Genomic DNA, 57,671 nt, shown 5'->3' with positions numbered 1-57,671 from the left:
GGCGGCGAACTGGAAATCCCGACCCTCGACGGTCGCGTCAAACTGAAAATCCCTGAAGGCACCCAGACCGGCAAGCAGTTCCGCGTACGTGGCAAAGGCGTGGCGCCGGTGCGTGGCGGTGGTGCGGGCGACTTGATGTGCCGTGTAGCGGTCGAGACCCCGGTCAATCTGAATCGTCGTCAGCGCGAATTGCTCGAAGAGTTCCGCAGCTCGCTGGCGGACGACAACAGTCACTCGCCGAAAACCACCGGTTGGTTCGATGGCGTGAAGCGCTTCTTCGGCGATCTGTAAGGAGTCGGCATGCGACGTATAGCTGTGATGGGCGCCGCCGGGCGCATGGGCAAGATTCTGGTCGAGGCCGTGCAGCAGCGCGCGCCGCTGACCGGCCTGACCGCGGCGATCGTTCGTCCCGGCAGTACGCTGATCGGGGTGGATGCCGGTGAGCTGGCTTCGCTGGGTCGCATCGGTGTGCCGTTGTCCGGCAACCTGGAGTCGGTGGCTGAAGAGTTCGACGTGCTGATCGATTTCACCCTGCCGGAAGTCATGCTGAAAAACCTCGCGTTCTGCCGCAAGGCCGGCAAGGCCATGGTCATCGGCACCACCGGGCTCGATGCTGCGCAGAAGCAACTGTTGGCCGAAGCGGGCAAGGATATTCCGATCGTCTTCGCGGCCAACTTCAGTGTCGGGGTCAATCTGTCGCTGAAGCTGCTCGAAATGACCGCCCGGGTGCTGGGCGACGATGCCGACATCGAGATTATCGAAGCGCATCACCGGCACAAGATCGATGCGCCTTCGGGTACCGCCCTGCGCATGGGTGAGGTGATTGCTGATGCGCTGGATCGTGATCTGCAGAAGGTTGCGGTCTATGGCCGTGAAGGCCACACGGGTGCGCGCGAGCGGGAAACCATCGGTTTCGCCACCGTTCGCGGTGGTGATGTGGTCGGCGATCACACCGTGCTGTTCGCTTGCGAAGGCGAGCGCCTGGAGATCACGCACAAGGCTTCCAGTCGCATGACATTCGCCAAGGGTGCTGTGCGTGCGGCGTTGTGGCTGGATGGTCGCGAGCCGGGTCTGTATGACATGCAGGATGTGCTCAATTTGAAGTAAGCTGTCACTACGTAAAAAACAAAGGCGCGTAAAGCGCCTTTGTTTTGCCTGAAGTTTCATTCGAAAGGGAAGTGTGGCGGATGCAACCGTTAGATCTGGCTGATGTGGCAAAGTATGTCGAAGAAAATATCGGCAAATTTCACCAGAAGCGTCTTGACAGTTTGTCATTGTTAAAACTTAAGGATGTGCTTAAGCGTAAGAATCCTTACATGTTCAAAGCCAAAAATGTTCAAACTGCTGAACAGATTGTTCGTGGCATTCTGGACGCTCACGTTTCATCTAACGAAGAGACGCTTTTTGGCGACTGGCTGGAAGGGCTGGCAATTTTTATCAATGTCAAAACCTATGGTGGCTGGAAGTCAGCGGTCGCAGGTGTGGATCTTGAGTTTGATAAAGAGGGACGTCGTCATCTGGTAGCAATCAAGTCGGGGCCGAATTGGGGTAACAGTTCCCAGATTACTCAGATGCGAAGCAATTTTAAGACTGCGCAGCGAACCTTGCGTACTAGTCAATCTGGCTTGAACATCATTGCAGTTAACGGTTGCTGCTACGGCCGTGATAATAAGCCTGACAAGGGTGATTACAGTAAGCTTTGTGGACAACGTTTCTGGGAGTTTATTTCTGGGGATGCTGATCTGTATGTGGAGCTAATTGAGCCATTGGGGTATCAAGCGCAGGAGAGAAACGCGGAATTTCAGGTGTCATACGCGCAAATGGTAAATAAATTCACTCGGGAATTCACGAATGAGTTTTGCGACGAGGATGGTGCGATTCAATGGGATCGCTTGGTGCGACTGAACTCTTCGACCGAGCAGCCGAAGGTGAGCAGGCGTAAGCCCGCTCATCCCGTGAGTTAGGCTAATTCCAGATTGAACTGATGCTTCTGTTTCTGTTCTTCGAACAGTTGTAGCCAATCGGTGTGAGAGGTGCCCTGATAGCGCGAGAAACGGAAGTCACGTGGAGGGGTGACTTCTTGATCGCTCAACAGATTACGTATCAGAGTTCCGACAGCATACCCAAGGCTCACTGGCACTGCATTGCCTACTTGTTTGTATTGTTCTATCAGTGGGCCGGCTAGCTGCCAATCGTCCGGGAACTCCTGAATACGCTTGTATTCTTGGATCGATAGAGGGCGATCTTCTTCTGGGTGCGCAAGATCAGTGGCAGGCATTGCTGGATGGGTTACCAAGGTTGGTGATGGTTTGTCCCAATGAAGGCGTCGCAGAAATCCCGTTTTGCCACCGCCAGAAAAATACGATTTGCCAAGCGCTTCTTTTTGTAGATCGAGTGGAAGGTTGCGCCAGTTCTCCCCAACTTTAAGCATGCGATAGTACTTGAGGCGTTTTTCTGGGAAGTTCAGGTGCGAATGGTGCTCTAACCCGTTTAACGCGCTGCGCAGTTTATTCCATGCAGGGAGACCGTGGGAGCCGTTTTCGGAATGTGTAGGTGTCAAGAAAGGTGCTTCTTTTCCGTCGCGGGAGCAGACGATGATCACTCTCTCTCGGATCTGTGGGGTGCCGAAGTTTGCCGAGTTGTATAGGTTGAAGGTGCAGGTATAGCCTGCACGTTTAAGTACGCTGATTACGAAGTTCAGTGCTCCGCCTTTCATTTCATCTAGAGATAAATCCGGAAACTCCATGCCGCGCTGATTGTGTGGGCGGTGATCCATTGGGCAGGAAAGGAGGCCGCGTACGTTCTCGATGACGATGAAGCGAGGGCGGATCTCTATTGCCAAGTCGATGTATTTGAGGAAGGCGTTTCCGCGATCGTCATTAAACGCCTTGCGCTTGCCGGCCGTGCTGAAGGCTTGGCAAGGGGGGCCGCCGACGATCAAGTCCACTTCTTCAGCGCTGACTTTTGCGGCATCCAATACTTGTTCGGCAGTGCAGTCATTGATGTCGCCGAGCAGGGCGGTATTGGGGCGGTTGAGCGCGATAGTTTGTCTGCAGTGCTTGTTCGACTCGCAAGCCAATCGGATATCAAATCCGGCCTTTTCCAAGCCTAGATCCAGTCCCATTGCGCCTGAAAAAAAACTCAGGGCTATAGGTTTTCGGTAAATGGATGGGGTCTCTGCTACGTAAGCTGGGTGATCTTGTGCAATCATATGTGCGGTTCGGAGCCCATAATTTTTTATGCTGTTTTGATCGACGATCCAGGCGTTGCCGATTTTCTCGGACTGGAGTTCGCCTTTGCGGCAAAGGGTTCTGACCCGTTGGGTGCTGATATTTAGCAGTTCGGCGGCGTCAGCTATGCTGCTATAGGTACTCATGAAAGGTTTCTTTCTCGAAACTTGAGATGGGTACCCATTCTAGAGAGGGGCGGAAAGCTGTCAACCGCCCGTTCGGCAGGATTTCACAATGCTCTGATGGTGGGTGGCGACTTTGTGAGTGTTGTGCCCTTTCGATTTCGAGGTCCTTCCTGTAAGCTACAGCTTTAGTGTGTCCACTAAAAGCGCGCAGAATAATTCAGTGAAGAAGCGGGGTGACGTGTCCATACGTCACTCCGCTTTTTTACAACCTGCGATTGCCCTTTCATGCGTTATTTACGGGAGGTCTTCTTGACTAAGCCAGCCATACTCGCCCTTGCTGATGGCAGCATTTTTCGCGGCGAAGCCATTGGAGCCGACGGTCAAACCGTTGGTGAGGTGGTGTTCAACACCGCAATGACCGGCTATCAGGAAATCCTTACCGATCCTTCCTACGCCCAGCAGATCGTTACCCTGACTTACCCGCACATCGGCAACACCGGCACCACGCCGGAAGACGCCGAGTCCGACCGCGTATGGTCCGCTGGCCTGGTCATCCGTGACCTGCCGCTGGTAGCGAGCAACTGGCGTAACACGATGTCCCTGTCCGACTACCTGAAAGCCAACAATGTTGTGGCAATCGCTGGTATCGATACTCGTCGCCTGACCCGCATCCTGCGTGAAAAAGGCGCACAGAACGGCTGCATCATGGCCGGCGACAACATCTCCGAAGAAGCTGCAATTGCCGCCGCGCAAGGCTTCCCGGGCCTGAAGGGCATGGATCTGGCGAAAGTCGTCAGCACCAAGGAAAAGTACGAATGGCGCTCCACTGTCTGGGATTTGAAGACCGACAGCCACGCGACCATCGAAGCGTCCGAGTTGCCGTACCACGTGGTTGCCTACGACTACGGCGTCAAACTGAACATCCTGCGCATGCTGGTCGAACGCGGCTGCCGCGTGACCGTGGTGCCGGCGCAAACCCCGGCAGCCGACGTGCTGGCACTCAAGCCGGACGGCGTGTTCCTGTCCAACGGCCCTGGTGACCCGGAGCCTTGCGACTACGCGATCAAGGCGATCAAGGAAGTGCTGGAAACCGAGATTCCGGTCTTCGGTATCTGCCTCGGTCACCAACTGCTGGCTCTGGCCTCCGGCGCCAAGACCCTGAAAATGGGTCACGGCCACCACGGTGCCAACCACCCGGTACAGGATCTGGACACTGGCGTCGTGATGATCACCAGCCAGAACCACGGTTTCGCGGTTGACGAAGCGACCCTGCCAGCCAACGTACGTGCGATTCACAAATCGCTGTTCGACGGCACCCTGCAAGGCATCGAGCGCACCGACAAGAGCGCGTTCAGCTTCCAGGGCCACCCTGAAGCGAGCCCGGGCCCGAACGATGTGGCGCCCCTGTTCGACCGCTTCATCAACGAGATGGCCAAGCGACGCTAAGCGTTCGCCTTGAGACTGTAGCGAGAAGCCCTCGAGGGCGGCCCCGATACCGGTGGCGCCCCTCAGGGCTTCAGAAATCGATCAAGACGGCTTGCCGACTGACCTGCGGATTTGAGTGACAAACCCATGCCAAAACGTACAGACATTAAAAGCATCCTGATTCTCGGCGCTGGCCCGATCGTTATCGGCCAGGCCTGCGAATTCGACTACTCCGGCGCCCAGGCCTGCAAAGCCCTGCGCGAAGAGGGTTACCGCGTCATCCTGGTGAACTCCAACCCGGCCACCATCATGACCGACCCGGACATGGCCGACGCGACCTACATCGAGCCGATCAAATGGCAGACCGTTGCCAAGATCATCGAAAAAGAGCGTCCGGATGCCGTGCTGCCAACCATGGGCGGCCAGACTGCTCTGAACTGCGCCCTGGACCTGGAGCGCGAAGGCGTTCTGGAAAAGTTCGGCGTGGAAATGATCGGCGCCAACGCCGACACCATCGACAAGGCTGAAGACCGTTCGCGTTTCGACAAGGCCATGAAGTCGATCGGCCTGGAATGCCCGCGTTCCGGTATCGCTCACAGCATGGAAGAAGCCAACGCCGTCCTCGAGCGTCTGGGTTTCCCGTGCATCATCCGTCCGTCCTTCACCATGGGCGGCACCGGTGGCGGTATCGCGTACAACCGTGAAGAGTTCGAAGAAATCTGCGCCCGCGGTCTGGACCTGTCGCCGACCAAAGAGCTGCTGATCGACGAGTCGCTGATCGGCTGGAAAGAATATGAAATGGAAGTTGTCCGCGACAAAAAGGACAACTGCATCATCGTCTGCTCGATCGAGAACTTCGACCCGATGGGCGTGCACACCGGTGACTCGATCACCGTTGCTCCGGCACAGACCCTGACCGACAAGGAATATCAGATCCTGCGTAACGCCTCGCTGGCGGTACTGCGCGAGATCGGCGTCGAGACCGGCGGTTCCAACGTGCAGTTCGGCATCTGCCCGGACACCGGCCGCATGGTCGTGATCGAGATGAACCCGCGTGTATCGCGTTCCTCGGCACTGGCTTCGAAAGCCACCGGTTTCCCGATCGCCAAAGTCGCGGCCAAGCTGGCTGTGGGCTACACCCTCGACGAACTGTCGAACGACATCACCGGCGGCAAGACCCCGGCGTCCTTCGAGCCGTCGATCGACTACGTCGTCACCAAGCTGCCACGTTTCGCTTTCGAGAAATTCGCCAACGCTGACGCACGCCTGACCACTCAAATGAAGTCGGTCGGCGAAGTCATGGCCATCGGTCGCACCTTCCAGGAATCCCTGCAGAAAGCCCTGCGCGGTCTGGAAGTCGGTGTTTGCGGTCTGGACGAGAAGCTCGACCTGAGCAACCCGGAAAGCATGAGCATCCTCAAGCGCGAGCTGACCGTACCGGGCGCCGAGCGTATCTGGTACGTGGCGGACGCATTCCGCGCCGGCATGACCGTCGAAGACATTTTCGGCATGAACATGATCGACCCGTGGTTCCTGGTGCAGATCGAAGATCTGATCAAGGACGAAGAGAAGGTCAAGACCCTCGGTCTGTCCGCCATCGACCGCGACCTGATGTTCAAGCTCAAGCGCAAAGGCTTCTCCGATCAGCGTCTGGCCAAGCTGCTGGGTGTGACCGAGAAGAACCTGCGTACTCACCGTCAAAAACTGGAAGTGTTCCCGGTCTACAAGCGCGTTGACACCTGCGCCGCCGAGTTCGCCACCGACACCGCTTACCTCTACTCGACATACGAGGAAGAGTGCGAAGCCGCGCCGTCCGGTCGCGACAAGATCATGATTCTGGGTGGCGGTCCGAACCGTATCGGCCAGGGCATCGAGTTCGACTACTGCTGCGTACACGCTGCCCTCGCACTGCGCGAAGACGGCTACGAAACCATCATGGTCAACTGCAACCCGGAAACCGTTTCCACCGACTACGACACTTCCGACCGTCTGTACTTCGAGCCGGTAACCCTGGAAGACGTGCTGGAAATCTGCCGCGTCGAGAAACCGAAAGGCGTAATCGTCCAGTACGGCGGCCAGACGCCGCTGAAACTGGCGCGTGCCCTCGAAGCCGCTGGCGTGCCGATCATCGGCACCAGCCCTGATGCCATCGACCGCGCCGAAGACCGCGAGCGCTTCCAGCAAATGGTTGAACGCCTGAACCTGCGTCAGCCGCCAAACGCCACCGTGCGCAGCGAAGATGAAGCCGTTCGTGCTGCCGCGAAAATCGGTTATCCGCTGGTGGTGCGCCCGTCCTACGTACTGGGCGGCCGCGCGATGGAAATCGTGTACAAGGAAGACGAGCTCAAGCGTTACCTGCGTGACGCGGTGCAAGTGTCCAACGACAGCCCGGTGCTGCTCGACCACTTCCTCAACTGCGCCATCGAGATGGACGTGGATGCGGTCTGCGACGGCAAAGACGTGGTGATCGGCGCGATCATGCAGCACATCGAACAGGCGGGCGTTCACTCCGGTGACTCCGCGTGCTCGCTGCCGCCGTACTCGCTGCCGGCACACATCCAGGACGAGATGCGCGAACAGGTCAAGAAAATGGCCCTGGAACTGGGCGTTGTCGGCCTGATGAACGTGCAACTGGCGCTGCAGGGCGAAGACATCTACGTCATCGAAGTCAACCCGCGCGCTTCGCGGACCGTACCGTTCGTGTCCAAGTGCATCGGTGTTTCCCTGGCAATGATCGCTGCTCGCGTCATGGCCGGTAAGACCCTGAAGGAAATCGGCTTCACCAAGGAAATCATCCCGAACTTCTACAGCGTGAAAGAGGCGGTGTTCCCGTTCGCCAAATTCCCTGGTGTTGACCCGATCCTCGGCCCAGAGATGAAGTCCACCGGTGAAGTGATGGGCGTCGGCGACACTTTCGGTGAAGCATTCGCCAAGGCCCAGATGGGCGCCAGCGAAGTGCTGCCGACCGGCGGTACCGCGTTCATCAGTGTGCGTGACGATGACAAGCCGCTGGTTGCAGGCGTGGCCCGTGATCTGATCAACTTGGGCTTCGAAGTGGTCGCCACTGCCGGCACTGCCAAGCTGATCGAAGCTGCAGGCCTGAAAGTGCGCCGTGTGAACAAGGTGACCGAGGGGCGTCCGCACGTGGTCGACATGATCAAGAATGACGAAGTCACTCTGATCATCAACACCACCGAAGGCCGTCAGTCGATCGCTGATTCCTACTCCATTCGTCGTAATGCCCTGCAGCACAAGATCTACTGCACCACCACCATTGCTGCGGGCGAAGCTATCTGCGAAGCGCTGAAGTTCGGTCCCGAGAAGACCGTGCGCCGCTTGCAGGATCTACACGCAGGATTGAAGGCATGATCAAATACCCAATGACCGTCCAGGGCGCGAAAGCCCTGGAAGAAGAACACGCTCACCTGACCAAGGTCGTTCGTCCAAAGCTCAGCCAGGACATCGGTACCGCTCGCGAGTTGGGTGACCTGAAGGAAAACGCTGAATACCATGCCGCCCGCGAACAGCAAGGCATGGTCGAGGCGCGGATCCGTGACATCGAAGGCCGGATTCAGAATCAGGTCATCATCGACGTCACGACTATCCCGCACACCGGCAAAGTGATCTTCGGTACTACCGTCGAAATCGCCAACGTCGAGACTGATGAGAGCGTCACTTACCACATCGTGGGTGAGGATGAGGCTGACTTCAAACTCGGCAAGATTTCGGTCGGCTCACCATTGGCCCGTGCCTTGATCGGCAAGGAAGAGGGTGATGTGGTTGCCGTGAAAACGCCGAGTGGCGTTACCGAGTACGAGATTGTCGAAGTCCGTCACATCTGAAGGCAGGCGCCCGCTACGTGCGGGCGCCATGCTTTGGCAGCTGACCCAGATGTTGTGGGTCGGCGGCTTCTGGTTGATACATCTCGGTTTGCGACCGGTGTTGGGCAAGATTGGCCTGGCACCGTTGCTGATCGATGAAGTTGCCGATGCATTCGAAGTGCCGGTGGCGGGTTTTGCCGCGGCGTGCGTGATTTTTCAGGCTTTGGTGCTGGTACAGGCCGATGGCCTTGCTAGTCTATGGCGGGATTTTCGCGGGCAGGTGTTGCTGATGGCGTTGTATGCGTGTGCGATGTTTATTGCAGTGCGTGTCGGCTGGCCGCAAGCGCAGCGCTGGCAGGAATTCAGTTTTCTGCTGTTGGGCTTCTCCGGTGTGGTGTTGGTGTTGCAACCACTGCCGGGATGGAGTGGCAGGGTGCGCGAAGCACACCCTTGACCCTTGTCATCACTTGAAGCGATGAACGTTCGACAGCTGCTTGTTGACGCTGAAGTTCTTGCGATAAACCAGTGCCATCTTGCCGATGACCTGAACCAGGTCAGCCTTGCCGACCTTGCACAACTCTGCAATGTGCGCCAGGCGTGACTCGCGATCGAGGATGTTGAGCTTGATCTTGATCAGCTCGTGATCCGCCAGTGCGCGTTCGAGTTCGGCTAATACACCTTCAGTCAGACCGTTGTCCGCCACCGTCAAAACCGGCTTCAGGTGGTGGCCAATGGATTTGTACTGTTTCTTCTGCTCTGGAGTGAGCGGCATAATCTGACCCTTTCGTCTGGATTCTGTAAAATGGCGGCCATTTTACCCGAGGGTTCGTGGATCCGCCCAATTAATCACGACCCTAATCATCGAGGTGCCCAATGGCGCGTTCCAAGACAAGCCTTGGTTGGCTGAAACGACATGTCAACGATCCTTATGTGAAGCAGGCGCAGAAGGATGGCTACCGTTCGCGTGCAAGTTACAAGCTTCTGGAGATCCAGGAGAAATACAAGCTGATCCGTTCCGGCATGAGCGTTGTCGACCTGGGCGCAGCGCCCGGCGGTTGGTCGCAGGTCACCAGCCGGCTGATTGGCGGTCAGGGGCGTCTGATCGCTTCGGACATTCTGGAAATGGACAGCATTCCGGACGTGACCTTCATTCAAGGGGACTTCACCGAAGACGAAGTGCTTGCGCGGATTCTTGAGGCTGTGGGTAATTCGCAGGTGGACCTTGTGATTTCCGATATGGCCCCCAATATGAGTGGTACGCCTGAAGTGGATATGCCGAAAGCCATGTTCCTTTGCGAACTGGCGCTTGATCTGGCGGAACGGATACTCAAGCCGGGTGGCAATTTCGTGATCAAGATCTTTCAGGGTGAAGGTTTCGATGTTTACCTGAAGGATGCTCGCAAGAAATTCGACAAGATCCAGATGATCAAGCCGGATTCTTCTCGAGGCAGCTCCCGCGAGCAATATATGCTGGCTTGGGGTTACCGCGGTGGTAACGAGTAAAACGAGGTTTTTTGCCGGGGCGATAGGTTTTTCGTATTTTGCCCCGCGTGCATAAGCGAATATTGTGTAGAAAGTGTTTCACAAAGGGTTACAGACGGCGCCTGCCAGAGTTGTAGGTAATGTAGTAAGTTAGGCCGGTGAATATCATGCGAAGCGCGCGCCAGTAGCGGAGCTTGCTTCAGAGGGTAGTTAATTGAACGATATGGCAAAGAATCTGATCCTGTGGTTGATCATCGCGGCAGTCCTCGTGACGGTGATGAACAACTTCTCCAGCCCTAACGAGCCGCAGACCCTCAACTATTCCGACTTCATCCAGCAGGTCAAGGATGGCAAGGTCGAGCGCGTAGCCGTTGACGGCTATGTGATTACCGGCAAGCGCAACGATGGCGACAGCTTCAAGACCATTCGTCCGGCGATCCAGGACAATGGCCTGATCGGCGACCTGGTCGACAACCACGTTGTGGTTGAGGGCAAGCAGCCTGAACAGCAAAGCATCTGGACTCAACTCCTGGTGGCGAGCTTCCCGATCCTGGTGATCATCGCGGTGTTCATGTTCTTCATGCGCCAGATGCAGGGCGGTGCTGGCGGCAAGGGCGGACCGATGAGCTTCGGCAAGAGCAAGGCACGCCTGCTTTCCGAAGACCAGGTGAAAACCACCTTGGCTGACGTTGCAGGTTGCGACGAAGCCAAGGAAGAGGTCGGCGAACTGGTTGAGTTCCTGCGTGATCCGGGCAAGTTCCAGCGCCTGGGTGGTCGTATTCCTCGCGGCGTATTGATGGTCGGCCCTCCGGGTACCGGTAAAACCTTGCTGGCCAAGGCGATTGCCGGCGAAGCGAAGGTTCCGTTCTTCACTATTTCCGGTTCCGACTTCGTTGAAATGTTCGTGGGTGTTGGTGCAAGCCGCGTTCGCGACATGTTCGAGCAGGCCAAGAAGCATGCGCCGTGCATCATCTTCATCGACGAAATCGACGCCGTCGGTCGCCACCGTGGCGCCGGCATGGGCGGCGGTCACGACGAGCGTGAGCAAACTCTCAACCAGTTGCTGGTAGAGATGGATGGCTTTGAAATGAATGACGGCATCATCGTGATCGCCGCTACCAACCGTCCTGACGTACTCGACCCTGCGCTGCTGCGTCCGGGCCGTTTCGACCGTCAGGTCGTTGTAGGTTTGCCGGATATCCGTGGTCGCGAGCAGATCCTCAAGGTTCACATGCGCAAAGTGCCAATGGGTGACGACGTTGCCCCGGCCGTTATCGCACGTGGTACCCCGGGCTTCTCTGGTGCCGATCTGGCCAACCTGGTCAACGAAGCGTCGCTGTTCGCTGCACGCAGCGGCAAGCGCATCGTCGAAATGAAAGAGTTCGAGCTGGCCAAAGACAAGATCATGATGGGCGCCGAGCGCAAATCGATGGTCATGTCCGAGAAAGAGAAGCAGAACACCGCTTATCACGAAGCGGGTCACGCTATTGTCGGTCGCGTCGTACCTGAGCATGATCCGGTCTACAAGGTTTCGATCATTCCACGTGGTCGTGCGCTGGGTGTGACCATGTTCCTGCCGGAAGAAGATCGCTACAGCCTGTCCAAACGTGCGTTGATCAGTCAGATCTGCTCGCTGTACGGTGGTCGTATCGCTGAAGAAATGACCCTTGGTTTCGACGGTGTGACCACCGGCGCTTCCAACGACATCATGCGTGCCAGTCAGATTGCGCGGAACATGGTGACCAAGTGGGGTCTGTCGGAAAAGCTCGGTCCGCTGATGTACGCCGAAGAAGAGGGTGAAGTGTTCCTCGGTCGCGGTGGTGGCGGTCAGAATGCAAGTTTCTCCGGTGAGACTGCCAAGCTGATCGACTCCGAAGTGCGCAGCATCATTGACCAGTGCTACGGCACGGCCAAGCAGATCCTCACGGACAACCGTGACAAGCTGGATGCCATGGCTGATGCGCTGATGAAGTACGAAACCATCGATGCCGAGCAGATAGACGACATCATGGCGGGTCGTACGCCTCGCGAACCGCGTGACTGGACCGGTGGCACGGGTACGCCCCCGCCTCCAGTGATTCAGGATGAGCGCCCGGAAACACCGATCGGCGGTCCGGCTGCTGACGTTTAAGGTTTGAAATGACTTCTGTACAGTCCCTGACCCGGTTGCCTTGCGGCAATCGGGTTCTTGATTTGGCCCAGACGCATGTCATGGGTATTCTCAATGTCACTCCCGATTCCTTTTCCGACGGTGGCCGGTACAACCAGCTCGACGTGGCTTTGCGTCACGCCGAAGCCATGGTGGCTGCTGGTGCGACGCTGATCGATGTCGGCGGCGAATCGACCCGGCCTGGCGCTCGAGCGGTTTCGCCGTTGGAAGAGTTGGAGCGCGTAGCTCCGATCGTGGAGTTGATCAATCGCGAGCTGGATGTGGTCATCTCGGTCGATACTTCGACGCCAGCGGTGATGCGTGAAACGGCGCGCCTGGGTGCCGGGTTGATCAATGATGTGCGCTCGCTGTGCCGCGATGGCGCGCTGGATGCCGCAGCCGCGACCGGGTTGCCGGTCTGCCTGATGCACATGCTCGGCGAGCCGGGTGACATGCAGGACAATCCGCACTATCAGGACGTTACCCGGGAAGTGGGTGAGTTTCTGGCAGAGCGCATGACTCAATGTGCGGCGGCGGGCATTCCTGCCGAACGGATCATTCTTGATCCCGGTTTCGGTTTCGCGAAAACCCTGCAGCACAATCTAAGCTTGTTCAAGCATATGGAAGCCCTGCATGCGCTGGGGCGTCCGCTATTGGTCGGTGTCTCACGCAAAAGCATGATCGGCCACGCATTGAACCGCCCCGTGGGTGAGCGTCTTTATGGTGGTCTGGCTCTCGCAGCACTCGCGTCGGTTAAAGGAGCGCGTATATTGCGCGTCCATGATGTGGCGGAAACGGTAGACGTGGTGCGCATGCTCGCGGCCGTGGAATCAGCCGAATAAGAATGATGGAGCACTTATGAGCAAGAAATACTTTGGTACTGACGGTATTCGTGGTCGTGTCGGTGAATATCCGATCACTCCTGACTTCATGCTTAAGCTCGGCTGGGCGGCGGGTATGGCCTTTCGCAAGATGGGCGCCTGCAAGGTGCTGGTCGGCAAGGACACGCGCATCTCTGGCTACATGTTCGAATCGGCACTTGAAGCAGGCCTGACCTCGGCTGGTGCGGACGTGATGCTGCTCGGTCCGATGCCGACGCCGGCGATTGCCTATCTGTCGCGCACGTTTCAGGCTGAAGCCGGGATCGTGATCAGTGCTTCGCACAATCCGCATGACGATAACGGCATCAAGTTTTTCTCCGGCAAGGGCACAAAGCTGCCTGATGAGCTGGAGCTGATGATCGAAGAGCTGCTCGATACCCCAATGACTGTGGTTGAGTCGAGCAAGATCGGCAAGGTGTCGCGCATCAATGACGCCTCCGGCCGCTACATCGAATTCTGCAAAAGCAGTGTGCCGACCGGTACCAGTTTTTCCGGTTTGAAGATCGTGATCGATTGTGCGCACGGTGCGACCTACAAGGTTGCTCCGAGTGTGTTCCGTGAGCTGGGTGCTGAAGTGGTCGTGCTGTCGGCGCAGCCCAACGGTCTGAACATCAATGACAATTGCGGCTCGACCCATATGGGTCAGCTGCAGGCCGCGGTTCTGGCCGAGCACGCTGATCTGGGCATCGCCTTTGATGGTGACGGTGATCGGGTGTTGATGGTTGATCACACTGGCGCCATCGTTGATGGTGATGAGTTGCTGTTCATCATTGCGCGCGATCTGCACGGGCGGGGCAAATTGCAGGGCGGCGTAGTCGGTACGCTGATGAGCAACCTGGGTCTTGAACTCGCGCTGGCAGAGCTCTCGATACCATTCATTCGTGCCAATGTCGGTGACCGTTATGTGATCGCCGAACTGCTGGAGCGCGACTGGCTGGTAGGCGGTGAAAACTCGGGGCATATCGTCTGCTTCAATCACACCACCACCGGTGATGCGATCATTGCTGCGCTCCAGGTGCTGATGGCACTGAAGGCCCGCAATGAAGGTCTTGCGCAAACGCGTCAGGCCTTGCGCAAGTGTCCTCAGGTGCTGATCAATGTGCGTTTTGGTGGCGGTGAAAGTCCGCTTGAGCATCCGGCGGTCAAGGAAGCCAGTGCGCGTGTCACCCAGGCAATGGCGGGGCGTGGCCGGGTACTTCTGCGCAAGTCCGGTACAGAGCCTTTGGTGCGTGTGATGGTCGAAGGTGAGGATGAAACTCAGGTTCGCAGCTACGCCGAAGAACTGGCAAAACTGGTAAGTGAAGTTTCTGCCTGATTCGGCTTGCCAGCCATGATTGTGTTGGGTAACATCTGCGCCCACTTTGACCGACGAGGTACAGCATGCGTCGCCCTATGGTAGCTGGTAACTGGAAGATGCACGGTACCCGCGCCAGCGTCGCTGAGCTGATCAACGGCCTTCGTCATCTGGCCTTGCCAAGCGGTGTTGATGTCGCGGTATTCCCGCCTTGCTTGCATATCAATCAAGTGATTGATGGCTTGAAAGGCAAATCGATTTCGGTCGGTGCGCAGAATTCTGCGGTGGAATCCATGCAAGGTGCATTGACCGGTGAAATTGCACCGAGTCAGTTGGTGGATGCAGGTTGTTCCCTGGTACTTGTCGGGCACTCCGAACGCCGCCAGATAATGGGCGAGCGAGACGGGATGCTGAATCGCAAGTTCGCAGCGGCACAGGCATGTGGCTTGATTCCGGTGTTGTGCGTAGGGGAAACCCTCGAGCAGCGCGAAGCCGGAAAAACTCTTGAAGTTGTCGGGCGTCAGCTGGGCAGCATCATCGAGGAGCTGGGTGTTGGTGCCTTTGCCAAGGCAGTCATTGCTTACGAGCCTGTCTGGGCCATTGGTACCGGACTGACTGCAACGCCGCAACAGGCTCAGGATGTGCATAAAGCCATTCGCGAGCAGTTGGCGGCAGAGAATTCTGAAGTCGCACGAGGTGTGCGGCTTCTATACGGCGGCAGCGTGAAGGCGGCCAATGCGGTCGAACTGTTCGGCATGCCGGATATCGATGGGGGGCTCATTGGTGGAGCTTCCCTGAATGCAGATGAGTTCGGTGCGATTTGTCGCGCCGCGGGAAACTGAAAAAATGCTGGAAACAGTCGTAGTCGTTTTTCATCTGCTGGGTGCATTGGGCGTAGTTGCTCTGGTTTTGCTGCAGCAGGGTAAGGGTGCGGACGCTGGTGCGTCTTTCGGAGCAGGTGCTTCAAATACTGTGTTCGGAAGCCAAGGTTCCTCTACCTTTCTTAGTAAGTTTACTGCTATACTTGCCGCCGGTTTCTTCATAACCAGCTTGGGGTTAGGTTACTTTGCTAAAGAGAAGGCTCATCAGCTGACTCAAGCAGGTTTGCCAGATCCAGCAGTGTTGGAAGTACCTAAGCAACAACAACCGGCTTCTGATGATGTCCCGGTGCTTCAAGAGCAAAAGTCGGCTACTCCAGCGACTGACGTACCTCCAGCTCAAGAGCAGAAGTAAGAAGGGTTTCAAACGTAGTTTTGCCGAGGTGGTGGAATTGGTAGACACGCAACCTTGAGGTGGTTGTGCCCATAGGGTGTAGGGGTTCGAGTCCCCTTCTCGGTACCAATTAGTCAGGAGAGCCCGCTGTTGCGGGCTTTCTTGCAGGTGGAAGGTTACATTGACCCTATAAGGGATCGGTCGTATACTTCCGCCCCAGCTTTGTCGCGGGGTGGAGCAGTCTGGTAGCTCGTCGGGCTCATAACCCGAAGGTCGTCGGTTCAAATCCGGCCCCCGCAACCAGTTTAAGGAGCCCCTTTTCAGGGGCTTTTTGTTAGCTGGACACTTTCTACGCCGATGTTCGACGGCGTTTCAAGGATGGGCGTTTCGCCCATTTTTTTATTTTGCAGCGCATGCATTTACATGCACGAGGGGGTTCAGGTGTCGAGCAAGCTAGAAGAGTTGCAGGCCTTGTTGGCCCCGGTGGTCGTGGCCCTAGGCTATGAATGCTGGGGTATCGAGTTTTCGGCTCAAGGTCGTCACTCGATGTTGCGCGTTTATATCGATAAAGAGGGTGGCGTGCTGGTGGACGATTGCGCCATTGTCAGCCGTCAGATCAGCGGTGTCCTGGATGTTGAAGATCCGATCTCCGTTGAATACACCCTCGAAGTTTCCTCGCCTGGCATGGAACGCCCACTGTTCACTCTTGAGCAGTTTGCAAAATTTGCCGGTGAACAAGTGAAGATCAAGCTGCGCTCGCCTTTTGAAGGTCGACGCAACTTTCAGGGCCTTCTGCGCGGTGTAGAAGAACAGGATGTCGTGGTGCAGGTAGATGACCATGAATTCCTGTTGCCGATCGATATGATCGACAAGGCCAACATTATTCCCAGTTTTGACTGAGACGCGGATCCCGCGGATCCAATGGCTTGCGAAAGGCGAGGCGTACGATGAGCAAAGAAGTACTGCTGGTTGTTGAGTCGGTATCCAATGAAAAGGGCGTACCGGCAAGCGTGATTTTTGAAGCGCTGGAGCTGGCTCTGGCCACTGCTACCAAAAAGCGTTTTGAAGACGAAGTTGACCTGCGTGTGGAAATTAATCGCCACACCGGTTCCTACGAGACTTTCCGTCGCTGGACAGTCGTCGAAGAGAATGATCTCGACGATCCTGCGATCGAAACCTGGCCAAGCAAGGTTGCCGAAACGCATCCGGGCGCCAAGGTCGGCGACGTCGTCGAAGAAAAGATCGAATCCATCGAGTTCGGCCGCATTGCAGCACAGACCGCCAAACAGGTCATCGTGCAGAAAGTGCGTGAAGCCGAGCGCGCTCAAGTGGTCGACGCCTATCGCGAGCGCCTGGGAGAAATCATCTCCGGCACCGTGAAGAAAGTCACCCGCGACAATGTGATCGTCGATCTGGGTAACAACGCCGAAGCGTTGCTGGCCCGTGAAGACATCATTTCTCGCGAAACCTTCCGTGTCGGTGTGCGTCTGCGTGCACTGCTCAAGGAAATCCGCACCGAGAACCGCGGCCCGCAGCTGATCCTGTCGCGTACCGCGCCGGAAATGCTGATCGAGCTGTTCCGTATCGAAGTGCCGGAAATCGCTGAAGGCCTGATCGAAGTCATGGCGGCGTCCCGTGATCCGGGTTCGCGTGCCAAGATCGCTGTCCGTTCCAAGGACAAACGCATCGACCCGCAGGGCGCGTGCATCGGTATGCGCGGTTCGCGCGTCCAGGCCGTGTCGGGCGAGTTGGGTGGCGAGCGTGTCGATATCGTCCTGTGGGACGATAACCCGGCGCAGTTCGTGATCAATGCCATGTCGCCGGCAGAAGTGGCGGCCATTATCGTTGACGAGGATGCCCATGCAATGGACATCGCCGTTGGCGCAGACAATCTGGCTCAGGCCATCGGTCGAGGTGGTCAGAACGTGCGTCTGGCGAGCCAGTTGACTGGCTGGACCCTGAACGTGATGACCGAATCGGACATCCAGGCTAAGCAGCAAGCAGAAACCGGCGACATCCTGCGCAACTTCATCGACGAGCTGGAAGTCGACGAAGAACTGGCTCAGGTGCTGGTTGATGAAGGCTTCACCAGCCTGGAAGAGATTGCCTACGTACCGTTGGAAGAAATGCTCAACATCGACGGCTTTGACGAAGATATCGTCAACGAGCTTCGCGCTCGTGCCAAGGATCGTTTGTTGACCAAAGCCATCGCTACTGAGGAAAAGCTGGCAGACGCCCATCCGGCCGAAGACCTGCTCTCGCTTGAGGGTATGGACAAGGATTTGGCGATGGAACTGGCGGTGCGCGGCGTAATTACCCGCGAAGACCTGGCCGAGCAGTCTATTGACGACCTGCTCGACATCGACGGCATTGACGATGATCGTGCCGGCAAGTTGATCATGGCCGCCCGAGCCCACTGGTTCGAGTAATTAGGCGCGGCCTGAGGAGAGAAGTGCATGACGCAAGTCACGGTGAAACAACTGGCCGATGAGGTCAAAACACCGGTAGAGCGCCTGTTGCAGCAGATGCGTGAGGCAGGTCTGCCGCACACCGCCGCCGAAGAAAATGTGACTGACAGTGAGAAGCAATCCCTGCTGACTCACTTGAAGAGCAGCCACAAGGCGAAAGTGGAAGAACCACGCAAGATCACGCTGCAGCGTAAAACCACCAGCACCCTGCGTGTGGCTGGTAGCAAGAGCATCAGCGTTGAAGTTCGCAAGAAGAAAGTTTTCGTACAGCGTAGCCCGGAAGAAATCGAAGCCGAGCGCAAGCGTGAACTGGAAGAGCGTCGCGCAGTAGAAAATGCTGCTCGTCAGAAGGCTGAAGAAGAAGCCAAGCAGCGCGCTGAAGAAGAAGCGCGTCGCCAGCCTGCTGCTGCGCCGTCCGCTCCTGCCGAAGCTGTTGCAGCACCTGCGCCAGTCGCTGAGCCTGTGCGCGATGCCGCGCCGGTTGCTGCTGCGCCGGCTGCCGACACTCGCAAGCGTGACGAACAGCGCCGTCCGGACAAGCCACGTGCCGACGATAACAATCGTCGCGGCGGTGGTGGCGATGGCGAGCGCAAAAACGCTCCGCATCGCGCATCGGTCAAAGAAAAAGCGCCGGCTCCACGTGTGGCGCCACGCACTACCGACGAAGAAAGCGATGGCTTCCGTCGTGGTGGTCGCGGCAAGGCCAAGCTGAAAAAACGCAACGCTCACGGTTTCCAGAACCCTACCGGTCCTGTCGTGCGTGAAGTGAAGATCGGCGAGACCATCACTGTTGGCGATCTCGCTCAGCAGATGTCGGTCAAGGCTGCTGAAATCATCAAGTTCATGTTCAAACTGGGCACTCCAGCGACCATCAACCAGGTACTCGATCAGGAAACTGCTCAACTGGTAGCTGAAGAGCTGGGCCACAAAGTGACCCTGGTCAGCGACACCGCCCTGGAAGATTCCCTGGCCGAGTCCCTGAAGTTTGAAGGTGAGGCAGTTTCCCGTGCGCCAGTCGTGACCGTAATGGGCCACGTTGACCACGGTAAGACTTCCCTGCTCGACTACATCCGTCGTGCCAAGGTAGCAGCGGGCGAAGCCGGCGGCATTACCCAGCACATCGGTGCGTACCACGTTGAAACCGACCGCGGCATGGTGACGTTCCTCGACACCCCTGGTCACGCTGCGTTTACCGCAATGCGTGCCCGTGGTGCCAAGGCGACCGACATCGTGATCCTGGTGGTTGCGGCGGACGACGGCGTGATGCCGCAAACCATCGAGGCTGTTCAGCACGCTCAGGCGGCTGGCGTTCCTCTGGTGGTTGCGGTGAACAAGATCGACAAGCCGGGTGCCGACCTCGATCGCATCCGCAGCGAACTGTCGGTTCACGGCGTGACCTCCGAAGACTGGGGTGGCGACACTCCATTCGTACCGGTCTCGGCGAAAATGGGTACCGGCGTTGACGAGCTGCTCGAAGCGGTTCTGCTGCAGGCCGAAGTACTCGAACTGACCGCCACTCCATCGGCTCCTGGCCGTGGTGTAGTCGTTGAATCGCGTCTGGACAAGGGCCGTGGCCCGGTAGCCACTGTTCTGGTTCAGGACGGTACGCTGCGTCAAGGCGACATGGTGCTGGTCGGCTCGAACTATGGCCGCGTGCGCGCCATGCTCGACGAGAACGGCAAGCCGATCAAGGAAGCAGGTCCGGCCATTCCGGTCGAGATCCTGGGTCTTGACGGTACGCCGGACGCTGGCGACGAGATGAGCGTGGTTGCCGACGAGAAGAAAGCCCGTGAAGTGGCTCTGTTCCGTCAAGGCAAGTTCCGCGAAGTCAAACTGGCTCGCGCTCACGCCGGCAAGCTGGAAAACATCTTCGAAAACATGGGCCAGGAAGAGAAGAAGACGCTCAACATCGTCCTCAAATCCGACGTCCGTGGTTCGCTGGAAGCTTTGCAGGGCGCTCTGAACGGCCTGGGCAACGACGAAGTGCAAGTGCGCGTGGTCGGTGGCGGTGTCGGTGGTATCACCGAATCCGACGCCAACCTGGCACTGGCTTCCAACGCTGTACTGTTCGGCTTCAACGTGCGTGCCGATGCTGGCGCACGGAAGATCGTCGAGCAGGAAGGTCTGGACATGCGTTACTACAACGTGATCTACGACATCATCGAAGACGTCAAAAAAGCCCTGACCGGCATGCTCGGCAGCGATGTTCGCGAGAACATCCTGGGTGTGGCCGAAGTGCGTGATGTGTTCCGTTCGCCGAAGTTTGGCGCGATCGCCGGTTGCATGGTGATCGAAGGTGTTGTGCACCGTAACCGTCCGATCCGTGTACTGCGTGAAGACATCGTTATCTTCGAAGGCGAGCTGGAATCCCTGCGCCGCTTCAAGGATGACGCTTCCGAAGTACGTGCCGGCATGGAATGCGGTATCGGCGTGAAGAGCTACAACGACGTCAAAGTCGGTGACAAGATCGAAGTCTTCGAGAAGGTTCAGGTTGCTCGCAGCCTCTGACTCGCGTACTTCAAGGGCCACGCCGAGCCGCCGCATGCAGATGCGCGCCACTGCGTCAGGACTCTAAACGCAACGCCCGGTCTGGCTTTTGTCAGGCCGGGCGTTTGCCGCTTTCAGACCTTGCGGGTTTCACCGTGGGGCAGTAACAGGTAACAAAATCATGGCAAAAGAATACAGCCGTACCCAACGTATCGGCGATCAGATGCAGCGTGAGCTGGCCCAGCTGATCCGTCGTGAAGTCAAAGATCCGCGCGTCGGCCTGGTCACCATTACCGCTGTGGAAGTCAGCCGTGACGTCGGTCACGCGAAGATCTTCATCACCGTGATGGGGCAGGACAACGCTGAAGACATCGCGCAAAGCATCAAGGTGCTCAACGCTGCCGCAGGTTTCCTGCGCATGCAGCTGGCCCGTGAAATGAAGCTGCGCAGCGTGCCGCAATTGCACTTCCACTACGACGAAAGCGTCGTGCGTGGCGCGCATCTGTCGGCCCTGATCGAGCGCGCCGTGGCTGAGGACAATCAGCACGTGGTCGCTGCACCTGAAGACACCAAGGAGTAATTCGGTGGCTCAGGTCAAACGTATCCGTCGTAACGTCAGCGGTATCATCCTGCTCGACAAGCCTCTGGGGTTCACCTCCAACGCCGCGTTGCAGAAGGTTCGCTGGTTGCTCAACGCCGAGAAGGCCGGTCACACCGGCAGTCTCGACCCGCTGGCCACCGGTGTCTTGCCGCTGTGCTTTGGTGAGGCAACGAAGTTCTCGCAATACCTGCTCGATTCCGACAAGGGTTACGAAACCCTGGCGCAACTGGGCAAGACCACTACCACGGCGGACGCCGAGGGTGAGGTTTTGCAGGAGCGCCCGGTGACCGTTGGTCGCGCCGATGTCGAAGCGGTTCTGCCGAAATTTCGTGGGCAAATCAGTCAGATACCGCCGATGTACTCGGCACTCAAGCGTGACGGTCAGCCGCTGTACAAGCTGGCCCGTGCAGGCGAAGTAGTGGAGCGCGAACCGCGTTCTGTTACTATTGCGCGCTTGGAATTGCTGGCCTTCGAAGGCGATACTGCGCGTCTTGCGGTGGATTGCAGCAAGGGCACCTATATCCGCACCCTGGTGGAGGATATCGGTGAGCAACTCGGTTGTGGTGCGTACGTCGCAGAACTGCGTCGTACCCAGGCCGGGCCTTTCACCCTGGCGCAGACCGTGACCCTCGAAGAGCTGGAAGCGGTACATGCCGAAGGCGGCAACGAAGCGGTCGACCGCTTCCTGATGCCATCGGACAGCGGCCTGCAGGATTGGCCGCTGCTGCACTTCTCCGAAGCGAGTGCGTTCTACTGGCTCAACGGCCAGCCGGTACGTGCCCCGGATGCTCCGAAGTTCGGCATGGTACGGGTACAGGATCACAATGGTCGCTTCATCGGTATCGGTGAAGTGAGCGAAGACGGGCGCATCGCGCCGCGTCGACTGATTCGGTCAGAATGACCGAACGAGTGTGGCTGTTAACAGGCACGGTCACTACTCATTTATAGATACAGGGATTTGTCCCTGGCCTGTTGAAACTGTTTTTGAAACAGTTTCCTGATAAAAGGATTGCCTCATGGCTCTCGACGTTCAAGAAAAAGCTCAAATCGTTGCCGACTACCAGCAAGCTGTTGGTGATACTGGTTCGCCAGAAGTGCAAGTTGCACTGCTGACCGCCAACATCAACAAACTGCAAGGTCACTTCAAGGCCAACGGTAAAGACCACCACTCCCGTCGTGGTCTGATCCGCATGGTAAACCAGCGTCGCAAGCTGCTGGACTACCTGAAAGGCAAAGATCTGAGCCGTTACAGCGCTCTGATCGGCCGCCTGGGTCTGCGTCGCTAATCAGCGATTGCGCTATGAGGTTGGTTGTCTGTCAGGCATCAGCGGTTTTCCGCTGGTGGTTGGCAGGCTCCCAGCCTCAAGTTTTATCTGCACTACCGTTTTACCCGGACAGTCAGCGGGCCGATTCCCGACATTGCCCAAGAATTTCGCAAGAAACCAGTTCCCCCAAGAGCCACAAAGAAGGTAGGACACCGTGAACCCGGTAATCAAAAAATTCCAGTTCGGTCAGTCGACCGTTACCCTCGAGACTGGCCGTATCGCCCGTCAGGCCTCCGGCGCAGTATTGGTCACCGTTGACGACGACGTCAGCGTATTGGTGACCGTAGTCGGTGCCAAGCAAGCCGACCCAGGCAAGGGCTTCTTCCCTCTGTCCGTTCACTACCAGGAAAAGACTTACGCTGCCGGTAAGATCCCTGGCGGTTTCTTCAAGCGTGAAGGCCGTCCTTCCGAGAAAGAAACCCTGACTTCCCGACTGATCGACCGTCCGATCCGTCCGCTGTTCCCGGAAGGCTTCATGAACGAAGTGCAGGTTGTCTGCACCGTCGTTTCCACCAGCAAGAAGACCGATCCGGACATCGCTGCGATGATCGGTACCTCGGCTGCCCTGGCCATCTCGGGCATTCCGTTCGACGGCCCGATCGGCGCCGCTCGCGTCGCTTTCCACGAAAGCACCGGCTACCTGCTGAACCCGACCTACGAGCAGCAAGCTGCTTCGAGCCTGGACATGGTCGTTGCCGGCACCTCCGACGCCGTACTGATGGTTGAATCGGAAGCCAAAGAGCTGACCGAAGACCAGATGCTGGGCGCGGTACTGTTTGCTCACGACGAGTTCCAGGTGGTGATCAACGCCGTCAAAGAACTGGCCGCTGAAGCTGCCAAGCCAACCTGGACCTGGGCTCCTGCTCCAGAAGCCACCGAACTGCTGGGCGCGATCCGTGCCGAGTTCGGCGAAGCGATCTCCCAGGCTTACACCATCACCGTCAAGGCTGACCGCTACGCACGTCTGGGCGAGCTGAAAGACCAGGTCGTTGCCAAGCTGTCCGGCGAAGAAGGCCAGCCTTCTGCTGCTGACGTCAAAGCCGCTTTCGGCGAAATCGAATACCGCACCGTTCGCGAAAACATCGTTAACGGCAAGCCACGTATCGACGGCCGCGACACCCGCACCGTACGTCCGCTGAACATCGAAGTCGGCGTTCTGCCTAAGACTCACGGTTCGGCGCTGTTCACCCGTGGCGAAACCCAGGCTCTGGTAGTCGCGACGCTGGGTACTGCCCGCGACGCACAGCTGCTGGACACCCTGGAAGGCGAGAAAAAAGACCCGTTCATGCTGCACTACAACTTCCCTCCGTTCTCGGTGGGCGAGTGTGGTCGCATGGGTGGCGCTGGTCGTCGTGAAATCGGTCACGGCCGTCTGGCCCGTCGTTCGGTTTCGGCCATGCTGCCAGCCGCTGACGTGTTCCCGTACACCATCCGTGTGGTTTCGGAAATCACCGAATCCAACGGTTCGAGCTCGATGGCTTCCGTTTGCGGCGCTTCCCTGGCCCTGATGGACGCTGGTGTGCCAATGAAGGCACCGGTTGCCGGTATCGCCATGGGTCTGGTTAAAGAAGGCGAGAAGTTCGCCGTCCTGACCGACATCCTCGGTGACGAAGACCACCTGGGCGACATGGACTTCAAAGTAGCCGGTACCGCCAAAGGCGTTACTGCGCTGCAGATGGACATCAAGATCAAGGGCATCACCGAAGAGATCATGGAAATCGCTCTGGGCCAAGCCCTGGAAGCGCGCCTGAACATCCTCGGCCAGATGAACCAGATCATCGGCGAGTCGCGTACCGAACTGTCGGCCAACGCTCCGACCATGATCGCGATGAAGATCGACACCGACAAGATCCGTGACGTTATCGGTAAAGGTGGCGCGACCATCCGTGCGATCTGCGAAGAAACCAAGGCTTCGATCGACATCGAAGACGACGGCTCGATCAAGATCTTCGGCGAAACCAAGGATGCCGCAGAGGCTGCTCGTCAGCGCGTTCTGAGCATCACTGCAGAAGCCGAGATCGGCAAGATCTACGTCGGCAAGGTTGAACGCATCGTCGACTTCGGCGCATTCGTCAACATCCTGCCGGGCAAGGACGGTCTGGTGCACATCTCGATGCTGAGCGACGCTCGCGTAGAGAAAGTCACCGACATCCTGAAAGAAGGCCAGGAAGTGGAAGTGCTGGTACTGGACGTGGACAACCGCGGCCGTATCAAGCTGTCCATCAAAGACGTGGCAGCGGCCAAGGCTTCGGGCGTTTAATCAGCCCACAGCTTTAGCGCAATGAAAATGCCCCGCCGTGAAAACGGCGGGGCATTTTTTTGTCTGCGAAATGCCGGGACAGGCTTTGAAGTTGCCGGACTTCAAGACCGGTGCTAGGTTTAGCCCACCGCCCGTGTAGCTCAGCCGGTAGAGCAGCGCACTCGTAACGCGAAGGTCGCAGGTTCGATTCCTGTCTCGACCATCCTCCTCATTCCCCGATTTGTGTCTCCCAGGTCAAAGTTTTTGTGCGAGAGATGTAAAGAGCCGTGTAATTCGTCATGCAAACGTCCTATATTCGGTGCCTGCATGAGCATCGCTTAGCAGTTTTCAGATGATCCCGAATGGTTCCGAAGGCCGGACAATCCGCGTCAGAGAGATCCTTGATGATCCAGATCCATCCTCCATTCTTACGATCAGCGAGAACGCCATGACCGAATTAACTCAAGAGCAACGTCACGCACTAGCGCTGGAAAAATACATTCAGGACGTCCCGGACCTGAAAGAAGAGATCAAGGACCTGAGTCCTGATGATCAGAAAGACCAGATCCAGTGGGCATTCGAGGACGAAGCCGAAGCCCAGGGCTTGCAGCCGTGGGAGCTGACGCTCAAGTACACCAGCACCCCTGAAGAGTTTGAGGCCAAGCGCCTGGAGCTGCACAAGGAGGCGGCCGAGGTGTTGGGCGTCGAGTGGGACGAGTACTGCGAGATGAACAATCTGGTGGTCTGAAACAAAAACGCCAGCCTCAACCGGGCTGGCGTTTTTTATGGCGTGACAGCCTCAGAGGCTCAGACGCATCGACAGGTCCACCGCCTTCACGTCCTTGGTCATCGCCCCGATCGAGATGTAATCCACGCCGGTTTCGGCGATCGGCAGCAGCGTGCTTTCGTTGATACCGCCGCTGGCCTCCAGTTTGGCATTGCCGCCGTTCAAGCGGACAGCTTCGCGCATGTCGTCCAGGCTCAGTTCGTCGAGCATGATGATGTCGGCGCCGGCAGTCAGCGCCTCCTTCAGTTCTTCCAGGCTCTCCACTTCGACTTCCACCGGTTTGCCCGGCGCGATCTTGTGCGCGGCGGCGATGGCCTGCGCGATGCCACCGCTGGCGGCGATGTGGTTTTCCTTGATCAGGAACGCGTCGTAAAGGCCGATGCGGTGGTTGTGGCAACCACCGCAGGTCACTGCGTATTTTTGCGCCAGACGCAGGCCCGGCAGGGTCTTGCGGGTATCCAGCAGCTTGACCTGGGTCTGCACCACGAAGTCCGCCAAGTACTGCGCGCGCGTCGCCACGCCGGACAGCAGTTGCAGGAAGTTCAGCGCACTGCGCTCGCCGGTCAGCAACGAACGGGCCGGGCCCTCCAGATGAAACAACGGCTGGTTGGGTTTGACCCGTTCACCGTCCCGTACCTGCCAGTGCACCGCGACGCGCGGATCGAGCTGGCGAAACACCGTGTCGACCCACGCCGTGCCGCAGATAACCGCCTCGTCGCGAGTGATGATGGTGGCTTTGGCCAGACGTTCGGCCGGGATCAGTTGTGCGGTGATGTCGCCGCTGCCGACATCTTCGAGCAACGCACGGCGCACGTTGGCTTCGATTTCGGCGGTCAGATCGGCGAGACGTAGATTCGGCATAACGGGCTCCACAAACTAAGTGCGCCGATTATAGGGGCATGGCGAGAGCCAACCCAAGGCGAGAACGCGCGTGCCTGACTGCAACTGGTCGATTTCCTGTGAGCAAAGCGCGGCTTTTCGTGGTCACTGGAAGGTGTCGCTGGCATAGGGGAAACCCTGACGGCTATAGCGCCGGGGACAAGTTTTGCAAGATAATCCGCCTTGCATTTGACGTCATAGCTTTGACGTCTCCCGCTCCCACAGGGACCTGTGTTGTAACTGACCAGTGAAATCACCGTTTCAGGAGGCTTGGATGCACAACGACGGGAATGTAGTGCCCTTGCACAAGGCCGCTACCGATCAGGCGAATCATTCGCCGCTCGCCCGCCTGCCTGTGATTCTGCTTCAGGTCCGCGACAAGGCCGCCCAGCAACTGCGCCACGGTTTGCAGGAATTGTTCGATAACGCAGACGACACCCTGTTCGAAATGGCTGACCGGGCGCGTAATGACGTCGAGCAGAACATCTTTTTCGAAGCCATGCGCGACCTGCGCCTCAAGCGCAAAAACATCGAACGGGGTTTTCTCGAGCAATTCTTCGAAGCCTTTGTCGCGCTGATTCAATACGAAGTCGTGCAACCCGCGTTGCCCGGCACGCTGATATTCGAGGATTCGGCACCGCGTACCGATGACATGGAGCGCAGCGTGGCGGTCGAGACCATGGTCGGGCGGGTGCTCAAGCGTGATGGCTTTGCTCTTGATCAACTGACCGCACGCCTCAACGTGTTGCTGGGCAAGGATTTCGATAACCAACACAACCCGCTCGGCCCGGCGATGCTCTGCGAGTTCTTTCTGCAGGCCGGACGTAACCTGGGCGTGGAGATCAAGGTCAAGCTGATCCTGCTCAAACTGTTCGAACGCTATGTGCTGGCCGATACCGAGCAGTTGTATGCCGAAGCCAATCAATTGCTGGTCGCCACCGGCGTGTTGCCTGAGTTGAAACCGGCCCCCGCACGCCGCGCAATCGAGCGTGCGGCAGCAAGCATCAGCAGCGAAGAGAGTGGCGAACCCGCGCCCGCCGACGAAGGCGTGCAGGAAGTCTTCGCCGCGTTGCAGGAACTGCTGCTGCACGTGCGCGGCAGTGTCGCGCCGACCCTGGAGCCGAGTGCGGCGGCGCAACCGATCAGCACCCGTGATCTACTGCGCCTGCTTTCACACTTGCAGCAATACGTCCCGGCGCTGGCGGCGCAGGACGATTTCGATCTGCGCAATCAGCTTGAGCAGCTGCTGACGCGGGTCAGCGTGAGGAGCGGCAAATCACGCATCGTCGACGGCGCGGATGAAGACGTGATCAACCTGATCGCCATGGTCTTCGATTGCATCCTCGAAGACCGTAACCTGCCGGATTCGCTCAAGGCGTTGATCGCGCGTTTGCAGATTCCGATGCTCAAGGTGGCAGTACTCGACAAAAGTTTCTTCAGCCGCAGCAGCCACCCGGCGCGGCGCCTGCTCAATGAAATCGCCGATGCCGCCATGGGTTGGGGCGATTGCAATGGCGAGGCGCGTGACAGCCTGTATCTGCGCATCGAACAAGTGGTGCAGCGCCTGTTGAGTGACTTCGTCGACGACCCGGCGATTTTCTCCGAGTTGCTCGCCGATTTCCTGGCCTTCACCAGTGATGAGCGGCGGCGCAGCGAATTGCTCGAACAGCGTTTGCGCGATGCCGAGGAAGGGCGGGCGAAAACCGAACTGGCTCGGCAGCGAGTCGAGCATGTGCTGAACCAGGCGTTGCTGGGTAAAGTCCTGCCGCCGTCGGTGGTGACCTTTGTGCGTGATGCGTGGAGCAAAGTGCTGCTGCTGACTTGCCTCAAACATGGCGACCACTGCGCTGAATGGCAGGCCGATGTGCAGACCATGGAGCAATTGATCTGGAGCGTGCAGCGTCACGACGAGGCGGACGCCGGTCTGCAGTTGCTGGCGCTGGTGCCAGGGTTGCTCAAATCATTGCGTGATGGCCTGAGCAGTTCGGCGTTTGATCCGTTCGCCACCAGCGAATTTTTCAGCGAGCTGGAAGCCCTGCATGTGCGGGTGCTTGAACCTCTCACCGAGCAGCCGCCGGCCGATGCGCCGGCATTGGTGGAGGTGTCGCAGCACATCACCCTGCGTAGCGCCGACGAGGGCGTGATCGACGTGAATGCCAGCGGCCTGGCGCATGACGACCCGGGGCTGCGTCAGTTGGAGCAACTGCGCCTGGGCAGTTGGGTGGCGTTCCAGGAAGACGATGAGCACAGCCTGCGCTGCAAGCTCGCAGCGATCATCGAAGCCACCGGCAAATACGTGTTCGTCGACCGCACCGGGATGAAGGTGCTGGAGCGCAGCCGCGTCGATCTGGCCCTCGAGTTCCGCCGTGGCGCGGTGCGGGCGCTGGATGACACCTTGCTGTTCGATCGGGCGCTGGAATCGGTGCTCGGCAATCTGCGGCGACTCAATCGCGGCAAGTGATCGCGCGCCGGGGGCCGATCACGGCATACTGGGCGCCAACACAGTCGGCGTTGAAGGAATCGGTATGCAGTTGGATCCCGCTAGCGGGTGGTGTCACGGGGTACAGGTCTGCCCATCGCCCAACTTCAATGAACGCCCTGCGGGCGAAATCTCCTTGTTGGTGATCCACAACATCAGCCTGCCGCCGGCGCAGTTCGCCACCGGCAAGGTGCAGGAATTTTTCCAGAATCGTCTGGATGTCACTGAACATCCCTATTTTGCAGGGATTGCCGACCTGCGCGTCTCGGCGCATTTTCTGATCGAACGTGACGGCAGCGTCACCCAGTTTGTCTCCTGTCTTGAGCGGGCGTGGCATGCGGGCGTGTCGATGTTCGAAGGCCGGGAAACCTGTAACGATTTTTCCGTGGGCATCGAGCTCGAAGGCACCGATGATCTGCCCTTTACCGATGCGCAGTATCAGGCGCTGATCACGTTGACGCGTCAGCTGCAAACAGCATTTCCGGCCATCACCGGCGCCCGTATCTGCGGGCACAGCGACATCGCACCCGGGCGCAAGACCGATCCTGGCCCGGCATTTGACTGGGCGCGTTACCGCGCAGCCCTGGCACAAGAGGAAGGACAATGAGTTTTCTGGTGTTACTGCTGGCGGTCTGGATCGAGAAATTCTCGGCCCTGCGCCATCGGGTTCAACGCGATGGCGGATGGATCCGCGAACTGCACAAACTCGAAACCAGCGCGCGCCTGGCCCAGCGACCATGGCTGGTGCTGACGATTCTGGTGTTGCTGCCGGTGGCGCTGCTTGCCTTGTTGCTGGTGGTACTGGAACCCGTCGCGTACGGCTTGCTGGCGCTGCCGGTGCATTTGCTGGTGGTGATTTATGCGCTGGGGCGCGGTGATCTGCTCGGCGGCCTCGGGCCGTTTCGTGACGCCTGGCGCCGTGAAGACCTCCAAGCCGCCGCGCATGTGGCCAAGCGTGATCTGGATATTTGCGCCGACAGTGGTGAGCAATTGCTGGATCGGGTTCAAGGGCACCTGTTGTGGCAGGCCTATCAAAGTTTCTTCGCGGTGATCTTCTGGTACTTCGTGCTCGGTCCGGTCGCGGCGCTGGCTTATCGCTTGCTCGCATTGGCGGAAGAACACAGCCAGAACCCGGCGCTCGCCGAACGTGCCGGACAGTTACGTCACGCCTTTGACTGGTTGCCAGTGCGCTTGCTCGCCGCCAGTCTGGCTCTGGTCGGCAATTTCGTCGCGGTCAGCCGGGTGATGTTGCATGAGCTGCTGAACTGGAACATCAGCGCCGCGCAGCTGATCAACAAGGTCGGGCTGGTAGCGGGTGAGATCCCGCCGCCGGTAGTCGGCCCTGAAGGCATCAACACCCTCGACTGCCTGTGGGAACTGCTGCTGCGCGCGGCGGTGCTGTGGTATGCCGGGTTTGCCTTGTGGACAGTCTTGATCCACTGATACTCGCCCGTGAAATTCATTGTGGTGAGGGGATTTATCCCCGATGGGGCGCGCAGCGGCCCCAATATCTTAATGGGGCTGCTGCGCAGCCCATCGGGGATAAATCCCCTCGCCACAGGTCAGTGACCGGCGCAGCGTAGTCGTTAACCTTAAGTTACAAAACCTCTCCCCGATTTGAGCTATACAGAGACAGCGCCCGATAGTGGCTTTCTGCTGTCGCCCCGCGCCTGCCAATAAAAACAAGAAAAGCCAAGGGAGACTTCCAGTGAAGAGCTTGCTCTATCCCGCCGTCTCGCTGATGAACCGTCTGAGCTTCGGCATGAAGTTCAGCTTGATCAGCGTGCTGTTCCTGGTGCCGATGCTGGTGACCAATTTTTATCTGGTGCGCGATTCCTATCGCGAATTCCAGGGCACCCGGGTCGAATTGCAGAGCCTCGATCTGCTGGGCAGCAGCCTGAGCCTGCGCCGGGATCTGGAAACGCTGAACAATCTGGTGCAGATCAACGTCACCCTCGGCCAGTCCGGCAAAGCCGACAACCTCGAAGCGCAGATCAGCAGCCTGGAGCAATCCGTGCTGGCGCGCCTGCAAGGTCTGCAGGCGATGACCGACGATCCCGAACAGATCAAACTGTTCGACGGCAAACGCGATGAAATGATCAGCGCGTTCAAGGCCCAACAGGCGGAAAACTCTCTGCAAAGCAAAAGCGCGATGATCGGCAAACTGCTCGGCAATGCGCAGATCTTCAGCCAGATCGTCACCAGTCAGGCCGGTCTGAGCCGCGACAACCAGAGCGACATCCGTCAGCTCAGCGATCTGCTCACCAACATCACTCCGGCCGTGACCCAGACTCTCGGCGAAGGTCGGGCCATCGGTTCGTATTCGTTGGGGCAGGGCTTTCTCAACAGTTCGTCGAGCAGCCGTTTCGACGAGTTGCTGGCGCAGATCGAAAAGCTCCAGGCTGAATACGCGTTGAAACTGCAGGACGCCCTCGACTCCAGCCAGGCCGCGCGCGCCGGTCTCAGCGCGCCGGCCGACAGCAGCAAGGCTTCGCTCAAACAGGCCAGTGAACTGTTTGAGGCGAAAGTCGTGGTGGCCGAGACCCTCGATACCCCGTGGCAGGCGTTCTACGATCAGGTCACCGGGCTGATGGCGCAGACCTACCAGCTTAATGAAGCGACCCTGAAATTCCTCGATACCCAACTGCAGCAGCGCCTCGCGCAAAACCGCACGCACATGGTGTTGCAGGCGGTGGCGCTGGCGGTGGTGTTCGTGCTGATTTTCTATCTCTACGGCGGGTTCTACGCCTCGACTCGCACCACGCTCAAGCGCCTGGGCGCGATGATGGACAAGGTCGCGGCCGGTGACATGACGGTCAATTTCAAGGCCAACAGTCGCGATGAACTCGGCGAGCTGGGTGAGGTGTTCAACGGCACCGTGAGGAAAATCCATGACCTGATCGAGCGAGTCGGGCAGACCGTGGCTGAGGTCGAGCGCCAGGCCGGGCAGGTGGAAACTGTCTCGGCGCAAAGCAATCAGGCGGTGGCCGGGCAGCGCACGCAGATCGAGCAAGTGGCGACCGCGATGAACCAGATGTCGGCGACCTCGCTGGAAGTTGCACGCAGCGCAGCGGCAGCGGTGAGCAGCGCGCACAGCGTCAACGATGAAACCGTCAGCGGTCGCACACTGGTGGAGTCGCAGCAGGGCAGCATTGCTGCGCTGGCCAGTGAGATCGATCAATCGGTGCTGGTGATCAACCAGTTGGCCAGCGACAGCCAGTCGATCAGCCGCGTGCTGGAAGTGATCAAGAGCATTGCCGAGCAGACCAACTTGCTGGCGCTCAACGCCGCCATCGAAGCCGCCCGCGCCGGCGAGCAGGGCCGGGGATTTGCGGTGGTGGCGGACGAAGTGCGTACGTTGGCCAAGCGCACCCAGCAATCGACCGAAGAAATCGAGCAGATGATCGCCAGACTGCATGGCGGCGTGGGCGCGGCGGTGAAGGCCATGGGCGTTAGCCATCAGATGGCCAACGGCACGGTCGGGCAGTCGGAAAAGGTCCAGCAGGCGCTGGAAAACATCCTCGGCGCGGTCGGCATGATCGTCGACCAGAACCAGCAGATCGCTGCCGCCGTGGAGCAACAGACTGCGGTGGCCCATGACATCGACCAGAACATCGTCGAGATCAATCGCGCTGGCGAGCGCACGGCCCAGGGGGCGCACCAGACGGAGGACGCCAGCCGGGCACTGTCGGCGCAGGTAGTGGAGCTGAAACAACTGATCAGCGCGTTCCGCGTCTGATCGAGCGCGAATGCTGTAGGAGTGAGCCTGCTCGCGATAGCGGTGTGTCAGTCAATTCAATTGTTGGCTGATACACCGCTATCGCGAGCAGGCTCACTCCTACAAGGGCGGTAATGTCAGAACATTTTGTAATGCTTTGATGCTTACGCTTGTAAGCCAATTCCTGTTTTCTTCCGGCGGCTGGCTTTTCGTCATTATTGAGCCAGTATCCCTGATCAGTTAGTTGCGCTGAGGAGGCCGCGAATGTCCGTTGTAACCCTGGGAGTTCAGGGCCGTTGTGCTCATTGCCAGACCACGCAGGTGCTCAAACCCTGGCAACTCAATGCCATCGCAATCAGTGAACCGTTTACCTGCAATCACTGCCAGAAAACCCTGGAGTTGCGCTGTCCGGTGCAGATCAAACGCTTCAAATCTCTCGACTCTCTCGGATTGCTGCGCTTCAGCGCGTCGGTAACCGTGTGCACTGCGCTGCTGGTGGCGTTGGTCATGGAATGGATCGGGCTGCTCAGCGTGACTGAACAGTTGAATGCTTCGTTGATCGTGATTTTTATCTACTTCGCACTGGCACGCTTTGTCCGTCAACGTCAGCACATGACCTTGATTCTCGAAGCGGCCAAGGTCCACGGCGACTGATTACCAACCGAACACTTCGCAGCTGTTGGCGGTGCTGGCGGCGGCCAATTGTTCCGGGCTGATCTTCATCAGTTCGGCGAGCGCCGCACAGATCGCCGGCAAGTGCGCCGGTGTATTGCGTACTCCGGGAAACATCGCCGGCGCCATGTCCGGAGAGTCGGTCTCCAGCACGATCGAATCCAGCGGCAGATCCGCCAATACCCGATGCATGCGCAACGCCTGCGGCCAGGTCGGCGCGCCGCCCAGACCCAGTTTGAAACCGAGCTTGATGTATTCGCGTGCTTCTTCGCGGCTGCCGGCGAACGCGTGGATGATGCCCGCGCGCTTGAGCTTAAAGCGCTTGAGCGTGGCGATCACCGTGGCGTGGCTGCGGCGCACGTGGATCAGCGCCGGCAGTTCGAAATCTGCCGCCAGTTGCAGCTGCGCGTCGAACAGCGCCTGCTGGCGTTCGCGGTCGAGGGTTTCGATGAAGTAATCCAGGCCGATCTCGCCCACCGCACACAGTTGCCGATGGCCGCGTAGCCGCGTCAGCCAGTCGCCGAGTGCGCGTAGATCTTCGGGTTGATGCTGATCGAGGTACACCGGGTGCAGACCAAATGCTGCGTACAGATCCGCATCGCTCTGCACCAGCTCCCATACCCGCTGCCAATTGCCCTGATAAACCCCCAGCACCACCATCCGCCGCACCCCGAGGGCGCGGCTTTCGGCGAGCAACGCCGAGCGATCGGCGTCGAAGTCGGGGAAGTCGAGGTGGGTGTGGCTGTCGATCAGCTCCACGGTTCAGTCCCGATGAATACGCTGCTTGAAGGTCCGCGCGATGGCCTGCACTCCAGGCTTGTATTGCGATTGCTCGACGGCGGCCAGCGCCAGTTCCAGCGCCTTGTCGGCGATCAACTGGTGCTGCTGGGCCATGGCGTTGACCGGCAGCGGCAGGAAGTCGAGCAACTGCGTGTCACCGAAGGTGCCCAGGCGCAGCGGGCGGGATTTGAGCGGGAAGTCATGCAGTGCATCGAACACGCCCTGCAACAGCACGTAGGACGTGGTCACCAGCGCATCCGGCAAATGCCCTAGACGTTGCAGGAGTTCTTCCATCAGTTGCTTGCCGCATTCACGGCTGAAGGACTCGGCGTGCTCGATCAGCACTTCGCCTTTGAACTCGACCAGCGCCTGCTTGAAGCCCGCCGCACGTTCCTGACTGATGCTCAGCTCCGGACGCGCGCCGAGCAGCACGATCTGTTTCGGCTGCGGATCGAGCAGACTCTGGGTCAGGTGCAGGCTGGCTTCGCGGTCATCACTGATCACCGAGCAGAAGTGCTCGGGTTCCATGACCCGGTCGATGGCGATGATCGGCAAGCCCTTGGCCTGCAACTGGCGGTAGCTGTCGTCACCGGCCGGCAGGCAACTGGCGACGATCAGCGCATCGCAACGGCGCGCCTTGAACAGTTGCAGCAACTGGCGCTCGCTGTCCGGCGCATCGTCGGAGCTCGCAATCAGTAACTGATAACCCCGCGCCCGCGCGCCTTGCTCCAGCAGTTTGGCGATCCGCGCGTAACTGGGGTTTTCCAGATCCGGCAGAATAAAGCCCAGCGTGCGGGTGTGCCGACTGCGCAACCCGGCCGCTTGCGGGTTGGGGGTGAAGCCGTGCTGTTCGACGACCGCACGCACCCGCTCGACCGTGGCGTTGCTGATGCGTTGCTGTTCGGCCTTGCCGTTGATGACGTAGCTGGCGGTGGTCACGGACACTCCGGCCAACCGCGCGATATCACTGAGTTTCAACCCGGGATTTCCTTGTTTTTTCGAGCTTGCCGCCACATTTTCGCCAATCCTACCCGATTCGGGCAGACGACTATTGTCGCAGCGCATCCGACAAGTTGGACTTCAAGGATGAGACATTATCGAGTAACGTGCCGATCAATCTAGATTAAACGTTTCAGCAAGCGTATTTTCTACGTTTTAGACGCCTTTGGCCGGTTCTGCCGTGAAACCGCCAAAACTGCCGCTGAAAAGCAGGCTGACCAGCGCCTAAGCTGTGACCATTCAAAACAATATCCTGGCGCATCCATGTGCCAAAAAGGAGATCGCATGCTCGAGCTCACTATAGAGCAGATATCCATGGGCCAATCGGCCGTGGATAAACCCGCCGCCCTGCAACTACTCGCCAATCATCTGGTGGCCGATGGCCTGGTCGCCGATGGCTACCTCGCCGGTTTGCAGGCGCGGGAAGCCCAGGGCTCGACCTTTCTCGGTCAAGGTATCGCCATCCCCCACGGTACGCCCGAGACCCGCGATCAGGTATTCGCCACCGGCGTGCGGCTGATGCAGTTTCCCGAGGGCGTGGATTGGGGCGATGGCCAGATCGTTTACCTGGCGATCGGCATCGCCGCCAAATCCGACGAACACCTGCGCCTGCTGCAACTGCTGACCCGCGCCCTCGGCGAGACCGATCTGGGTCAGGCCCTGCGTCGCACCAGTTCTCCCGAGGCGCTGCTGAAACTGCTGCAAGGCGCGCCACAGGAACTGGCGCTGGATGCGCAGATGATCGGCCTCGGCGTGTCGGCTGACGATTTCGAAGAGCTGGTCTGGCGTGGCGCGCGTCTGTTGCGTCAGGCCGATTGTGTGAGCAATGGTTTTGCCGGCGTGTTGCAACAAGTCGAAGCGCTGCCACTGGGCGATGGCCTGTGGTGGCTGCACAGCGAGCAAACCGTGAAGCGCCCGGGCCTGGCGTTCGTCACCCCGGACAAACCGATGCGCTACCTCGGGCAGCCGCTCAGCGGTCTGTTTTGTCTGGCCAGTCTGGGTGAGGCGCATCAGGCGCTGCTCGAACGTCTGTGCGCGCTGCTCATCGAAGGACGCGGTCATGAATTGGGCCGCGCCACCAGCAGCCGCAAAGTCCTCGAAGTGCTCGGCGGCGAACTGCCCGCCGATTGGCCGAGCGCACGTATTGCCCTGGCTAACGCCCACGGTTTGCATGCACGTCCGGCGAAGATCCTTGCGCAACTGGCGAAGAGTTTCGACGGTGAAATCCGTGTGCGCATCGTCGACAGCGCGGACAGTGCCGTGTCGGTAAAAAGCCTGAGCAAGCTGCTGAGCCTCGGCGCGCGGCGTGGTCAGGTGCTGGAGTTGATCGCTGAACCGAGCATCGCTGCTGACGCCTTGCCTGCATTGCTGGCCGCTATCGAAGAAGGCCTCGGCGAAGAGGTCGAACCGTTGCCGGCCGTGAGTCAGCAACGCGAAGCCATCGCTGATATCGCCGAAGTGCTGATCGCCCCGGCGTCCGGCGCGCAGTTGCAGGCGATCCCTGCTGCACCGGGCATCGCCATTGGCCCAGCGCACATTCAGGTGCAACAGGCTATCGATTACCCGTTGCGCGGCGAGTCTGCCGCCATCGAGCGCGAGCGCCTCAAGCAAGCGTTGAGCGATGTGCGCCGTGACATCCAGGGCCTGATCGAACGCAGCAAGGCCAAGGCCATCCGCGAGATCTTTATCACCCACCAGGAAATGCTCGACGACCCGGAACTGACCGACGAAGTCGACACCCGTCTCAAGCAAGGCGAGAGCGCCGAAGCGGCGTGGATGGCGGTGATTGAAGCAGCGGCCAAACAACAGGAATCGCTGCAGGACGCGTTGCTCGCTGAGCGGGCGGCGGATCTGCGTGATATCGGTCGCCGGGTACTGGCGCAACTCTGTGGTGTGCAGACTCCGAATGAGCCTGAACAACCGTACATTCTGGTGATGGACGAGGTCGGTCCGTCGGACGTCGCACGGCTCGATCCGGCGCGGGTAGCGGGGATTCTCACCGCGCGCGGCGGCGCCACCGCGCACAGTGCAATCGTCGCCCGTGCTCTCGGGATTCCTGCGCTGGTCGGAGCTGGCGCTGCGGTGTTGCTGCTGGAACCGGGCACGCCGTTGCTGCTCGACGGCCAGCGCGGTCGCCTGCACGTCGACGCCGATGCCGCGACCCTGCAACGTGCCGCCGAAGAACGCGACACCCGCGAGCAGCGTCTCAAGGCTGCCGCCGAACAACGCCATCAACCGGCGCACACCACTGACGGTCACGCCGTGGAAGTGTTCGCCAACATCGGTGAAAGCGCCGGCGTTACCGCTGCGGTCGAGCAGGGCGCCGAAGGTATTGGCCTGCTGCGCACCGAACTGATTTTCATGGCCCACCCGCAGGCGCCGGACGAAGCCACTCAGGAAGCCGAATACCGCCGCGTTCTCGACGGCCTCGCCGGGCGACCGCTGGTGGTGCGCACCCTTGATGTCGGCGGCGACAAACCGCTGCCATATTGGCCGATCGCCAAGGAGGAAAACCCGTTCCTCGGCGTGCGCGGCATTCGCCTGACCTTGCAGCGTCCACAGGTCATGGAAGCGCAATTGCGCGCCTTGCTGCGTTCGGCGGATAACCGGCCGCTGCGGATCATGTTCCCGATGGTCGGCAGCGTCGAAGAATGGCGTCAGGCCCGCGACATGACCGAGCGCTTGCGCCTGGAAATCCCGGTCGCTGATCTGCAACTGGGGATCATGATCGAAGTACCGTCCGCCGCATTGCTGGCGCCGGTATTGGCCAAGGAAGTCGACTTCTTCAGCGTCGGTACCAACGACCTGACGCAATACACCCTGGCCATCGACCGTGGTCACCCGACACTCTCGGCCCAGGCTGACGGCCTGCACCCGGCGGTGCTGCAACTGATCGACATCACCGTGCGCGCCGCACATACCCATGGCAAATGGGTCGGCGTGTGCGGCGAGCTGGCGGCGGATCCGCTGGCGGTGCCGGTGCTGGTCGGCCTCGGTGTCGATGAGCTGAGCGTGTCCGGTCGCAGCATCGCCGAGGTCAAGGCGCGCATCCGCGAACTCAGCCTGACCCAGGCGCAAACCCTTGCTCAACAAGCCCTCACCGTGGGCAGCGCGAACGAAGTGCGTGCATTAGTGGAGGCCCTGTAATGGCCAAGATTCTCACCCTGACCCTCAACCCGGCGCTGGACCTCACGGTCGAGCTGCCACGCCTGGAGGCCGGTCAGGTCAACCGCAGCGACGAGATGCACACCCACGCCGCCGGCAAAGGCGTGAACGTCGCCCAGGTACTCGCAGACCTCGGGCATCAACTGACGGTCAGCGGCTTTCTCGGCGAAGACAATCTGCAAGCCTTCGAGACTTTGTTCGCCAAGCGCGGCTTTGTCGATGCGTTCATTCGCGTGCCGGGGGAGACGCGCAGCAACATCAAGGTCGCCGAGCACGACGGGCGCATCACCGACATCAATGGCCCGGGGCCGGTGGTCGACGCGACGGCGCAGCAGGCGTTGCTTGAGCGTCTGCTGCAGATCGCTCCGGGGCATGACGCGGTGGTGGTCGCCGGCAGTCTGCCGCGTGGCGTCAGCGCGCAGTGGTTGCGTGAGTTGATCGAACGCCTGAACGGTCTCGGCCTGAAAGTCGCCCTCGACAGCAGTGGCGAAGCCTTGCGCGCGGCCATTGAAGGGCGTCCGTGGCTGATCAAGCCGAACACCGAAGAACTCGCCGATGCGCTCGATTGCGATGTGGTTTCGCACGCCGCCGAAGCTCAGGCTGCGGCGTGTCTGCACGCCAAGGGTATCGAGCACGTGGTGATTTCCCACGGTGCCGACGGTGTGAACTGGTTCAGTGTCGGCTCGGCGCTGCATGCCACGCCGCCGAAGGTGACTGTTGCCAGCACGGTAGGGGCCGGCGATTCGCTGCTGGCCGGCATGCTCCACGGTCTGCTCAGTGCCGACACGCCCGAGCAGACCCTGCGCACGGCCACGGCGATTGCCGCGATGGCGGTGACGCAGATCGGTTTCGGCATCAACGATGCGGCGCAACTGGCGCAGCTCGAACAGGGCGTACGCGTGCGTCCCCTGACAGAACAATAAGAGGGTTTGTCATGAAATTAGCCATTGTCACGGCCTGCCCGAACGGCATGGTCACCAGTGTGCTGTGCGCCCGCCTGCTCGATGCGGCGGCCCAGCGTCAGGGCTGGAGCACCAGCGTTGAAGTGGTCGATGCGGCGCACCCGGAACGTGAATTGTCGGCCGCCACCATTGAGGCGGCGGAGTGGGTGTTGCTGGTCGCCACCGGTGATGTCGACATGCGCCGTTTCGTCGGCAAGCGCGTGTTCCGCATCGCCCCGGCGCAAGCGCTGCAGGATGTCGAAGCGGTGCTGCGCCGTGGTGCGCAAGAGGCCGAAGTTTACCTCGCCAGCGAAGCCGTCCCGGTTGCCGCTGCGCCACGTGCGCCACGCATCGTCGCCATCACTGCGTGCCCGACGGGTGTTGCCCACACCTTCATGGCGGCCGAGGCGTTGCAGCAGACGGCCAAGCGTCTGGGCTATGAACTGCACGTCGAAACCCAAGGCTCGGTCGGCGCGAAAACCCCGCTCAGCGCAACGGCGATTGCCGAGGCTGACGTGGTGTTGCTGGCGGCCGACATCGAAGTCGCCACCGAGCGTTTCGCCGGCAAGAAAATCTACCGTTGCGGCACCGGCATTGCCCTCAAGCAATCCGAAGCGACACTGAAAAAAGCCCTCGCCGAAGCTCAGGTCGAGAGCGCTGCGAGCGACGGCAAGGCGCCGGCCAAGCAAGAGAAAACCGGGGTTTACAAACACCTGCTGACCGGTGTCTCGTTCATGCTGCCGATGGTGGTGGCCGGTGGTCTGATGATCGCGCTGTCGTTCGTCTTCGGCATCACCGCGTTCAAGGAAGAAGGCACGCTGGCGGCAGCGCTGATGCAGATCGGCGGCGAAACCGCGTTCAAGCTGATGGTGCCGCTGCTCGCCGGGTACATTGCCTACTCGATCGCCGACCGCCCGGGCCTGGCGCCGGGGATGATTGGTGGCTTGCTCGCCAGCACGCTGGGGGCAGGGTTTATCGGCGGGATCGTCGCCGGGTTTATCGCCGGTTATGCGGCCAAGGCCATCAGTCGTTATGTGGCATTGCCGCAGAGCCTCGAAGCGCTGAAACCGATTCTGATCATTCCGTTGTTCGCCAGCCTGATCACCGGTCTGGTGATGATCTACGTGGTCGGTAAACCGGTCGCGGGGATGCTTGCGGCACTGACGCATTTTCTCGACAGCATGGGCACCACCAACGCGATCCTGCTCGGCGTGTTGCTCGGCGGCATGATGTGCGTCGACCTTGGTGGACCGATCAACAAAGCCGCGTATGCCTTCTCGGTGGGGCTGCTGGCTTCGCAGAGTTACGCGCCGATGGCCGCGACCATGGCTGCCGGCATGGTGCCGCCAATCGGGCTGGGCATTGCCACGTTCATCGCCCGCCGCAAGTTCGCCCAGACCGAGCGCGAGGCCGGTAAAGCGGCGCTGGTGCTGGGGCTGTGTTTCATCTCCGAAGGGGCGATTCCGTTTGCCGCGAAAGACCCGCTGCGAGTGATTCCGGCGAGCATCGCCGGAGGTGCGTTGACCGGCGCGTTGTCGATGTACTTCGGCTGCAAACTGATGGCACCGCACGGTGGCTTGTTTGTGCTGGCGATCCCGAATGCGATCAATCATGCGTTGCTGTATCTGCTGGCGATTGTCGCGGGGAGTCTGTTGACGGCCGTTGTCTATGCGACGGTCAAACGCCCGGAAGCCGTTGAGTTGGCGCTGGAACCGGCGAAGGCTTAACTGGCTCCACAAAACCCTGTGGGAGCGAGCCTGCTCGCGAATGCAATCTGCCAGCGACATGTATGTTGACTGGTACACCGCTTTCGCGAGCAGGCTCGCTCCCACAATGGTTAGTGGTGTCATGGCGAGTTCATATAGCCGTGCTTAAGTTTTCCTTTTTTCAGGGAGAACACGCATGAGCGATTTCAATATCGGTCGCCGACGGGTCATGCAGGTTGTCGGTGCCGGGCTGCTGATGCCGGGGCTGGCGCCGGCGGTGATCGCGTCAGTCAAGGATCGGCCGCAACTCACCGACGGCGTGCAGTCCGGCGACCTGCAAGGCGACCGCGCGATGATCTGGAGCCGCAGCGATCGCCCGGCACGGATGGTGGTCGAGTGGGACACCCGTAGCCAGTTTCGCCACCCGCGCCGTGTAGTCTCGGCACTGGCAGATGCGCGCACCGACTTCACCGCCCGCGTCGAACTCACCGGGCTGCCCGCTGATCAGGCGATTTTCTACCGGGTGTATTTCAAGGACGCACAATCCGGCGTCGCCAGCGAGCCGTGGCTCGGCCATTTGCGCAGCGCTCCGAAGGCGCGGCGCAATATCCGTTTCGTCTGGAGTGGCGACACCGTCGGCCAGGGCTTCGGCATCAATCCGGACATCGGCGGCATGCGCATCTACGAATCCATGCGCCTGCGCCTGCCGGACTTCTTTATCCACAGCGGCGACACCATCTACGCCGACGGCCCGGTGCCGGCGCAACTGACCACAGAGGGCGGGCGGATCTGGCGCAACCTCACCACCGAGGCCAAGAGCAAAGTCGCGCAGACCCTTGACGATTATCGCGGCAATTATCGCTACAACCTGATGGACGAAAACATCCGCCGTTTCAACGCCGAAGTCCCGCAGATCTGGCAGTGGGACGACCACGAAGTGGTCAACAACTGGTCGCCGGGCAAGCAGCTCGACGAGCGTTATCAGGAAAAAGATATCCACACCCTGGTCGGCCGCGCGCGCAAGGCCTGGCTGGAATATTCGCCGATGCGTTTGCAGGCGGCCGACGGCGGGGGGCGAATTTATCGCAAGCTCAGCTACGGGCCGATGCTCGATGTGTTCGTGCTCGACATGCGCAGCTATCGCGGGGCCAACGACGACAATCTCGGCGCGGCCAAACCGTTCCTCGGGCGTGAGCAACTGGACTGGCTCAAGCGTGGCTTGAAGCACTCCAAGGCGCAGTGGAAGGTGATCGCCGCCGACATGCCGATCGGCCTCGGTGTGCCCGACGGTGAAGTCAGCCCGGGCGTCGCACGCTGGGAGGCCGTGGCCAACGGTGATCCGGGCCCGGCGCAGGGACGTGAGCTGGAAGTCGCCGAGTTGCTCGGTTTTCTGCGGGCGCAGCAGGTGCGCAATTTCGTGTTTCTCACGGCGGACGTGCATTACTGCGCGGCGCATCACTACCACCCGGAGCGCGCGGCGTTTCAGGATTTTGAACCATTCTGGGAATTTGTCGCCGGGCCGCTGAATGCCGGGAGTTTCGGTCCTAATCCGCTGGACAAGACCTTCGGCCCGGAAGTGGTGTTCCAGAAGGCCCCACCCACGCAGAACGCTTCACCGTTTGCCGGCTTTCAGTTCTTTGGCGAGGTGAACATCGAAGGGCAGAGCGGGGAGATGAGTGTGGTGTTGCGGGATTTGAATGGGGTAGCGGTTTTCGAGCAGAAATTGCAGCCCGTTTAGACGCTGAGAACCTGTGGGAGCGGGCTTGCTCGCGAAGACGGTGTGTCAGCGAAGTCGATATCGACTGGCACGGCGCCTTCGCGAGCAAGCCCGCTCCCACCGGGTAATGATGGGTGTCAGTACACGTCGCGGCGGTAGCGGCCCTGTTCGATCAGACGTTCGACTTCGGTGGTACCGAGGATGTCGTTGAGTGCCTGATCGACGCCGGCGGCCATGCCCTGCAGGCTGCCGCAGATGTAGATCACCGCACCGTCAGTCAGCCATTTCTTCAGTTCGTCAGCGGATTCGCGCAGACGATCCTGCACGTAAATCTTTTGCGCCTGATCCCGCGAAAACGCCAGGTCCAGCCGTGCCAGATCGCCATTGATCAACCACTCTTCCAGCTCTGCACGGCAAAGGAAATCGTGCTGACGATTGCGCTCGCCGAACAGCAGCCAGTGACGCTGCTGACCGTCGGCGATGCGTGCTTTGAGCAGACTGCGCAGCCCGGCCAGCCCCGTGCCGTTGCCCAGCAGAATCATCGGCACCGGTTGGTTCGGCAAGTGGAAGCCACTGTTGCGCCGCACGCGCAGGCTGATGCTGCCGCCCACGGGCGCATGTTCGGTCAGCCAGCCGGAGCCGATGCCGAGGCTGCCGTCGCTGTGTTGTTCCTGACGCACGATCAGTTCCAGCACGCCGTCGGCGGCAATCGAGGCAATCGAGTATTCGCGCATGGCCAGCGGCACCATCGCATCCACCAGCGCTTGTGCATGCAGGCCGACCAGATGCGCGCGATGCTCGGGTAACTGGCGGCTGGCGAGGGCGACTTCCAGTGGCTCTTCGAGGCCGTTGATCTTCACCGTGGTTTCGCCACGAATGCCCAGGCCGTCGAGGAAGTGTTCGATGGCCCACGGGCAGTTGCGCGGCAGCACTTCCACCAGATCACCGGCCAGCCAGCTGCTGGTGCTCGGCGCCCTCAGGCCCAGCAGGTACACCGGCGCGCCGCTGCTGTCGGGGTTCATCAGTTCGCGGCTGACCAGCGTCCAGTTGTCGTAGCTCGGCGCTTGCCAGGTGTCGACCGGCGCTTGCCCGGTCAGCTGTCCGAGCTGGGTTTGCCAATGACGCAGGGCGTATGGGTCGCCGCTGTCGACTTCGACCGGGGCGAACAGGGTCTTGCCGCCGTGCTCGCCCAGCCACTGATGCAGGCGTCGGGCGAAACCGCAGAAATTCTGGTACTGGCGGTCGCCGAGGCCCAACACCGCATAGTTCAGGCCGTCGAAGCTTGCAGCGTTGCTCAGCACTTTGCGCTCGAAACCGCGGGCGCTGTCCGGTGCTTCGCCGTCGCCGAAGGTGCTGACCACGAACAGAGCGTTATTCGATTCACGCAGATCCTGCGCGCTGACGTTCGCCAGCGGCTGCACCTTCACCGGCAACCCGGCGGCTTGCAATTGCCCGGCGGTCTGCCACGCCAGTTGCTCGGCAAAACCGCTCTGGCTGGCGAAACCCACCAGCCATGCCGGTGCATCACCGCTCGATGGCTGGAGATCTTTGCGTGCGTCCTGAATCTGTTTTTTCTTGCGTCGGCGATCCAGATACAGCAGCCACCCGGTGATGAAAAACAGCGGCATGCACACGGCGGCGAGGGTGATGATGATCCGCCCGGCCAGACCGAAATAGCTGCCGACGTGCAGCGCGTAAATGCTGGTCAACAGCTGCGCCTTGAAGCTCTTGTCAGCGTAGCGGTCGACACGTTTGACCACGCCGGTGGCCGGGTCGAGGGTGATCTGGTTCAGCGCGCGATCATGCGGTGAGCTGTCGAGCAGGTAGAACACGGTCGCCGGTTGCCCGGCCACTGGCGGCATGCGGATGTTGTAGGCCGACAGGCCCGGGCCGGCAGCGCTGTAGATGCTGCTCCACATCGCCGCATAGTCGGCGGTCGGTGCCGGACCTTCTGGCGCCGGGCCGCGACCGCCGCGCACGCGCTCGTTTTGCGGCGCATCGGAAAGCAGTCTGGTCAGGCCTTTGTTGTACCACTCGTACGACCAGGACAACCCGGTCAACGCCAGCAGCAAATACACCAGCAGGCACCAGGTGCCAGCCACCGAGTGCAGATCCCAGTTGAAGCTGCGGCCCTTTTTCTTCCAGTCGAGGGTCAGCCACACGCGCCAGCTGTTCCACTGGCGTGGCCAGCGCAGATACAGCCCGGAGAGGCAGAAGAACAGCAGGATCAGGGTGCAGGCGCCGGTGATGTTGCGCCCGGTGTCGCCCATGGCGAGAAAGCGGTGCAGTTGCAGCATCAGGCCGAAGAAGTCCTGACCCACGGCGTCGCCCATGAACTCGCCGGTGTATGGGTTGAAGTAGCGCATCTCGCCACGGCGTTCGCCTTTTGGCGGGGTGAAGTAGACGCGCGCGGCGTTGCCACTGTCGGTCTCGACCCAGAGCATCCCGACTTTCTTGCCGGAGTTCGCTTCGATGTGTTCCACCAGCTCGACTGGAGGCAGGACGCCAGCGACCTGTTTTTCCACCTGCAACACCGACGGGTTCAGCGCCCGCAGGATTTCGTCCTGGAACGAATAGGCGGCACCGGTAATGCCCATCAGGGCCAGCACCAGCCCGGCAGTGATGCCGAAAAACCAGTGCAACTGGAACAGGGTTTTCTTCAACACGTCGCTCGCCTTGTCCGTTCGAAAATTGTCATCACGGCGCGCATTATGCCGTGGGTTGTCGAGAGCTTCTTTGATTACGCACAAAGGCCCCGTTCAATCTAATGAACGGGGCCGGATCTGCTGATTGCATTAACTGTGGGAGGGGGCTTGCTCCCGAATGCGTCGTGTCAGTCGATATCTATTTCACTGACACATCGCCTTCGCGAGCAAGCCCGCTCCCACATTTACCGCATCAATCAGAAGTGGAAGTTGGTGCTCAACAGCGCCGTACGGCCCGCCGCCTGGTTGGCGAAGTGGGTCGAGAAGGCTTTGTCGTAGTAGGTTTCATTGGTCAGGTTCTGCACGTTGAGTTGCAGGTCGACGTTCTTGCTCAGCTTGTAGGCGGCCATCGCGTCGTAACGTACATAGGAATCGACCATCGTGGTGTTGGCCACGCTGCCGTAGACGTCGTCGACGTAGAACGCGCCGCCACCGAGGGTCAGCTTCGGCGTGACCTGATAAGTGGTCCACAGGCTGGCGCTGTTTTTCGGCGTGTTGGGCAACTCGTTACCGTTGTTGATTTTGTTGGCTGGCAGGTCACCGCCGTCCACCTGTTCGCTGTCCATGTAGGCGTAGCCGGCGAACACTTGCCACTTGTCAGTGATCTTGCCGCTGGCCGACAGCTCGATACCTTGCACGCGGGTCTTGCCGGCGTTCTCGTAGGAGGTGGTGTCGACTTGTACACGAGCGTTTTCTTTCTCGGTGCGGAAGATGTCAGCGGTCAGCGACAGGCGATCGTTCAACAGATCCCACTTGGTGCCGATTTCGTAGTTCTTGGTGGTTTCCGGCTCCATGTCGCTCTTGAGCAGGTTGCCGTTGCGATCCGGGGTGCCGCCCAGCGGGTTGCCTTCCTGGCCTTCACCGAGGGTGTTGCCCGGTGGCGTCGCGGAGGTCGCGTAGGAGGCGTAGATGCTGCCGTTCGGTGCCGGTTTGTAGACCACGCCGAACTGACCGGTGACGAATTCGCTGGTGTCATCACCCTTGGAGGTGGTGGTGCCGGCGTTGTTGTAGGTCTTGTAGTCGGTGTCGAAGTGGTCGTAACGCAGGCCCATGTTCACCAGCCACTGCTCGGACAACTCCAGGGTGTCGAACGCATACAGCGCGTAAGTGTTGGCCTTGGTGTCGGTGCCGGCGTAGTTGCGCGAGATCGCGCCGTTCCACGGATCGTTCGGGTTCGGGTTCGACAGCGAGGTGCAGTTGTAGCCGCTCGATGCGCCAATCATCGACGGGGTGCAATTGGTGGTCGCAGCGCTGGTGCGCGGCGTGGTGTCAGTGTTGACGTTGTACGAGGACTTCTGGCCTTCCTCGCGGGTGTATTCGACACCGGTGGAGAAGCTGTTCTTGAAACCGGCGACGTAGAAATTGCCGAACAGATCAGTCTGGTTGGTGGTGGTCTCGGTGTTGCTGACCCGAGTGTTGGCACGGCGCCAGACGCTGCCATTGTTGACGTTGCCCTTGCTGTCGTCCGGCTGGGTGAGGATGTAATCCTGCATGCTGGTGCCATGGCGCAGGGTGTTCTTGATGGTCAGCGAGTCGCTCAGGTCATGCTCGATGGCGAAGGTCGCGGTGTCGGTGCGGCCCTTGCGGAAGTCGCGATCCAGACCGTAGAAGTTGCTGTGATCACCACCGGCGTACGGCTTGTCCGGGTTGGACTTGGTGCGTGCTGCCGAACCGCCGGCCGGAATGGTGTAGGGAATGCCCGAGTCCGGGGTGTCGTTGCTTTCCAGATGGTAGTAGTCGAGGTTGACGCGGGTGTCGGTGCCCAGGCCAAACGCCAGGGACGGCGCGATGCCCCAGCGATCGTAGTCGACCTTGTCGCGACCGGCGACGTTGCTCTCGTGGCTCATCAGGTTCAGGCGGCCGGCAGCGGTGTCGCTGAACTGGTAGTTGCCGTCCAGGGTGTAACGCTGGGTCTGGTCGGAACCCCAGGTGAAGCCGCCGTCGAACGAATTGCCCAGGTGCGCTTTCTTGCTCACCAGGTTGATGCTGCCGCCAGCCGCGCCGCGACCGCCGATGGCGGAGTTCGGGCCCTTGCTGACTTCGATGTTTTCCACGGCAAAGATTTCGCGACTTTGCGAACCGGTGTCGCGCACGCCGTCGAGGTAGGTGTCGCCCTGGGCGTCGAAACCACGAATGAACGGACGATCGCCCTGCGGGTTGCCGCCTTCACCGGCACCGAAGGTGATACCCGGCACGGTGCGCAGCGCGTCCTGCATGTTCAGGGCGCCGGTGTCTTTCAGGACTTGTTGCGGAATGACGGTGACCGAGCGCGGCGTGTCGACCAGCGGTGCGGTGTACTTGGGCGAGGAGGCTTTTTCGACCTGGTAGGACGTCGAGTCCTGCGCTTCGCCGGTGATGGCGGTAGCGTCCAGAGCGATGGCATTGCCGGAAGCTTTGCTGTCGGTCTTTTCCGCGGCGAAGACCATGTGGCCAGCAGAGCCGGCGGTGATGGCGACACCAATGGCCGAAGCAAGCAAACGTGGTGAACTGACCGGCAATTGAACCTGTTGACGTGACATTTTTATTCCCCTCCCCAAGGATTTGAGGTCGCGGAATATAGGGTAAACAGGTATTCGTATCAATTGCGAAACATTGTTATTCGCGACGAATTTACATTCTTTACAATTTAACCTTACGGTTTTTGCCGATTCATCCGTCGTGCGGGTTTTACACAGCCAATAAGAATCAATACCATTGGCACCCCTTTACCATCAGGTACGATCGCCATGCTGCTGCACATCCCCGGCCTGTTCGCCAAAGCAGAAGTGCAGCGCATCCGCGAGGCGCTGGAGCAGGCGGATTGGGCTGATGGCAAGATCACCGCCGGCTATCAGTCGGCGAAGGCCAAGCACAATCTGCAGCTCCCGGAAGGCCATCCGCTGGCCAAGGAAATCGGTGCAGCGATGCTCGAGCGGCTGTGGAAAAATCCGCTGTTCATGTCGGCCGCGCTGCCGCACAAAGTATTCCCGCCGTTACTCAACTGCTACACGGCGGGCGGCAGTTTCGACTTTCACATCGACAACGCCGTGCGTCAGCCCAAAGGCAGCATCGAGCGGGTGCGCACCGATCTGTCGGCCACACTGTTTTTCAGCGAACCCGAGGATTACGACGGCGGCGAGCTGGAGATCCAGGACACCTTCGGCACGCAACGGGTGAAACTGCCCGCCGGCGACATGGTGCTGTACCCCGGCACCAGCCTGCACAAGGTCAATGCCGTCACCCGCGGCGCTCGTTATGCGTCGTTCTTCTGGACGCAAAGTCTGGTGCGCGAAGACAGCCAGCGCGCTCTGCTGTTCGAGATGGACGGGGCGATCCAGCAGCTCACTCAAGACATGCCCGATCACCCGTCGCTGATCCGCCTCACCGGCACCTATCACAATCTGTTGCGGCGCTGGGTCGAGGTATGAGTTTTCAACTGCGACGCGAAGAAGTACTCGACGGCGCCCAGCTCAACGCCATGCTTGAAGAAAGCCCGGCGCGTGCGGCGCAGGCGATTCTGCTCGCGGCCGGCCAGGGCATTGTTGAAGCGCAGGCGCTGCTCGGGCAGATCCTGCTCGATGGCCGTGGCATCGCCCAGGATCAACCCTTGGCACTGCGCTGGTTTGGTATCGCTGCCGGGCAAGGGCACTTGATGGCGCGCAACATGCTGGGGCGTTGTCATGAACATGGCTGGGGGTGTGTGGCGAATGCCGCGATTGCCGCGCAGCATTATCGAATTGCCGCTGACGCGGGGCTGGATTGGGCGATGTACAACCTGGCCAACCTGTTGGGTACCGGGCGCGGAGTGACGTTGGATCATGCTCAGGCCCTGGGGCTGTATCAGCGCGCCGCTGAAGCCGGCCACGCCAAGTCGATGAACCTGCTGGGGCGTTATCTGGAAGAAGGGCTGGTCTGTCGGGCCGACCCGGTCGCCGCGCGCGACTGGTACCGACGCTCGGCCGAGGGCGGAGATTTTCGTGGGCAGTTCAGTTATGCCGCAATGCTGGCTGATGCTGGATTGATCGAGGACGCACTGGGCTGGTTGCGCAAGGCACTGGCTACAGGGAACGTGAATTTTCTGCGGGTGAGCATGAGTTCATTATCGAGCGCCCGTCATCCGTCGATTCGCCAGATGGCCGATGCTTATCGGCAGCGGCTTGGGGAATTGCTCGTCGCTTGAGTCATTAAAAAGTCTTTCGGTTGGCCATTGGTTAGTTGGATTTTCTGCTTCTTGTATTTAATTTTAATAGTTAATAACTTGGCGAATTAGTTGTATCTGCCTACTGTCGGGTTCGATGTTGTTCAAGTGATTGGAAGTTTGTTGTCGGCATCGAAAATAAATTAGCCGTTATTAATATCCACGGAAGACAAGGAGTCTTTGATGGAACTCAAGTTAAATGACAAGGTGGTCGAGGCCGCCGCGAAAGCGCCTCTGGCATTTGTAAATGCCTCGCTGGGCGTGGGTGAGGAATATAACCGGGGTACCGGTATACAACTGACCAAAGAGCAAATTATCAGTCTCAGGAAGTATGAAGTTCTCGGCCTCTCGCTGCCCGTCCGGTTGCAAGATGTTATTGCCTATCTAAACTATGGTGCGGGTGATGAAGGCGGCGTGGGCCTGAAAGCGGGAGATTTCCTGCGCACCTTCAGCATGACCTATGATCACGCCAAACGCTGGTCGCCATTGCGCGAAAAGATCATGTTGACCGGTAACGATCTGAGAATCTTTGCTGGCAGTATTATCCGCACGGGTAACGCCATTGTTGAAGTGTATGAGGATCTCAAGGCCTCGAGGTATCTCGAAGAGCACAACATCAATACGCCTGAGGAATACCTGAATCTGCAACGGCAGATTCCGGGTCTGCCTGATCTTGACCTGTCTTCGGAAGATATCCTGGATATCAAGGCGTATCTCAATGACCTGTTGGCTAAAGTTGCGCATTGTCATCAGGAAGCCGAGCGCGTTCGGGCCCTGCTGGACAGTTTTGGCGCCGATATGCGTGAAAAGGTGCTGCCGGAAATTGCCTTGCGACTGCAGTTCGTCTCCAGGAACACTTATCAGAACGATACCAAGGCGCTGCAGGAAGTCATTGATCAGCGCGCAAAAGAAATTGATGAACTGAACAAACAGTACGATCAACTGGTGCAGGAAGCGATCAAGTCGGCAGCCACCCTGAATATTGGCGGATTGATTCTTGGCATTTACCAAGGCGTCAAGGCCGAGAAAATCCGCTCTGAACGTAATCGCCTGAAGCAACTGCAGCAGGTCGATAACCAGAGTATGGCAAGCAAGAACCAGACGCTGAGTTCGTTGAACAAGGTTCGAGATGATTTGCAGAATTTGAGTTACGTGGCGATTGAAGCCGAGGTCGCGACTCAGAACCTGATGCTGGTATGGAATGCCCTCAGTGATTACGTCGAGGCGTCGTTCAAGGAAGTTGACGGTATTTTCGAAGCGACTTCGCTACGCCGTTTCAAGATTCAATTACTGAGTATCATCGATCCCTGGGAGCAGATAAAAGTCAGCTCTGATCAGTTGCTGAAAGTGTTTGAAGAGGCTGACAGGGAATATGAAAGAAGTGGGCTGGTTGTTCGGAGTGGGTCAATGATGTCTTTGCTATCGGTTAGTTCGGCTGTACCCGCATTCAACATGCCCCGCCTGCGTGAGCATAATGCGGGTGTGCAGGGTCTTAATACCACGGCTCAGATGCTCTTCGAGCAATTCGATTACATGCCTGGAACTGTCGGGGCCATGAACAATCTGGCGCTCGCCATCAACAAGGCCACCTACGATCTGCGGAGTCAGGCACAGGCCACCAGCATTTACCTGGAACGCGCCGATAAAAAACTGCGCAGCTATCAAGCTGAGCTGGAGTATCCGGACGACGCGGACGAAGTTCGCGAGGATATGGAGGTCGAGCTGAAGAATATCTTCAACAAGGTGGCGGTGCAGAACGAAGATCTGAAAGCTGTGCACAAGAGCATCAGCGCTTATTACGATCGCAGCGCCTCGGCCGAGTGGATCGTGACGCTCAAGGCCGAGCGTGTCACCACGATCGAGCTCAAGGCCAGATCCGACAAAAAACTCGCAGACCTGACGACCGAAATGAAGTCTGTTTCCGAGGGTATTGATCTGATCGCCAAGGCTGGCATCGAGAAAATTGGCGAACAAGCGCAGTTGTCTCTGGAAAGCCTCAAGGCATTGGGACTGGCGCCACCTCAGGTGCAAGTTGCCCTGCTGGCTATCGAGACGCTGAAGAAACTGATTTCCGGCATTGGCGAGGCCGTTTCCTTTCTCAATATGCTGGCAGCGTACAACCGGCTGAATGAACAGGCAGGTGATCTGCGCACACAGATCAACAAATACAGCAAAGACCTCGCGCGCATTGAAGGCCGGATCGAGCTGGTCGAAACCCTGGATCAACTGGATGACGGCCGTGCGGCTTACGCTGGAGAGTTCAGCGTTCTGATCGATGACTTTACCCGCTTCGCCAATGATTTCAGACAGAACACTGCGCTTCCCGTTGAAACCCGGGCGCAAGCAGCGATTGATCGAGTCGCCGAAGTCGTCAGGCATCTACAGAGCATTCATCAATAACAAGGAGCTGGAAAGGTGGGCGACTAGCCTGCCTTTCCTGAAACGGCATGAATGCTTTGGCTTATGAATTTTCAGCGATGCAACGGCGTGTACTGGACCGTTACGCGCGATTTCTCGGCACCTTGCCGACGACATTCAATGCGATACCGCTGGTCTTCGAGCGCCGGAGAAAGGCAGGGCATCAATTGGCCGTCCTGGCCAAAGACTCGCGTCTGGAGAACGCCCGGTTCAATCAGCGCTATCTGCAGGATTTCTGGGCTCGTACCGAAGCGTCGAGGCGTCTTGGCGCAGGGTATCTAGGGGATCTGCAAGTGTTTACCCGCGAAGCCCTGGATATCACAGGCAACACCTCCAGACACGAGCCTGTCAGCCAGGTGGACTTTCGGCTGTTCAGCCTTTCGCGGTCGACCAGCTGGCAGTTGTTCCCAGCAGAGGATGTGCCTGACCTGATCCACGAACTGGCACTGCGTTTCTATGCGCTGCAGGCCGAGATACGGCAGCTGAAATACACAGTCGTGGAAGTGTACGACGAGTCATTTGGCTTGAAGTCAGTGTTTCTCGGCGCTATGGATCACCGCTCCTGCCTGTGTCATGCGACGCCAACCGTTGCCGAAGGGTTGTTTGGCGATTCATTGACGACGCCTGTCTGGGATCTGGCTTATGCATCGACCGATCCGGCCATCAGGGCGGCTGAATACCAGGCTGATATCGCGGCGTTATTCAATGGGTTCGTGTCGGTGAATACGCAGATGGGGCTATTCATCGAAGCGCTTTATCAGCGCCTCGACAACGTGTGCAATCAACTCTTGCAGGCGAAGGCTGCGGTGAAACTGAGTGAGCTGAATTTCAAACTCGCCGCGATGACCGAGAGCGCCAATGAGTGCATGGCAATGCTTGATCATCTTGAGGCGTGGCTGCGCCCATAAAAAAAGGCCCATGATTGCTCATGGGCCTTTTTCTCAATCGCTACGTATTACACGTAGAACGATTTCAGCGGCGGGAAGCCATTGAATTCGACGGCGCTGTAACTGGTGGTGTACGCACCGGTCGACAGCCAGTACAGGCGATCACCGATGGCCAGGTTCAGCGGCAGGCCGTATTTGTAGTTCTCGTACATGATGTCGGCGCTGTCGCAGGTCGGGCCGGCGATGACGACTTCTTCCATCTCGCCTTTTTTCTCGGTCCAGATCGGGAACTTGATCGCCTCGTCCATGGTTTCGATCAGGCCGGAGAACTTGCCCACATCGGTGTAGACCCAACGCTCGACGGCGGTGCGGGATTTACGTGCAACCAGTACCACTTCGCTGACCAGAATGCCGGCGTTGGCGATCAACGAACGGCCCGGCTCCAGAATGATTTCCGGCAGGTCATCGCCGAAGTCTTCTTTCAGGAAGCGGATGATCTCTTCGGCGTAGGTTTCCAGGCTGTTGGTACGGGTGATGTAGTTGGCCGGGAAGCCGCCGCCCATGTTGATCAGCTTCAAGTGAATGCCGTCTTCTTCTTTCAGGCGCTCGAAGATCACTTTGACCTTGGCGATCGCCGCGTCCCAGACACTGATGTCGCGCTGTTGCGAACCGACGTGGAACGAGATGCCGTACGGCACCAGGCCCAGGTCGCGGGCGAGGATCAGCAGGTCCATGGCCATGTCGGTCTGGCAGCCGAACTTGCGCGACAGTGGCCAGTCAGCGGTGGTCGAGCCTTCGGTGAGGATGCGCACATAGACTTTCGCACCCGGCGCAGCCTTGGCAATGTTGCGCAGGTCGGCTTCGGAGTCGGTGGCGAACAGGCGCACACCCTTCTCGTAGAAGTAGCGGATGTCCTTGGACTTTTTGATGGTGTTGCCGTAGCTGATCTGGTCCGGGCTGACGCCACGGCTCAGCACTTTGTCCAGCTCATAGATGGAGGCGATGTCGAAGCTCGATCCTTTCTCTTTGAGCAGGTCGATGATCTCGACAGCCGGGTTGGCCTTGACCGCGTAGTAGACCTTGGCGAATTCGAAACCGGCGCGCAGGTCGTCGTAGGCCTGGGCGATCATCGCGGTGTCGATCACCACGAACGGGGTTTCCTGTTTGTCGGCGAACGCCTTCATTTTCTGAAAGGTTTCGCGCGCGAAATAGTCTTCGACCTGGATCGACATGCTGGAGTGCTCCTATGGGCAAACGGGTAAAAACATGGGTGTAAATGAACGTCCTCCGTATCCCCACTTTGGTTCGCCTACTTCCCAAGGCATGTCGCCGAAAGCAAAAAGGCCACGGGCGTATCTGCCCTTGGCCTTGCTGTCTCGTCGTCAGTACTTGAGCCGGATGGATCGTTTCCAGCATGGACGTTCGGCGCGAACTTTAGGGCGTGAGGGACCTGAGATCAACTAAAAATGTCGCGTTTTTGCACGCTTCTGACGTACGTCGCGGATATCACTCTTTGTAGCCGACCCAGATGACGGACAGATGTTCCCCGAGAATTTTCATGTGTTAAAAATACCTGCACGTTCGCGGCTTTTGTCGACTAACTCGTGGGTAAGTGCGATAGGCGCAACATCGGCGACGTTGGCGACGAGAGGTGGGTGTGAAGGGGATTTTGGCCGTTTGGGAGCGGGTGTTTGCAGAGGTTCTGTGAACGCAGCTGTTGAGATTCTTTTCCGCCCTGCGAATCATCAGGAAATTGCACGAATCCTGTGGGAGCGAGCCTGCTCGCGAAGACATTTTCACAGCCAACATCATTGTTGCCTGTTATTGCGCATTCGCGAGCAGGCTCGCTCCCACAGGTCAGGTGTTTTTACGCGACCACAGCCTCAGCCGGCGAGACGATATTGGTCTTCATCCCGCGCGAACGACCCGAGCTCAGGTAAGCCGCAATCGACTCCTGCGTCACCTCACCGAGGAACACCCGCTCGGCATCCATCACCGGCAGCCACGAACGGTTGAACTCGTACATGCGCGACAACAGGATGCGCAGGTGTTCGTCGTACGCCGCGGTGGCGTTGAACTCACGCAGATACTGCGCGCAGGTGCCGGTCTGGCGGTGCAGGTCGCGACGACGCACATAGCCCAGCGCCTTGTTCTCGGCACAGGTGACCACCACATAGCGTCGGTCATGCTCGTCCATCAACTCCAGCGCATCGGCCACCGGGGTTTCGGGGCTGACTGACGGCGCGTTGTCCGCTGCGTCTTCAGCCTTCACCAGCAGCAGGCGTTTGAGGGTGCTGTCCTGGCCGACGAAGTTGCTGACGAAATCATCTGCCGGATGCGCGAGCAGGGTGTCCGGATGATCGATCTGCAGCAGTTTGCCGGCACGGAAGATCGCGATCTTGTCACCGAGTTTGATCGCCTCGTCGATGTCGTGGCTGACCATGATCACGGTCTTGTTCAGCGCGCGCTGCATCTCGAAGAACTCGTTCTGGATCATCTCGCGATTGATCGGGTCGACCGCACCAAACGGCTCGTCCATCAGCAACAACGGCGCATCCGCCGCCAATGCGCGGATCACACCGATACGCTGTTGCTGGCCGCCGGACAGTTCACGCGGATAGCGATGCAGATACTGCTTGGGCTCGAGCTTGATCATGCTCATCAGTTCGCGAGCGCGGTCGTGGCATTTCTGTTTGTCCCAGCCGAGCAGTTTCGGCACCACGACGATGTTCTCTTCGATGGTCATGTTCGGGAACAGGCCGATCTGCTGGATCACGTAGCCGATGTTGCGGCGCAGGGTGACTTCGTCGAGGTCGGTGGTGTCTTCGCCGTTGATCAGGATCTTGCCCGAGGTCGGCTTGATCAGGCGGTTGATCATTTTCAGCGTGGTGCTTTTGCCGCAACCCGATGGCCCGAGGAACACACAGATTTCGCCTTCATTGACGGTCAGGCTCACCGAGTCCACGGCTTTGACATCTTTGCCGTTGCTCTGGAAGGTCTTGCTGAGGTTTTGAAGTTCGATCATTTGAGGAGTCCTTTTGGAGTCAGCGTACGTTGCAGCCACTGCAGGAGAAGGTCGGCGAAGATCGCCAGAAGACTGACCAGCAGCGCGCCGACGATCAGCATCGACATGTCGCTGCGGCTGATGGAGGCGAGGATCAGCACGCCGAGGCCACCGGCGCCGATGGTCGCGGCGATGGTCATCACGCCGATGTTCATCACCACGGCGGTGCGCACGCCGGCGAGGATCACCGGCACGGCGATGGGTAATTCGACCATGCGCAGACGCTGTCCAAAGGTCATGCCGATGCCGCGTGCGGCTTCGCGGATGCCTGGTTCGACGCCAGTCAGGGCGAGGTAGGTGTTGCGCATGATCGGCAGCAGCGAATACAGGAACACGGCGGTGATTGCCGGCATCGGGCCGAGGCCTTGGCCGAATTTCGAGTAGAACGGCAGCAGCAGGCCGAACAGCGCAATCGATGGCACGGTCAGCAACACCGTGGCGCTGGCCTGCAAGGGGCCGGCGAGGCTCGGGAAGCGTGTCATCAGAATGCCCAACGGCACGCCAATGAGGATCGCCAGGCTCACGGCGATGCCGACGAGGGTGATGTGCTGCCAGGTCAGGTGCATCACCTGCTGCCAGTCGAGGTGGGAAAAGGCGTTCAGGAATTCCATGACTTTTCCTCCTTTAGTTCAGTGGATGCTGACGCAGGAAATCGGCGGCAACTTTCGAGGGGCTTTCGTGATCGACGTCGACCCGCGCATTGAGCTGGCGCATGGTTTCGTCATCGAACAGTTCGGCCAGCGGCTTGAGTTGCTCGGCCAGTTTCGGGTTGGCGTCCAGCGTCGCCTGACGCACAACCGGCGCGGCGGTGTAGTCGGGGAAATAGTGCTTGTCGTCTTCCAGCAGCTTGAGGCCGAAGGCGTTGAGGCGACCGTCGGTGGTGTAGACCAGGCCGGCAAACACCTGACCGTTGCGCAGTGCCGTATAAACCAGGCCCGCGTCCATCTGGCGGATATTTTTGCGGGTGAGGTTCATGCCGTAGAGGTCGACCATGCCGATCAAGCCGTCGGAGCGGTTGGCAAACTCGGTATCCAGCGCCACCAGATGATTGGTCTCGGCTTCGGCGCGCAGGACTTCGTTCAGCTGGCTGATGTTGTTGATCTGCGGATAGTCCTCAGCCACTTTTTTTGGCAGCGCGAGAGCGTAGGTGTTGCTGAATTTCGACGGTGTGAGCCAGATCAGACCTTTTTTCGCATCGAGTTCTTTGACCCGGGCGTAGGACTGTTCGCTGTCGAGTTTTTCGGTGACATGGTTGTAGGCCACCAGCGACACGCCGGTGTATTCCCAGAGCATGTCCAGTTGTCCGCTTTCGTGGGCGCTGCGGGCGAGGTTGCTGCCCAGACCGCCGGTGATCTGCGCGTCGTAGCCTTTGCTGCGCAGGTATTGCGCGGTGATTTCCGCGAGCAGGGTCTGCTCGGTGAACACCCGGGCGCCGAGGCGAATGAGCGGTTTTTCCGCCGCCTGGGCAAATCCTGCGAACAGCATGATGCAGCCTAAGATCAAGCTAAATCGTTTCATAAGTATTCCTTCGCAAAAGCCTTAAGACGGGCGCAAACCGCGTTCCAGCCAGAGACGGCTGGCGAGGGTGACCACGCCATCGAGCAGCAGGGCCAGCAGCGCGGTGCACGCAGCGCCGAGCAGCAGTTGCGGCTGATTGTTCAGGGCGATGCCAGGGAAGATCAGGCTGCCGAGGCTGTTGGCGCCGATCAGGAAGGCCAGCGGCGCGGTGCCGACGTTGATCGCCAGTGCCACGCGCACGCCACCGATGATGATCGGCACCGCATTGGGCAATTCGACTTTCCACAACACCTGGCGCGGGGTCATGCCGATGCCGACGG

46 protein-coding genes, 2 tRNA genes and 1 pseudogene (2 of these 49 cut by a window edge) are annotated in these 57,671 nt (G+C 59.3%); 37 read left to right on the top strand and 12 right to left on the bottom strand.

Annotation, left to right across the window (positions count from 1 at the left end; translation table 11 throughout):
- The 3 genes from dnaJ to HDC30_RS21095 all read left to right on the top strand — a co-directional run.
- On the top strand, positions 1–291 hold the 3' portion of the coding sequence (dnaJ, locus tag HDC30_RS21105) for a molecular chaperone DnaJ (protein WP_183784719.1). The gene continues 834 nt to the left of window position 1, outside the view; the window shows 291 of its 1,125 coding nt (coding positions 835–1,125); its start codon lies beyond the left edge, outside the window; the stop codon is at positions 289–291.
- A gap of 9 nt (positions 292–300) precedes the next feature.
- Entirely contained in the window at positions 301–1,107 is an 807-nt protein-coding gene (gene dapB, locus HDC30_RS21100; protein ID WP_183784717.1) for a 4-hydroxy-tetrahydrodipicolinate reductase, read from the top strand.
- 80 nt (positions 1,108–1,187) lie between these two features.
- Positions 1,188–1,964, top strand: a complete 777-nt coding sequence (locus HDC30_RS21095) for a PmeII family type II restriction endonuclease (RefSeq protein ID WP_123375782.1) — start codon at positions 1,188–1,190, stop codon at positions 1,962–1,964.
- Here the strand turns inward: HDC30_RS21095 and HDC30_RS21090 are convergent.
- Positions 1,961–3,376, bottom strand: a complete 1,416-nt coding sequence (locus tag HDC30_RS21090; protein ID WP_183784715.1) for a DNA cytosine methyltransferase — start codon at positions 3,374–3,376, stop codon at positions 1,961–1,963. The two genes, HDC30_RS21095 and HDC30_RS21090, sit on opposite strands and share 4 nt — an antisense overlap.
- A 288-nt stretch (positions 3,377–3,664) precedes the next feature.
- On the opposite strand from HDC30_RS21090, the gene carA reads away from it, so the two are divergent.
- From carA to HDC30_RS21070, 4 genes are all read left to right on the top strand, one after another.
- Positions 3,665–4,801 (top strand): glutamine-hydrolyzing carbamoyl-phosphate synthase small subunit, encoded by a 1,137-nt coding sequence (gene carA, locus HDC30_RS21085; RefSeq protein WP_027610776.1) that lies wholly within the window; start codon positions 3,665–3,667, stop codon positions 4,799–4,801.
- Positions 4,802–4,927: 126 nt separating this feature from the next.
- Positions 4,928–8,149 carry a carbamoyl-phosphate synthase large subunit gene (gene carB, locus HDC30_RS21080; protein WP_007961429.1) on the top strand — a complete coding sequence of 1,074 codons (3,222 nt, stop codon included), beginning with the start codon at positions 4,928–4,930 and terminating at the stop codon, positions 8,147–8,149.
- Complete coding sequence (gene greA / locus HDC30_RS21075; protein ID WP_183784713.1) at positions 8,146–8,622, top strand: transcription elongation factor GreA; 477 nt, start codon at positions 8,146–8,148, stop codon at positions 8,620–8,622. Before carB ends, greA begins: the two co-directional genes overlap by 4 nt.
- Before the next feature lie 28 nt (positions 8,623–8,650).
- A complete protein-coding gene (locus tag HDC30_RS21070) occupies positions 8,651–9,055 on the top strand; it encodes a hypothetical protein (RefSeq protein WP_027610778.1) in 405 nt (134 codons plus the stop codon).
- Positions 9,056–9,064: 9 nt separating this feature from the next.
- On the opposite strand, the gene HDC30_RS21065 is transcribed toward HDC30_RS21070, so the two are convergent.
- On the bottom strand, positions 9,065–9,373 hold the full coding sequence (locus HDC30_RS21065) for a YhbY family RNA-binding protein (RefSeq protein WP_003221534.1): 309 nt from the start codon (positions 9,371–9,373) through the stop codon (positions 9,065–9,067).
- A gap of 101 nt (positions 9,374–9,474) precedes the next feature.
- Here HDC30_RS21065 and rlmE point away from each other — a divergent pair, with 101 nt between their 5' ends.
- The 16 genes from rlmE (at position 9,475) to HDC30_RS20985 (ending at position 25,487) form a co-directional block, all read left to right on the top strand.
- Positions 9,475–10,104 (top strand): 23S rRNA (uridine(2552)-2'-O)-methyltransferase RlmE, encoded by a 630-nt coding sequence (gene rlmE, locus HDC30_RS21060; protein ID WP_003221536.1) that lies wholly within the window; start codon positions 9,475–9,477, stop codon positions 10,102–10,104.
- 202 nt (positions 10,105–10,306) lie between these two features.
- Positions 10,307–12,214: an ATP-dependent zinc metalloprotease FtsH gene (ftsH, locus tag HDC30_RS21055; RefSeq protein WP_027610779.1), complete on the top strand. Its 1,908-nt coding sequence runs from the start codon at positions 10,307–10,309 to the stop codon at positions 12,212–12,214.
- Between the two features lie 8 nt (positions 12,215–12,222).
- Positions 12,223–13,074 (top strand): dihydropteroate synthase, encoded by an 852-nt coding sequence (folP, locus tag HDC30_RS21050; protein ID WP_183784710.1) that lies wholly within the window; start codon positions 12,223–12,225, stop codon positions 13,072–13,074.
- A gap of 16 nt (positions 13,075–13,090) precedes the next feature.
- Positions 13,091–14,428, top strand: a complete 1,338-nt coding sequence (gene glmM, locus HDC30_RS21045) for a phosphoglucosamine mutase (protein WP_183784707.1) — start codon at positions 13,091–13,093, stop codon at positions 14,426–14,428.
- Between the two features lie 65 nt (positions 14,429–14,493).
- Positions 14,494–15,249 (top strand): triose-phosphate isomerase, encoded by a 756-nt coding sequence (gene tpiA / locus HDC30_RS21040; protein ID WP_008088336.1) that lies wholly within the window; start codon positions 14,494–14,496, stop codon positions 15,247–15,249.
- A 4-nt stretch (positions 15,250–15,253) separates the two neighbouring features.
- Complete coding sequence (gene secG, locus HDC30_RS21035) at positions 15,254–15,640, top strand: preprotein translocase subunit SecG (RefSeq protein WP_027610782.1); 387 nt, start codon at positions 15,254–15,256, stop codon at positions 15,638–15,640.
- A 22-nt stretch (positions 15,641–15,662) separates the two neighbouring features.
- A tRNA-Leu gene (locus HDC30_RS21030) sits at positions 15,663–15,748 on the top strand.
- A gap of 97 nt (positions 15,749–15,845) precedes the next feature.
- Positions 15,846–15,922, top strand: a tRNA-Met gene (locus tag HDC30_RS21025).
- Between the two features lie 138 nt (positions 15,923–16,060).
- A complete protein-coding gene (gene rimP, locus HDC30_RS21020; RefSeq protein WP_007915250.1) occupies positions 16,061–16,519 on the top strand; it encodes a ribosome maturation factor RimP in 459 nt (152 codons plus the stop codon).
- Positions 16,520–16,566: 47 nt separating this feature from the next.
- Positions 16,567–18,048: a transcription termination factor NusA gene (gene nusA, locus HDC30_RS21015; protein ID WP_003221546.1), complete on the top strand. Its 1,482-nt coding sequence runs from the start codon at positions 16,567–16,569 to the stop codon at positions 18,046–18,048.
- Between the two features lie 27 nt (positions 18,049–18,075).
- Entirely contained in the window at positions 18,076–20,595 is a 2,520-nt protein-coding gene (infB, locus tag HDC30_RS21010; protein ID WP_027610783.1) for a translation initiation factor IF-2, read from the top strand.
- Between the two features lie 160 nt (positions 20,596–20,755).
- Entirely contained in the window at positions 20,756–21,154 is a 399-nt protein-coding gene (rbfA, locus tag HDC30_RS21005) for a 30S ribosome-binding factor RbfA (RefSeq protein ID WP_047597925.1), read from the top strand.
- Positions 21,155–21,158: 4 nt separating this feature from the next.
- Positions 21,159–22,076 carry a tRNA pseudouridine(55) synthase TruB gene (gene truB, locus HDC30_RS21000; RefSeq protein ID WP_024011571.1) on the top strand — a complete coding sequence of 306 codons (918 nt, stop codon included), beginning with the start codon at positions 21,159–21,161 and terminating at the stop codon, positions 22,074–22,076.
- A 115-nt stretch (positions 22,077–22,191) separates the two neighbouring features.
- The gene (gene rpsO / locus HDC30_RS20995; protein WP_003221553.1) at positions 22,192–22,461 is read left to right on the top strand and encodes a 30S ribosomal protein S15; all 270 of its coding nucleotides are present in this window, start codon (positions 22,192–22,194) and stop codon (positions 22,459–22,461) included.
- A 193-nt stretch (positions 22,462–22,654) separates the two neighbouring features.
- Entirely contained in the window at positions 22,655–24,760 is a 2,106-nt protein-coding gene (pnp, locus tag HDC30_RS20990) for a polyribonucleotide nucleotidyltransferase (protein WP_183784705.1), read from the top strand.
- A gap of 427 nt (positions 24,761–25,187) precedes the next feature.
- Entirely contained in the window at positions 25,188–25,487 is a 300-nt protein-coding gene (locus HDC30_RS20985) for a DUF6388 family protein (protein WP_027610784.1), read from the top strand.
- A 51-nt stretch (positions 25,488–25,538) separates the two neighbouring features.
- Here the strand turns inward: HDC30_RS20985 and nadC are convergent, their stop codons facing one another.
- A complete protein-coding gene (gene nadC, locus HDC30_RS20980) occupies positions 25,539–26,387 on the bottom strand; it encodes a carboxylating nicotinate-nucleotide diphosphorylase (protein ID WP_183784703.1) in 849 nt (282 codons plus the stop codon).
- A 292-nt stretch (positions 26,388–26,679) separates the two neighbouring features.
- On the opposite strand from nadC, the gene HDC30_RS20975 reads away from it, so the two are divergent.
- The 6 genes and pseudogenes from HDC30_RS20975 to HDC30_RS20955 all read left to right on the top strand — a co-directional run bounded on the left by HDC30_RS20975 (position 26,680) and on the right by HDC30_RS20955 (position 33,256).
- On the top strand, positions 26,680–28,866 hold the full coding sequence (locus HDC30_RS20975) for a DUF1631 domain-containing protein (RefSeq protein ID WP_183784701.1): 2,187 nt from the start codon (positions 26,680–26,682) through the stop codon (positions 28,864–28,866).
- A gap of 64 nt (positions 28,867–28,930) precedes the next feature.
- Positions 28,931–29,491: a 1,6-anhydro-N-acetylmuramyl-L-alanine amidase AmpD gene (ampD, locus tag HDC30_RS20970; RefSeq protein WP_003221563.1), complete on the top strand. Its 561-nt coding sequence runs from the start codon at positions 28,931–28,933 to the stop codon at positions 29,489–29,491.
- Positions 29,488–30,327, top strand: a complete 840-nt coding sequence (ampE, locus tag HDC30_RS20965; protein ID WP_183784699.1) for a regulatory signaling modulator protein AmpE — start codon at positions 29,488–29,490, stop codon at positions 30,325–30,327. Before ampD ends, ampE begins: the two co-directional genes overlap by 4 nt.
- A gap of 298 nt (positions 30,328–30,625) precedes the next feature.
- Positions 30,626–31,717, top strand: a pseudogene (locus tag HDC30_RS29620) (methyl-accepting chemotaxis protein); the annotation flags it as partial.
- On the top strand, positions 31,694–32,623 hold the full coding sequence (locus HDC30_RS29615) for a methyl-accepting chemotaxis protein (protein ID WP_409347919.1): 930 nt from the start codon (positions 31,694–31,696) through the stop codon (positions 32,621–32,623). The pseudogene HDC30_RS29620 and the gene HDC30_RS29615, both read left to right, overlap by 24 nt.
- 243 nt (positions 32,624–32,866) lie before the next feature.
- Positions 32,867–33,256, top strand: coding sequence for a hypothetical protein (locus HDC30_RS20955; protein WP_183784695.1), 390 nt, complete (start codon positions 32,867–32,869; stop codon positions 33,254–33,256).
- Here the strand turns inward: HDC30_RS20955 and HDC30_RS20950 are convergent, their stop codons facing one another.
- Together HDC30_RS20950 and cra are read right to left on the bottom strand one after the other, a co-directional pair.
- Positions 33,257–34,033: a TatD family hydrolase gene (locus tag HDC30_RS20950; RefSeq protein WP_183784693.1), complete on the bottom strand. Its 777-nt coding sequence runs from the start codon at positions 34,031–34,033 to the stop codon at positions 33,257–33,259. It lies immediately after the preceding gene.
- 3 nt (positions 34,034–34,036) lie between these two features.
- Positions 34,037–35,032 carry a catabolite repressor/activator gene (gene cra / locus HDC30_RS20945; RefSeq protein ID WP_027610792.1) on the bottom strand — a complete coding sequence of 332 codons (996 nt, stop codon included), beginning with the start codon at positions 35,030–35,032 and terminating at the stop codon, positions 34,037–34,039.
- A gap of 306 nt (positions 35,033–35,338) precedes the next feature.
- Between cra and ptsP the strand changes: the two genes are divergently transcribed.
- From ptsP to HDC30_RS20925, 4 genes are all read left to right on the top strand, one after another.
- Positions 35,339–38,200, top strand: coding sequence for a phosphoenolpyruvate--protein phosphotransferase (gene ptsP / locus HDC30_RS20940; RefSeq protein ID WP_183784691.1), 2,862 nt, complete (start codon positions 35,339–35,341; stop codon positions 38,198–38,200).
- Positions 38,200–39,141, top strand: a complete 942-nt coding sequence (gene pfkB, locus HDC30_RS20935) for a 1-phosphofructokinase (RefSeq protein ID WP_027610794.1) — start codon at positions 38,200–38,202, stop codon at positions 39,139–39,141. Before ptsP ends, pfkB begins: the two co-directional genes overlap by 1 nt.
- 11 nt (positions 39,142–39,152) lie before the next feature.
- Positions 39,153–40,886 carry a PTS fructose-like transporter subunit IIB gene (locus tag HDC30_RS20930; protein ID WP_183784689.1) on the top strand — a complete coding sequence of 578 codons (1,734 nt, stop codon included), beginning with the start codon at positions 39,153–39,155 and terminating at the stop codon, positions 40,884–40,886.
- A 175-nt stretch (positions 40,887–41,061) separates the two neighbouring features.
- Positions 41,062–42,603 carry an alkaline phosphatase gene (locus HDC30_RS20925; protein WP_183784687.1) on the top strand — a complete coding sequence of 514 codons (1,542 nt, stop codon included), beginning with the start codon at positions 41,062–41,064 and terminating at the stop codon, positions 42,601–42,603.
- A gap of 116 nt (positions 42,604–42,719) precedes the next feature.
- On the opposite strand, the gene HDC30_RS20920 is transcribed toward HDC30_RS20925, so the two are convergent.
- Together HDC30_RS20920 and HDC30_RS20915 are read right to left on the bottom strand one after the other, a co-directional pair.
- Positions 42,720–45,248, bottom strand: a complete 2,529-nt coding sequence (locus tag HDC30_RS20920) for a sulfite reductase flavoprotein subunit alpha (RefSeq protein ID WP_183784684.1) — start codon at positions 45,246–45,248, stop codon at positions 42,720–42,722.
- Between the two features lie 236 nt (positions 45,249–45,484).
- Positions 45,485–47,806 (bottom strand): TonB-dependent siderophore receptor, encoded by a 2,322-nt coding sequence (locus tag HDC30_RS20915; protein WP_096795326.1) that lies wholly within the window; start codon positions 47,804–47,806, stop codon positions 45,485–45,487.
- A 207-nt stretch (positions 47,807–48,013) separates the two neighbouring features.
- Between HDC30_RS20915 and HDC30_RS20910 the strand changes: the two genes are divergently transcribed.
- The 4 genes from HDC30_RS20910 (at position 48,014) to HDC30_RS20895 (ending at position 52,790) form a co-directional block, all read left to right on the top strand.
- Positions 48,014–48,694, top strand: coding sequence for a Fe2+-dependent dioxygenase (locus HDC30_RS20910; protein WP_027610799.1), 681 nt, complete (start codon positions 48,014–48,016; stop codon positions 48,692–48,694).
- On the top strand, positions 48,691–49,446 hold the full coding sequence (locus HDC30_RS20905) for a tetratricopeptide repeat protein (RefSeq protein ID WP_103367768.1): 756 nt from the start codon (positions 48,691–48,693) through the stop codon (positions 49,444–49,446). The genes HDC30_RS20910 and HDC30_RS20905 overlap by 4 nt, the downstream gene beginning before the upstream one ends.
- 201 nt (positions 49,447–49,647) lie before the next feature.
- A complete protein-coding gene (locus tag HDC30_RS20900) occupies positions 49,648–51,864 on the top strand; it encodes an alpha-xenorhabdolysin family binary toxin subunit A (RefSeq protein WP_183784682.1) in 2,217 nt (738 codons plus the stop codon).
- Between the two features lie 47 nt (positions 51,865–51,911).
- Positions 51,912–52,790: a hypothetical protein gene (locus tag HDC30_RS20895; RefSeq protein WP_183784680.1), complete on the top strand. Its 879-nt coding sequence runs from the start codon at positions 51,912–51,914 to the stop codon at positions 52,788–52,790.
- A 47-nt stretch (positions 52,791–52,837) separates the two neighbouring features.
- Here the strand turns inward: HDC30_RS20895 and HDC30_RS20890 are convergent, their stop codons facing one another.
- The 5 genes from HDC30_RS20890 to HDC30_RS20870 form a co-directional block, all read right to left on the bottom strand.
- Positions 52,838–54,001: a type III PLP-dependent enzyme gene (locus tag HDC30_RS20890; protein WP_039769212.1), complete on the bottom strand. Its 1,164-nt coding sequence runs from the start codon at positions 53,999–54,001 to the stop codon at positions 52,838–52,840.
- 635 nt (positions 54,002–54,636) lie between these two features.
- Positions 54,637–55,794, bottom strand: a complete 1,158-nt coding sequence (locus HDC30_RS20885) for a betaine/proline/choline family ABC transporter ATP-binding protein (protein ID WP_003221591.1) — start codon at positions 55,792–55,794, stop codon at positions 54,637–54,639.
- Positions 55,791–56,444 carry an ABC transporter permease gene (locus tag HDC30_RS20880; protein ID WP_183784677.1) on the bottom strand — a complete coding sequence of 218 codons (654 nt, stop codon included), beginning with the start codon at positions 56,442–56,444 and terminating at the stop codon, positions 55,791–55,793. Before HDC30_RS20880 ends, HDC30_RS20885 begins: the two co-directional genes overlap by 4 nt.
- 13 nt (positions 56,445–56,457) lie before the next feature.
- A complete protein-coding gene (locus HDC30_RS20875; RefSeq protein ID WP_183784675.1) occupies positions 56,458–57,351 on the bottom strand; it encodes a glycine betaine ABC transporter substrate-binding protein in 894 nt (297 codons plus the stop codon).
- A gap of 21 nt (positions 57,352–57,372) precedes the next feature.
- Positions 57,373–57,671, bottom strand: partial view of an ABC transporter permease gene (locus HDC30_RS20870; RefSeq protein ID WP_177409065.1) — the 3' end only. Its footprint extends 391 nt past the window's final position; 299 of the gene's 690 nt are visible here — the last part of the coding sequence; its start codon lies off the right edge, out of view — the gene reads right to left on this strand; its stop codon occupies positions 57,373–57,375.

Source organism: Pseudomonas sp. JAI115 (genome assembly GCF_014200835.1).
Lineage (GTDB): Bacteria > Pseudomonadota > Gammaproteobacteria > Pseudomonadales > Pseudomonadaceae > Aquipseudomonas > Aquipseudomonas putida_A.
Note: the sequence above shows the minus strand (reverse complement) of the source record. Positions and strands in the feature narration are given on the sequence as shown.

What these genes read in the sequence shown, in the direction of transcription:
- ftsH (WP_027610779.1), top strand. Translation starts at nt 10,307, where the DNA reads ATGGCAAAGAATCTGATCCTGTGGTTGATCATCGCGGCAGTCCTCGTG.
- infB (WP_027610783.1), top strand. Translation starts at nt 18,076, where the DNA reads ATGACGCAAGTCACGGTGAAACAACTGGCCGATGAGGTCAAAACACCG.
- dapB (WP_183784717.1), top strand. Translation starts at nt 301, where the DNA reads ATGCGACGTATAGCTGTGATGGGCGCCGCCGGGCGCATGGGCAAGATT.
- rpsO (WP_003221553.1), top strand. Translation starts at nt 22,192, where the DNA reads ATGGCTCTCGACGTTCAAGAAAAAGCTCAAATCGTTGCCGACTACCAG.
- HDC30_RS20890 (WP_039769212.1), bottom strand. Translation starts at nt 54,001, where the DNA reads ATGTCGATCCAGGTCGAAGACTATTTCGCGCGCGAAACCTTTCAGAAA.
- HDC30_RS20975 (WP_183784701.1), top strand. Translation starts at nt 26,680, where the DNA reads ATGCACAACGACGGGAATGTAGTGCCCTTGCACAAGGCCGCTACCGAT.
- HDC30_RS21065 (WP_003221534.1), bottom strand. Translation starts at nt 9,373, where the DNA reads ATGCCGCTCACTCCAGAGCAGAAGAAACAGTACAAATCCATTGGCCAC.
- HDC30_RS20930 (WP_183784689.1), top strand. Translation starts at nt 39,153, where the DNA reads ATGAAATTAGCCATTGTCACGGCCTGCCCGAACGGCATGGTCACCAGT.
- HDC30_RS20900 (WP_183784682.1), top strand. Translation starts at nt 49,648, where the DNA reads ATGGAACTCAAGTTAAATGACAAGGTGGTCGAGGCCGCCGCGAAAGCG.
- ampD (WP_003221563.1), top strand. Translation starts at nt 28,931, where the DNA reads ATGCAGTTGGATCCCGCTAGCGGGTGGTGTCACGGGGTACAGGTCTGC.
- rlmE (WP_003221536.1), top strand. Translation starts at nt 9,475, where the DNA reads ATGGCGCGTTCCAAGACAAGCCTTGGTTGGCTGAAACGACATGTCAAC.
- HDC30_RS20915 (WP_096795326.1), bottom strand. Translation starts at nt 47,806, where the DNA reads ATGTCACGTCAACAGGTTCAATTGCCGGTCAGTTCACCACGTTTGCTT.
- HDC30_RS20880 (WP_183784677.1), bottom strand. Translation starts at nt 56,444, where the DNA reads ATGGAATTCCTGAACGCCTTTTCCCACCTCGACTGGCAGCAGGTGATG.
- greA (WP_183784713.1), top strand. Translation starts at nt 8,146, where the DNA reads ATGATCAAATACCCAATGACCGTCCAGGGCGCGAAAGCCCTGGAAGAA.
- HDC30_RS20985 (WP_027610784.1), top strand. Translation starts at nt 25,188, where the DNA reads ATGACCGAATTAACTCAAGAGCAACGTCACGCACTAGCGCTGGAAAAA.
- HDC30_RS20955 (WP_183784695.1), top strand. Translation starts at nt 32,867, where the DNA reads ATGTCCGTTGTAACCCTGGGAGTTCAGGGCCGTTGTGCTCATTGCCAG.
- HDC30_RS29615 (WP_409347919.1), top strand. Translation starts at nt 31,694, where the DNA reads ATGACGGTCAATTTCAAGGCCAACAGTCGCGATGAACTCGGCGAGCTG.
- HDC30_RS21095 (WP_123375782.1), top strand. Translation starts at nt 1,188, where the DNA reads ATGCAACCGTTAGATCTGGCTGATGTGGCAAAGTATGTCGAAGAAAAT.
- rbfA (WP_047597925.1), top strand. Translation starts at nt 20,756, where the DNA reads ATGGCAAAAGAATACAGCCGTACCCAACGTATCGGCGATCAGATGCAG.
- HDC30_RS20875 (WP_183784675.1), bottom strand. Translation starts at nt 57,351, where the DNA reads ATGAAACGATTTAGCTTGATCTTAGGCTGCATCATGCTGTTCGCAGGA.
- HDC30_RS20925 (WP_183784687.1), top strand. Translation starts at nt 41,062, where the DNA reads ATGAGCGATTTCAATATCGGTCGCCGACGGGTCATGCAGGTTGTCGGT.
- pfkB (WP_027610794.1), top strand. Translation starts at nt 38,200, where the DNA reads ATGGCCAAGATTCTCACCCTGACCCTCAACCCGGCGCTGGACCTCACG.
- ptsP (WP_183784691.1), top strand. Translation starts at nt 35,339, where the DNA reads ATGCTCGAGCTCACTATAGAGCAGATATCCATGGGCCAATCGGCCGTG.
- secG (WP_027610782.1), top strand. Translation starts at nt 15,254, where the DNA reads ATGCTGGAAACAGTCGTAGTCGTTTTTCATCTGCTGGGTGCATTGGGC.
- carB (WP_007961429.1), top strand. Translation starts at nt 4,928, where the DNA reads ATGCCAAAACGTACAGACATTAAAAGCATCCTGATTCTCGGCGCTGGC.
- ampE (WP_183784699.1), top strand. Translation starts at nt 29,488, where the DNA reads ATGAGTTTTCTGGTGTTACTGCTGGCGGTCTGGATCGAGAAATTCTCG.
- HDC30_RS20905 (WP_103367768.1), top strand. Translation starts at nt 48,691, where the DNA reads ATGAGTTTTCAACTGCGACGCGAAGAAGTACTCGACGGCGCCCAGCTC.
- nadC (WP_183784703.1), bottom strand. Translation starts at nt 26,387, where the DNA reads ATGCCGAATCTACGTCTCGCCGATCTGACCGCCGAAATCGAAGCCAAC.
- glmM (WP_183784707.1), top strand. Translation starts at nt 13,091, where the DNA reads ATGAGCAAGAAATACTTTGGTACTGACGGTATTCGTGGTCGTGTCGGT.
- nusA (WP_003221546.1), top strand. Translation starts at nt 16,567, where the DNA reads ATGAGCAAAGAAGTACTGCTGGTTGTTGAGTCGGTATCCAATGAAAAG.
- HDC30_RS21090 (WP_183784715.1), bottom strand. Translation starts at nt 3,376, where the DNA reads ATGAGTACCTATAGCAGCATAGCTGACGCCGCCGAACTGCTAAATATC.
- tpiA (WP_008088336.1), top strand. Translation starts at nt 14,494, where the DNA reads ATGCGTCGCCCTATGGTAGCTGGTAACTGGAAGATGCACGGTACCCGC.
- folP (WP_183784710.1), top strand. Translation starts at nt 12,223, where the DNA reads ATGACTTCTGTACAGTCCCTGACCCGGTTGCCTTGCGGCAATCGGGTT.
- HDC30_RS20895 (WP_183784680.1), top strand. Translation starts at nt 51,912, where the DNA reads ATGAATGCTTTGGCTTATGAATTTTCAGCGATGCAACGGCGTGTACTG.
- HDC30_RS20910 (WP_027610799.1), top strand. Translation starts at nt 48,014, where the DNA reads ATGCTGCTGCACATCCCCGGCCTGTTCGCCAAAGCAGAAGTGCAGCGC.
- HDC30_RS21070 (WP_027610778.1), top strand. Translation starts at nt 8,651, where the DNA reads ATGCTTTGGCAGCTGACCCAGATGTTGTGGGTCGGCGGCTTCTGGTTG.
- HDC30_RS20885 (WP_003221591.1), bottom strand. Translation starts at nt 55,794, where the DNA reads ATGATCGAACTTCAAAACCTCAGCAAGACCTTCCAGAGCAACGGCAAA.